At 29.6% G+C, this 57,671-nt stretch carries 53 protein-coding genes (1 of these 53 running past the window's edge); 44 read left to right on the top strand and 9 right to left on the bottom strand.

The window, feature by feature from the left end; translation table 11 throughout:
* From DFR54_RS06535 to DFR54_RS06460, 16 genes are all read left to right on the top strand, one after another.
* Positions 1 to 1,144: the 3' portion of a polysaccharide biosynthesis protein gene (locus DFR54_RS06535; RefSeq protein ID WP_114289549.1), read on the top strand. It extends 674 nt beyond the left edge of the window; only the last 1,144 of its 1,818 coding nucleotides appear in the window; the start codon falls outside the window, past its left edge; the stop codon is at positions 1,142 to 1,144.
* A gap of 2 nt (positions 1,145 to 1,146) precedes the next feature.
* Positions 1,147 to 1,761, top strand: a complete 615-nt coding sequence (locus tag DFR54_RS06530; protein WP_114289548.1) for a sugar transferase — start codon at positions 1,147 to 1,149, stop codon at positions 1,759 to 1,761.
* 6 nt (positions 1,762 to 1,767) lie between these two features.
* Positions 1,768 to 2,661, top strand: a complete 894-nt coding sequence (locus tag DFR54_RS06525; RefSeq protein WP_114289547.1) for an NAD-dependent epimerase/dehydratase family protein — start codon at positions 1,768 to 1,770, stop codon at positions 2,659 to 2,661.
* A complete protein-coding gene (locus DFR54_RS06520; RefSeq protein ID WP_114289546.1) occupies positions 2,658 to 3,809 on the top strand; it encodes a glycosyltransferase family protein in 1,152 nt (383 codons plus the stop codon). Before DFR54_RS06525 ends, DFR54_RS06520 begins: the two co-directional genes overlap by 4 nt.
* Positions 3,806 to 4,750 carry a glycosyltransferase family 2 protein gene (locus DFR54_RS06515; protein ID WP_114289545.1) on the top strand — a complete coding sequence of 315 codons (945 nt, stop codon included), beginning with the start codon at positions 3,806 to 3,808 and terminating at the stop codon, positions 4,748 to 4,750. The genes DFR54_RS06520 and DFR54_RS06515 overlap by 4 nt, the downstream gene beginning before the upstream one ends.
* Complete coding sequence (locus DFR54_RS06510) at positions 4,743 to 5,771, top strand: EpsG family protein (RefSeq protein WP_114289544.1); 1,029 nt, start codon at positions 4,743 to 4,745, stop codon at positions 5,769 to 5,771. Before DFR54_RS06515 ends, DFR54_RS06510 begins: the two co-directional genes overlap by 8 nt.
* 18 nt (positions 5,772 to 5,789) lie before the next feature.
* Complete coding sequence (locus tag DFR54_RS06505) at positions 5,790 to 6,812, top strand: hypothetical protein (protein ID WP_114289543.1); 1,023 nt, start codon at positions 5,790 to 5,792, stop codon at positions 6,810 to 6,812.
* 163 nt (positions 6,813 to 6,975) lie between these two features.
* Entirely contained in the window at positions 6,976 to 8,394 is a 1,419-nt protein-coding gene (locus DFR54_RS06500; RefSeq protein ID WP_114289542.1) for an oligosaccharide flippase family protein, read from the top strand.
* On the top strand, positions 8,394 to 9,263 hold the full coding sequence (locus tag DFR54_RS06495) for an ATP-grasp fold amidoligase family protein (protein ID WP_114289541.1): 870 nt from the start codon (positions 8,394 to 8,396) through the stop codon (positions 9,261 to 9,263). The genes DFR54_RS06500 and DFR54_RS06495 overlap by 1 nt, the downstream gene beginning before the upstream one ends.
* Positions 9,264 to 9,324: 61 nt before the next feature.
* Positions 9,325 to 10,284, top strand: coding sequence for a N(5)-(carboxyethyl)ornithine synthase (locus tag DFR54_RS06490; protein WP_114289540.1), 960 nt, complete (start codon positions 9,325 to 9,327; stop codon positions 10,282 to 10,284).
* A 40-nt stretch (positions 10,285 to 10,324) separates the two neighbouring features.
* Positions 10,325 to 11,491, top strand: coding sequence for a nucleotide sugar dehydrogenase (locus DFR54_RS06485; protein ID WP_086341372.1), 1,167 nt, complete (start codon positions 10,325 to 10,327; stop codon positions 11,489 to 11,491).
* A gap of 117 nt (positions 11,492 to 11,608) precedes the next feature.
* The gene (rfbA, locus tag DFR54_RS06480) at positions 11,609 to 12,475 is read left to right on the top strand and encodes a glucose-1-phosphate thymidylyltransferase RfbA (RefSeq protein ID WP_114289539.1); all 867 of its coding nucleotides are present in this window, start codon (positions 11,609 to 11,611) and stop codon (positions 12,473 to 12,475) included.
* A 7-nt stretch (positions 12,476 to 12,482) separates the two neighbouring features.
* Positions 12,483 to 13,064, top strand: coding sequence for a dTDP-4-dehydrorhamnose 3,5-epimerase (gene rfbC, locus DFR54_RS06475; protein ID WP_114289538.1), 582 nt, complete (start codon positions 12,483 to 12,485; stop codon positions 13,062 to 13,064).
* 1 nt (position 13,065) lies between these two features.
* The gene (rfbB, locus tag DFR54_RS06470; protein ID WP_114289537.1) at positions 13,066 to 14,094 is read left to right on the top strand and encodes a dTDP-glucose 4,6-dehydratase; all 1,029 of its coding nucleotides are present in this window, start codon (positions 13,066 to 13,068) and stop codon (positions 14,092 to 14,094) included.
* Between the two features lie 2 nt (positions 14,095 to 14,096).
* Positions 14,097 to 14,945, top strand: a complete 849-nt coding sequence (gene rfbD, locus DFR54_RS06465) for a dTDP-4-dehydrorhamnose reductase (protein ID WP_114289536.1) — start codon at positions 14,097 to 14,099, stop codon at positions 14,943 to 14,945.
* 1 nt (position 14,946) lies between these two features.
* Positions 14,947 to 15,867 carry an LCP family glycopolymer transferase gene (locus tag DFR54_RS06460; protein ID WP_114289535.1) on the top strand — a complete coding sequence of 307 codons (921 nt, stop codon included), beginning with the start codon at positions 14,947 to 14,949 and terminating at the stop codon, positions 15,865 to 15,867.
* 93 nt (positions 15,868 to 15,960) lie between these two features.
* Here the strand turns inward: DFR54_RS06460 and DFR54_RS06455 are convergent, their stop codons facing one another.
* The 5 genes from DFR54_RS06455 to DFR54_RS06435 form a co-directional block, all read right to left on the bottom strand.
* Positions 15,961 to 16,401, bottom strand: coding sequence for a universal stress protein (locus tag DFR54_RS06455; protein ID WP_114289534.1), 441 nt, complete (start codon positions 16,399 to 16,401; stop codon positions 15,961 to 15,963).
* A gap of 105 nt (positions 16,402 to 16,506) precedes the next feature.
* On the bottom strand, positions 16,507 to 17,298 hold the full coding sequence (locus tag DFR54_RS06450; protein ID WP_114289533.1) for a GH25 family lysozyme: 792 nt from the start codon (positions 17,296 to 17,298) through the stop codon (positions 16,507 to 16,509).
* A gap of 68 nt (positions 17,299 to 17,366) precedes the next feature.
* Positions 17,367 to 17,579, bottom strand: coding sequence for a DUF2922 domain-containing protein (locus tag DFR54_RS06445; RefSeq protein ID WP_086341380.1), 213 nt, complete (start codon positions 17,577 to 17,579; stop codon positions 17,367 to 17,369).
* 14 nt (positions 17,580 to 17,593) lie between these two features.
* Complete coding sequence (locus DFR54_RS06440; protein ID WP_114289532.1) at positions 17,594 to 17,806, bottom strand: DUF1659 domain-containing protein; 213 nt, start codon at positions 17,804 to 17,806, stop codon at positions 17,594 to 17,596.
* Between the two features lie 80 nt (positions 17,807 to 17,886).
* Entirely contained in the window at positions 17,887 to 18,387 is a 501-nt protein-coding gene (locus DFR54_RS06435; RefSeq protein ID WP_114289531.1) for a sigma-70 family RNA polymerase sigma factor, read from the bottom strand.
* Positions 18,388 to 18,691: 304 nt separating this feature from the next.
* On the opposite strand from DFR54_RS06435, the gene DFR54_RS06430 reads away from it, so the two are divergent.
* Positions 18,692 to 19,468, top strand: a complete 777-nt coding sequence (locus tag DFR54_RS06430; RefSeq protein WP_114289530.1) for a competence protein ComK — start codon at positions 18,692 to 18,694, stop codon at positions 19,466 to 19,468.
* A gap of 100 nt (positions 19,469 to 19,568) precedes the next feature.
* Positions 19,569 to 19,970 (top strand): glycerol-3-phosphate cytidylyltransferase, encoded by a 402-nt coding sequence (gene tagD, locus DFR54_RS06425; RefSeq protein ID WP_086341384.1) that lies wholly within the window; start codon positions 19,569 to 19,571, stop codon positions 19,968 to 19,970.
* A gap of 96 nt (positions 19,971 to 20,066) precedes the next feature.
* Here tagD and DFR54_RS06420 read toward each other — a convergent pair whose 3' ends face one another.
* Positions 20,067 to 21,566, bottom strand: a complete 1,500-nt coding sequence (locus DFR54_RS06420) for an AcpB/EbpR/MafR family transcriptional regulator (RefSeq protein WP_114289529.1) — start codon at positions 21,564 to 21,566, stop codon at positions 20,067 to 20,069.
* A gap of 384 nt (positions 21,567 to 21,950) precedes the next feature.
* On the opposite strand from DFR54_RS06420, the gene DFR54_RS06415 reads away from it, so the two are divergent.
* The 12 genes from DFR54_RS06415 to ntdP all read left to right on the top strand — a co-directional run bounded on the left by DFR54_RS06415 (position 21,951) and on the right by ntdP (position 33,983).
* On the top strand, positions 21,951 to 22,493 hold the full coding sequence (locus tag DFR54_RS06415; RefSeq protein ID WP_114289528.1) for a recombinase family protein: 543 nt from the start codon (positions 21,951 to 21,953) through the stop codon (positions 22,491 to 22,493).
* Positions 22,494 to 22,496: 3 nt separating this feature from the next.
* Complete coding sequence (locus DFR54_RS06410) at positions 22,497 to 23,555, top strand: DUF916 domain-containing protein (RefSeq protein WP_114289527.1); 1,059 nt, start codon at positions 22,497 to 22,499, stop codon at positions 23,553 to 23,555.
* Positions 23,530 to 24,171, top strand: a complete 642-nt coding sequence (locus DFR54_RS06405) for a hypothetical protein (RefSeq protein ID WP_114289526.1) — start codon at positions 23,530 to 23,532, stop codon at positions 24,169 to 24,171. The genes DFR54_RS06410 and DFR54_RS06405 overlap by 26 nt, the downstream gene beginning before the upstream one ends.
* A complete protein-coding gene (locus tag DFR54_RS06400; protein ID WP_167806211.1) occupies positions 24,164 to 25,264 on the top strand; it encodes a WxLIP family cell surface protein in 1,101 nt (366 codons plus the stop codon). The genes DFR54_RS06405 and DFR54_RS06400 overlap by 8 nt, the downstream gene beginning before the upstream one ends.
* A gap of 5 nt (positions 25,265 to 25,269) precedes the next feature.
* A complete protein-coding gene (locus tag DFR54_RS06395) occupies positions 25,270 to 25,599 on the top strand; it encodes a hypothetical protein (RefSeq protein WP_114289524.1) in 330 nt (109 codons plus the stop codon).
* Positions 25,599 to 25,823 carry a hypothetical protein gene (locus DFR54_RS06390; RefSeq protein WP_114289523.1) on the top strand — a complete coding sequence of 75 codons (225 nt, stop codon included), beginning with the start codon at positions 25,599 to 25,601 and terminating at the stop codon, positions 25,821 to 25,823. Before DFR54_RS06395 ends, DFR54_RS06390 begins: the two co-directional genes overlap by 1 nt.
* A gap of 78 nt (positions 25,824 to 25,901) precedes the next feature.
* A complete protein-coding gene (locus tag DFR54_RS06385) occupies positions 25,902 to 26,627 on the top strand; it encodes a WxL domain-containing protein (protein WP_114289522.1) in 726 nt (241 codons plus the stop codon).
* A gap of 100 nt (positions 26,628 to 26,727) precedes the next feature.
* Complete coding sequence (locus DFR54_RS06380) at positions 26,728 to 30,162, top strand: BspA family leucine-rich repeat surface protein (RefSeq protein ID WP_114289521.1); 3,435 nt, start codon at positions 26,728 to 26,730, stop codon at positions 30,160 to 30,162.
* 173 nt (positions 30,163 to 30,335) lie between these two features.
* On the top strand, positions 30,336 to 31,244 hold the full coding sequence (gene galU / locus DFR54_RS06375; RefSeq protein WP_114289520.1) for a UTP--glucose-1-phosphate uridylyltransferase GalU: 909 nt from the start codon (positions 30,336 to 30,338) through the stop codon (positions 31,242 to 31,244).
* 110 nt (positions 31,245 to 31,354) lie between these two features.
* Entirely contained in the window at positions 31,355 to 32,155 is an 801-nt protein-coding gene (recX, locus tag DFR54_RS06370; RefSeq protein WP_114289519.1) for a recombination regulator RecX, read from the top strand.
* Entirely contained in the window at positions 32,151 to 33,341 is a 1,191-nt protein-coding gene (gene mutY, locus DFR54_RS06365; protein WP_420510676.1) for an A/G-specific adenine glycosylase, read from the top strand. Before recX ends, mutY begins: the two co-directional genes overlap by 5 nt.
* A gap of 105 nt (positions 33,342 to 33,446) precedes the next feature.
* Entirely contained in the window at positions 33,447 to 33,983 is a 537-nt protein-coding gene (ntdP, locus tag DFR54_RS06360) for a nucleoside tri-diphosphate phosphatase (protein WP_086341388.1), read from the top strand.
* Between the two features lie 51 nt (positions 33,984 to 34,034).
* On the opposite strand, the gene DFR54_RS06355 is transcribed toward ntdP, so the two are convergent.
* The 3 genes from DFR54_RS06355 to DFR54_RS06345 all read right to left on the bottom strand — a co-directional run bounded on the left by DFR54_RS06355 (position 34,035) and on the right by DFR54_RS06345 (position 37,707).
* The gene (locus tag DFR54_RS06355) at positions 34,035 to 36,017 is read right to left on the bottom strand and encodes a CDP-glycerol glycerophosphotransferase family protein (RefSeq protein ID WP_114289517.1); all 1,983 of its coding nucleotides are present in this window, start codon (positions 36,015 to 36,017) and stop codon (positions 34,035 to 34,037) included.
* A 114-nt stretch (positions 36,018 to 36,131) separates the two neighbouring features.
* Complete coding sequence (locus tag DFR54_RS06350) at positions 36,132 to 37,253, bottom strand: hypothetical protein (RefSeq protein ID WP_114289516.1); 1,122 nt, start codon at positions 37,251 to 37,253, stop codon at positions 36,132 to 36,134.
* Between the two features lie 19 nt (positions 37,254 to 37,272).
* Complete coding sequence (locus tag DFR54_RS06345) at positions 37,273 to 37,707, bottom strand: GNAT family N-acetyltransferase (RefSeq protein WP_114289515.1); 435 nt, start codon at positions 37,705 to 37,707, stop codon at positions 37,273 to 37,275.
* 134 nt (positions 37,708 to 37,841) lie between these two features.
* Here DFR54_RS06345 and DFR54_RS06340 point away from each other — a divergent pair, with 134 nt between their 5' ends.
* The 14 genes from DFR54_RS06340 to DFR54_RS06275 all read left to right on the top strand — a co-directional run bounded on the left by DFR54_RS06340 (position 37,842) and on the right by DFR54_RS06275 (position 57,544).
* Positions 37,842 to 38,966, top strand: coding sequence for an AI-2E family transporter (locus DFR54_RS06340; protein WP_114289514.1), 1,125 nt, complete (start codon positions 37,842 to 37,844; stop codon positions 38,964 to 38,966).
* A gap of 95 nt (positions 38,967 to 39,061) precedes the next feature.
* Positions 39,062 to 40,441 (top strand): hemolysin family protein, encoded by a 1,380-nt coding sequence (locus DFR54_RS06335; protein ID WP_114289513.1) that lies wholly within the window; start codon positions 39,062 to 39,064, stop codon positions 40,439 to 40,441.
* A 194-nt stretch (positions 40,442 to 40,635) separates the two neighbouring features.
* Positions 40,636 to 43,746, top strand: a complete 3,111-nt coding sequence (locus DFR54_RS06330; protein ID WP_114289512.1) for a GW dipeptide domain-containing protein — start codon at positions 40,636 to 40,638, stop codon at positions 43,744 to 43,746.
* A 16-nt stretch (positions 43,747 to 43,762) separates the two neighbouring features.
* Entirely contained in the window at positions 43,763 to 46,732 is a 2,970-nt protein-coding gene (locus DFR54_RS06325; RefSeq protein ID WP_114289511.1) for a GW dipeptide domain-containing protein, read from the top strand.
* 96 nt (positions 46,733 to 46,828) lie between these two features.
* Complete coding sequence (locus DFR54_RS06320; protein ID WP_114289510.1) at positions 46,829 to 48,238, top strand: DUF6056 family protein; 1,410 nt, start codon at positions 46,829 to 46,831, stop codon at positions 48,236 to 48,238.
* 51 nt (positions 48,239 to 48,289) lie between these two features.
* Positions 48,290 to 49,240, top strand: coding sequence for a glycosyltransferase family 2 protein (locus DFR54_RS06315; protein ID WP_086341392.1), 951 nt, complete (start codon positions 48,290 to 48,292; stop codon positions 49,238 to 49,240).
* A gap of 170 nt (positions 49,241 to 49,410) precedes the next feature.
* Positions 49,411 to 50,124 carry a glycosyltransferase family 2 protein gene (locus tag DFR54_RS06310; protein ID WP_114289509.1) on the top strand — a complete coding sequence of 238 codons (714 nt, stop codon included), beginning with the start codon at positions 49,411 to 49,413 and terminating at the stop codon, positions 50,122 to 50,124.
* Positions 50,124 to 50,465 carry a DUF2304 domain-containing protein gene (locus DFR54_RS06305; protein WP_249033375.1) on the top strand — a complete coding sequence of 114 codons (342 nt, stop codon included), beginning with the start codon at positions 50,124 to 50,126 and terminating at the stop codon, positions 50,463 to 50,465. Before DFR54_RS06310 ends, DFR54_RS06305 begins: the two co-directional genes overlap by 1 nt.
* A 141-nt stretch (positions 50,466 to 50,606) precedes the next feature.
* The gene (locus tag DFR54_RS13375) at positions 50,607 to 50,810 is read left to right on the top strand and encodes an EamA family transporter (protein ID WP_249033374.1); all 204 of its coding nucleotides are present in this window, start codon (positions 50,607 to 50,609) and stop codon (positions 50,808 to 50,810) included.
* A gap of 146 nt (positions 50,811 to 50,956) precedes the next feature.
* Positions 50,957 to 51,406, top strand: coding sequence for an SGNH/GDSL hydrolase family protein (locus DFR54_RS06295; RefSeq protein WP_114289507.1), 450 nt, complete (start codon positions 50,957 to 50,959; stop codon positions 51,404 to 51,406).
* A complete protein-coding gene (locus DFR54_RS06290; protein ID WP_114289506.1) occupies positions 51,390 to 51,731 on the top strand; it encodes an SGNH/GDSL hydrolase family protein in 342 nt (113 codons plus the stop codon). The genes DFR54_RS06295 and DFR54_RS06290 overlap by 17 nt, the downstream gene beginning before the upstream one ends.
* A gap of 114 nt (positions 51,732 to 51,845) precedes the next feature.
* Complete coding sequence (locus tag DFR54_RS06285; RefSeq protein WP_114289505.1) at positions 51,846 to 53,423, top strand: peptide chain release factor 3; 1,578 nt, start codon at positions 51,846 to 51,848, stop codon at positions 53,421 to 53,423.
* Between the two features lie 34 nt (positions 53,424 to 53,457).
* Positions 53,458 to 54,972 (top strand): DUF2142 domain-containing protein, encoded by a 1,515-nt coding sequence (locus DFR54_RS06280; protein ID WP_114289504.1) that lies wholly within the window; start codon positions 53,458 to 53,460, stop codon positions 54,970 to 54,972.
* 70 nt (positions 54,973 to 55,042) lie between these two features.
* Entirely contained in the window at positions 55,043 to 57,544 is a 2,502-nt protein-coding gene (locus DFR54_RS06275; protein ID WP_114289503.1) for a glycosyltransferase, read from the top strand.
* Positions 57,545 to 57,671 lie beyond the last annotated feature (127 nt).

Genomic DNA, 57,671 nt, shown 5'->3' with positions numbered 1-57,671 from the left:
AGATGTTGTTAACCCTTTAAATGTGAAGTTATATACTATCCCTTCTTTAGAGGAGTTAGCTACAGGAAAAATCTCTGTGACTAAGTTAAGAGAAATAGACGTAGTAGATTTACTTGGCCGAGATGAAGTGAAGCTAGATATGGATATCATCAAGACTCAAATTACGAATCAAGTTATTTTAGTAACTGGTGCTGGTGGTTCCATTGGGTCAGAAATATGTCGCCAAGTTATGCAATTTTCTCCTAAGCGATTATTACTATTAGGTCATGGTGAAAATTCAATTTATTTAATTGAAAAAGAATTACGACAAAAATGTAGAGATAAAAATACTGAAATAGTACCAATTATAGCTGAAATCAGAGATGAAAATCGAATGAACCAAGTGATGGCAGATTTTAGACCAGATATCGTTTATCACGCAGCAGCTCATAAACATGTACCTTTAATGGAATATAATCCGTCAGAAGCTTTAAAGAATAATATTTATGGTACAAAAAATGTCGCTGAAGCAGCTTTAAATAATCAAGTGAAATCATTTGTCATGATATCAACAGACAAAGCTGTCAATCCTCCTAATGTAATGGGAGCAACGAAACGTGTAGCAGAGATGATTGTTACTGGACTAAATGGTAAGGGTGTTACTAAATTCTCAGCTGTTCGATTTGGAAATGTATTAGGAAGTCGTGGAAGTGTTGTGCCATTATTTAAAGAGCAAGTCGCTAAAGGTGGTCCTTTAACAGTTACTGACTTTAGAATGACTCGTTACTTTATGACAATACCTGAGGCAAGTCGCTTAGTTATCCAATCAGGAGCCTTAGCTAAAGGTGGCGAAATTTTTATTTTAGATATGGGTGAGCCTGTCAAAATCTACGACCTAGCTAAAAAAGTAATTAAATTAAGTGGCTATACAGAAGAAGAAATCGGCATCATTGAAACAGGTATCAGACCTGGAGAAAAATTATATGAAGAATTATTAGTAGATAAAGAAAAATCAGCTAATCAAGTTCATGAAAAGATTTTTGTTGGTAATGTTAAAGGCTTTAGCTTTGAAGAAGTAATGAAAAAAGTTAACTCATTACCTAATAATGAAGAAGCCTTAGCACGTGAGTTAGTTTATTTTGCGAATAAATCAAGTGAGGAATAAGTATGTACAAAAAAGGATTAAAAAGAATAGTTGATTTTTTACTATCACTTTTAGGGATTATAGTATTGTCACCAATTTTATTGATACTGGTGATAGCTATAAAAATAGATTCAAAGGGACCAGTAATCTTTACTCAAAAGAGGGTTGGTAAAAATAAAAAACTATTTAATATTTATAAATTTAGAACCATGAAAATAGATACACCAAAAGAAATGCCGACTCACTTACTTGAAAATTCAGACTTTTTCATTACTAAAGTTGGTAAGTTTCTACGTAAAACGAGTTTAGATGAGCTGCCGCAGCTTTTTAATATTTTAAAAGGTGATATGGCAGTCATAGGACCAAGACCAGCTTTGTGGAATCAAGATGACTTAATTGAAGAACGTGATAAGTACGGTGCTAATGATATTAGACCTGGTCTTACAGGCTGGGCACAAATTAATGGACGTGATGAACTAGAAATTGACTACAAAGCTCAATTAGATGGCTATTATGTAGAAAGAGAAAGTTTTTCGATGGACGTAAAATGTTTCTTTGGAACGATTGTATCTGTCTTTAAATCAGATGGAGTTCTAGAGGGTGGAACAGGAAGTAAAATAGATACAGAAGGAGAGTAACTATTAATGAAAAGAATATTAGTAACAGGCGAAAATAGTTATATTGGTACTTCTTTTGTAACATATATGGAGCAGTTTAAAGAAGAATATGAAGTTGAAACAATTTCTGTAAGAGGAGATGAGTGGAGAGGAAAAGATTTTTCTATTTATGATGCTGTTTTTCATGTAGCAGGAATCGCTCATGCTGACGTTGGGAAAGTATCTGATGAAGAGAAAGAATTATATTATAAGGTAAATACTGATTTAACCTTTGAAGTAGCAAATAAATATAAATCAGATAGAAAAAATCAGCTTTCACAGTTTGTACATATGAGCTCAATCATTGTTTACGGAGATAATGTAAGCATTAGAAAAAAAAGAGTTATTACTAAAAATACTGAGCCAAACCCTTCCAATTTTTATGGTGATAGTAAATTACAAGGTGAAATTAAAATTAAACCATTAGCGGATACTAATTTTAATGTTTGTATCATTAGACCACCAATGATCTACGGGCCAAATAGTAAGGGGAATTATCCTCAACTAAGAAAATTAGCATTAAAATTGCCAGTATTTCCAGATATACCAAATGAAAGATCTATGCTATATGTTGGAAATTTAATGAGTTTTGTTAAGGAAATGGTAGATTCTGAAAAAGAAACAGGGATTTTCTTTCCTCAAAACTCTGAGTATGTCAGAACGAGTTATATGGTTAAAGAAATTGCTAAAGCTCATGGAAAAGATATTAAGTTATTTTCTTTCATGAATTGGAGTGTGTATTTATTAAGTTATATACCAGGGAAGATTGGTGATATGACGAATAAAGCATTTGGTAATTTGGTATATGAGAAGAGTAATGAATTAAACGTTTTAAAAAAATTTAAAGAATCTATTAAAGAAAGTGAGAAAGATTTAAAATGAAAATTGCGATAATTTCTTGCTTTGAAACGTATCAAAATAGAATTGATGACATGAAAAAATATTATTTATCGAGAAATAATGAAGTAGTTATTATTAAATCTAATTATTTACATTTTAAAAAACAATATATAGGGAAAAAGGACGAAGATACTGTACTTATTGATGTACCTGGTTATAAAAAGAATATATCGATTAAAAGAATTATATCTCACTTTATGTTTTCAAAACGAACATTGAAATATTTAAATAATAATGATTTTGACTTAATCCACGTATTAATTCCCCCTAACTCATTATGTAAACAACTTTCAAAATTAGATGGAAATGTAAAAATCATATATGATGTTATAGATTTTTGGCCTGAAACGATGCCATTAAAGAGGGTATCATCTACTAGTTTTTATCGAAAATGGAAAAAATTACGAAATAATTATATCGGAGATTCAGATTTTATAATTACTGAGTGTAATTTATTTGAAAATAGAATTCGTGAAGAATTATTATGTAGGCAGGTGGAAACAGTTTATTTTACAAGAGAAGAAATTTCTGATGTTGAAAATTTGTGTTTAAGTGATAAAAAAATTGAATTAGTCTATTTAGGATCTATAAATAATATAATTGATATAGAGAATATTGTCCTAATATTAAAAGAATTAAATAAGAAAATTGATATAATTTTTCATTTAATTGGTGGTGGAGAAAATAAGACTAGATTTCTTAAATTGTTGGATGTAAATATGATTAATTATGTTGATTATGGACTAGTTTATGATTTTGAGGAAAAAAGAGAAATTTTTTCAAAGTGCGCATTTGCATTTAATATAATGAAACCAGATGTTTTTGTCGGATTAACTATGAAATCATTAGATTATTTTCAATATGGTATTCCAATAATAAATAATATTTCTTATGATACAGAAAAAATTGTAGATGATTATTTAGTTGGAGTAAATGTGAATAGTTTTAATAGTAATGATGAACTAATTGAAACTATAATATCTAAATCAAGAGTAGTCGATAATACTAAAATGAGAAGAAATGTAAGTAAAATGTTTACTGAAACATTTTCATTTAATATTTTAGAGAAGAAGATGGATGCTATTTTAGATGAAATTATGTTAAATAAAAGTGATAGGGGATCAAAATGAACAATCCAATTAAAAGTGCAGCTATTTTAGTGACTTATAATCCTGTAGAATCAACACTAGATGTAATAAAAGGATTATTAAAAATGAATGTTCACTTAATTGTAGTTGATAATGGCACAAAGGTAGATAATTTATATATAAATGAAATTGAAAAAGAATTGATGAAAGAACAAGAAACTCATTTTTTAAAATTAGAAAAAAATGAAGGATTAGCTACTGCTCAAAATAAAGGTATTAAATTATGTACTTCTTTGAGTAATGAATTTATTTTTTTCTTTGATCAAGATACTATCTTACCAAATAATTATATTTCAATAATGGAAAAATCTTTTTTAGATTATGAAGCAAATTATAATGAAAAATTAGGAATACTTGCTCCAAATTATTTTGATAGAAATACGAAAGAATATGCACATTACGCTTTTTTAACTGATAAATCTTATGAAGATAGAATTTTTAACAATGAAAAGTATATGGAAGTATCATTTGTAATCTCATCAGGAAGTATGATGAGGATGTCAGTAATAAATGAGATAGGAACTTATATCGATGATTTTTTTATAGATCAGATTGATACGGAATATTCTTTAAGGATGAAAAAAAGTGGATATAAAATCATTGCTACTTCAGAAGTGCTATTAAATCATACAATAGGGGATAGAGAGAAAAAAAAATTGTTTGGATTAACAATAAAACCTAATCACCATTCAGAGCTAAGAAAATATTATATTTTTAGGAATGGTAAAGTATTAATTGACCTCTATGGAAAAGAATATTACGGATTTAAAGTACTAATGTACAAACGTTTTATTCATGATATTTTAGGTATCTTATTTTTTGAGAAGAACAAAGTAACTAAAATAAAGAGTATAAAAAAGGGGTTAACTGATAGTAAATTGTTAAAAGAAAAGATTGAAAGAAAGAGTTATTATTATGAATAAGATAATAAAAATAATTCCACTATTCTTTATATTTATTGTATTTTCATTTTCAACAAATAATCCAGATATCAAAAACTATGAGAATATATATTTATACTTATCGCAAACTGGTAATTATTCATATAGTGGTGTAGAAATAGGTTTTTCTCTACTAATGAAATTTTCTGTCTTTTTAGGTCTTGATTATTATGGTTTTTTAATAATACTAGGAACTATTACAACGATGTTATTGTATAATTTTACTGTGAAATATTCGAATAATCCAAGTATAGTGTTAATTATGTATATAATATTCCCTTTTTTTTTAGAAGTAGTACAAATAAGGAATTATTTAGCTAGTTTGATAGTATTAAATGCAATTACTTTTTTAATCAGTAAAAAATATTTTAAATACTGTGTAGCAATAATATTTGCTTCTTTATTTCACACAACATCTCTTTTTTATTTACTGTTTGTATTAGTGTTTTTCTCAAAAAAAAAATTATTGTATATAGTTCTGTCGATAACAGGAATTTATGTTGTGATTCAAAAATATGTTTTTCCGAAATTATTATTATTAATTCCGAATGGTACTAAATATATAGTGTATATGGATAATGCAAAAATCACTACGACTATATTATTTATAATTTACTTTTTTTGCAGTTTAATCCTGATTTTTAATTTAAGTCGAGGAGCATATGCTTTAAATAATCAATTTAATCATTTAACTGATAAACAGCTCTCTATGATAGAAATGATTGAAAAGATAAATATAATAATAGTATTTTCATTTGCGTTAATTGCTTTAGATATTAATTTCTTTAGATTATATAGAAATATCATTATATTAAATTATATATTATTTTCTAATACTTTTTATAGATATAAGGTATTAAAAAATAGTTCAATCATATCATCTCAAATTTTGTTTATTTTATTTAGTTTAATTACAGGTTTTTTCTTTTTATATTACAATCAATTTGAATCAGTAGTAAAAACTATACTTGAATCAATTGTATTTTTTAGTAAAGCGAATTAAGTAGAAGAGAGGCATAAAATGAGTAAAAAAATTTATATTGTATCTTTGAATTCAGTTGTTACTGGTGGACCGGAAAGTTTACATCAACTAGCTTCTGAAATACAAAAATTAGGCTTTGAGACATATATTTATTACATTGATACAAAAACAACATATATACCAGAAAAATTTAGAAAATATAAAGTACCAGTATGTACAGAAATTGAAGACAATGAAGATAATTTAATAATAACCCCAGAAGTTCATACTGAGATTTTTTATAATTTGAAGAAAATAAAAAAAGTCATTTGGTGGTTATCTTTAGATTATTACTTAGATCAATTCCCAACAAGATACACTAAGCGATTTTCTGAAAGAAAGAATATTCCAGTATTATTTTCTTATATAATATTATATACATTACGCAAATATAAAAAGAATATTTTTAATTTTAAAGAAGATGAAGCTGATATATATCACTTGTATAATTGTGAATACATTAATAATTATTTAAATGAAAAAAAAATACCTAACTCTAAAAAAAAATATCTATGTGGTCCTTTGAGTGATGAATTTTTTGAATCTGAAATAGACATGAACAATAAAGAAAATATAATTATTTATAATCCAAAGAAAGATAATAAATTTATTTATAAAATAAAAAAATATGCTCAAAATAATAGTTTAGATATGGAATTTATTCCTATTGAAAACATGAAAAGCTCTGAATGTATTGAGTTAATGAAAAAAGCAAAAGTTTATATAGATTTTGGATATTTCCCAGGACCAGAGAGATTACCTAGAGAGGCGGTAATGAATTACTGTAATATAGTAACTGGATTAGAGGGGAGTTCTAGAAATAATTTAGATGTTCCTATACCTGAGAAATTTAAATTTGAAAAGAAAGATTCCAATATTCCAAATATCTGCTTAACTCTTTTAGAACTTACTGAAAACTACGTTAATAATTTTTCTAATTTTGATGTATATAGAAATAAGGTAATTCATCAAAAGGATAATTTCTCTATGGATATTGAAGAATTTATTAATAGTTTAAAGTGAATTAGACAAGATTTGGATTTAGTATTTAAAGATATACTCCAAATATAGCTTATAATATTCATATAATGGAGAACTATACTTCTAAATCGTAGAAAAAAATATTTTGAAAAAGTGTTTGTAAAAGAATAAAAAATCTTCTTTAGATTTTAGAAAGAGAAAATTTATGAATAAAAAAATAATAGAAAATTTTTTATATCAAGGATTGTACCAAGTTACTATAATAATATTACCGATTATCACCATTCCTATTGTATCTCATGCTTTAGGAGTCGAAGGAGTAGGAATATATAACTATATCACATCTATAGTTTCTTATTTCATTCTTTTTGCTGGATTAGGATTAGCAACATACGGAATAAGAGAAATTGCAACCGTTAAAGAATCAAAGGAAAGTAGATCCAAAAAGTTTTGGGAATTAGAATTTTTTAATATAATTATTGTTTGTATTGCAGTAATTATCTATACCTTATTTTTATTAATTGTTGATAATAAAGTATATTATGTTTTATCTGGTATTTCATTATTGGCTACTTTATTTGATATTTCATGGTTTTATTATGGGATACAAGATTTTAAACATATATCTCTAATCAATATAGGAATAAAAATTATTTCATTTTTATCAATATTAATTTTTATAAATCAAAAAGATGATCTTGTAATATATTTCTTAATACAAAGTTTGAGTATTTTAATTTCTAATATCTCCTTGTGGATTTTCCTTAAAGAAAAAGTGATTTGGATAAAACCAACATTATCAGGTTCATTAAGTCATTTAAAACCAGCTTTAAACTTTTTTATTGGAAAAATATCAATCACTTTATATACTACAATGAATAAAACGCTATTAGGAATTTTTGTAACGACAGCTGCCGTTGGATTGTATAGTAACTCATTACAGTTAATAACAATGATAGTTGTGCTAATTGGAGTTTTAGATACAGTATTGATGCCTTATATGACTAGTTTGTTTACAAATGAGGAAGAAGATTCTTTAATAAAATTAATGGAGAAAACAATAGATTTACAATTGTTTTTCTCAATTCCGTTAATGTTTGGAATTATTTTAACTAATTCTAAAATAATTCCATGGTTTTATGGAGAAGAATTTACATACTTAAATAAAACAATACCAATTCTAGCACCTCTGATAGTGATAATGCCATTAGGAATATCTTTAGTAAGGCAATTTTTAATGCCTAAAAACAATATTAAACAATTCAATATATCTGTAATAATTGCTGCTTTTGTTAGTGTAGTTATTAATTTATTATTATTACCAAGTATAGGTATTTGGGGAGCAATAATAGCAACTTTAATTTCAGAATTTACAGTTACTGCTGTAAGAATTAAGGATGTATTAAAAAATTCAAATTTTAAATTTAAACTAAGGAATATTTCAGCGTACTTTTTTTCAGGTTTATTAATGTTAGGAATTACATATATTTTAACAAAAGAAATGACAGCATCAATTACAACAACTCTTATACAAGTGGTAATAGGCATAATAATATATATGTTGTCAACTTATATACTAAAAAAGAATATTTTATTTAATTTGAAGAAAGAAGGTATTATTTAATGAAGTGGGTTTTTAGACTTAATTACTTCTTCCTATCCAATGTTTCACCCATACTAGCAATTAAATTTTCTTATTTTAAAGCATTTAATAAGAAAATAGATTTAAGTAACCCGATAACTTTAAATGAAAAAATTAATTGGTTAAAATTAAATTCATATGAACATGATGATTTGATAATACAGTGTGCAGATAAAGTCAAAGTTCGATCATATATTGAAAAAATTGAGCCAAAAATTTTAAATGAACTATATGGAGTTTGGGACAACCCTAATGACATAGATTGGGCTTTATTACCTAGTAAGTTTGTATTAAAAATGAATCATGGAGCTGGATATAATTTAGTATGCACAAACAAAGAAAAACTGGATATAAATAATAGTATTTCACAAATAGAAAAGTGGATGAAACACGATTTTTGGAAATACTCTTCAGAAATGCAATATAAAAAGATAAATAAGAAAATATTAATTGAAAAGTTTATTGAACCAGAGATAGGTACAGTACCCAATGATTATAAAATATATTGTTTTCACGGAAAAGCCCATTATATTATGAGTTGTGAAGAACGTTCAAGTGATAAAACTAAATTTTACTATTTTGATACTAACGGGGATTTGATACCTTTTAGTGATGATAGTAAAGAAGCAATAAAAAGTAAACAAAAAATTAATTTACCTAATAATTTTAAACAAATGTTAGCCATTTCGGAAAAATTATCAAAACCTTTTAAATTTGTAAGAGTGGATTTGTATTCAGAAAACAATAAGATATATTTTGGAGAGTTAACTTTTTCTCCAGGAGCAGGTCTTGATACCGACAGATTAGAAGAGGTTGACTATATTTTTGGTTCATTACTGAATTTGGATTAATCAGTAATTAAAGTAAATAAGTTGAAATTTAGGAGAATAATATAGAATAGGATGAATGAGAATGAAGACAATTGGATTTCCTATAAGTAAAAAAGAAAATGAATATAGAAGAGCTATTGTACCTAGAGATATTAAAAATATTGTAAACCCTGAAAATTTATTTTTTGAAAAAGGTTATGGGAAAGTATTAGGATACACTGATGATGAGTATTTAGATTTTGGAGTAAATATAACTGATAGAAAAACAGTATTGAATCAAGATATAATTTGTGATCCTAAAATAGGTGATGCGGAGTACTTAAATGAACTAAAATCTACCCAAACAATTTTTGGATGGGTACACGCTGTTCAAAATAAAGACATAACTGATGTTTTGATAAAAAATAAAATTACAGCATTTGCTTGGGAAGATATGTTTGAGAAAGGAAGACATCTTTTTTGGAGAAATAATGAACTTGCAGGTGAAGCTGCAATATTACATGCTTATCAAATTTTTGGGAAAATGCCGTATAATACAAAATCTATTATTATTGGTAGAGGTAACACCGCTCGAGGAGCATATAAAGTTCTTAGTAATCTTGGATCAGAAGTTGAACAAATTGGAAGAAAAGAAGAAGAATATTTAAGGGAAAATATACATAATTATGATGTTATAATAAATTGTGTCTTATGGGACACCAAGCGGAAAGATCATATTATTTATAAAAAAGATTTAATGAAAATGAAAAAAGGAGCAATGATAGTTGACGTTAGTTGTGATGAAAATGGAGGTATCGAAAGTTCGAAACCAACAACAATTGAAAACCCAGTTTATAGTGTAGACGGAGTTTTACATTATGTAGTTGATCACACACCATCGCTATTTTATAAAACTTTTTCTGAAGATAATTCTAGTGTAATTTGTAATTTTCTGAATGAATTGTTGTTAGAAGAGTACTCTCAAACTTTAATTGGTGCTTTAATTATTGATAAAGGAAATATAATTGATAATAGAATAAATGAATATCAAAATAGGATGTGAATTAACTGAGTTAACAAGTTAATAAAAGGAGAGAACATGGATGAATATATCAGTTTTTGGATTAGGATATGTGGGATTAGCTAATAGTCTACTACTTGCCCAAAATGAGAATGTTGTTGCCTATGATATAATTGAAGAGAAGATAGATAGACTTAGAAAGAAAGAGACAACAATAGTTGATGATGAAATTAAAAAATTTATGAATAAAAGTCAGATGAGTATTGAATTTACGTCTGATTTTGAGCTGGCGGTAAAACATGCAGATTACTGTATAATAGCTACACCTACAGATTACGATGAAAAGAAAAATTACTTCAATACTTCTACTGTAGAAGATGTAATCAAAAAAGCATTAGCAATTAAACCAGAAAGTTTATTTGTTATTAAGTCAACTATCCCTGTTGGCTATACTAAAGAATTAAAAGAAAAATTTGGTACCGATAATATTATCTTCTCACCTGAATTTCTAAGAGAGGGAAAAGCGTTATATGATAACTTACACCCATCAAGAATTGTTGTAGGTGAAAAATCAGAAAGAGCTGAAAAGTTTGCAAATGCTTTATTACGTAACTCCTATAAAAAAGAGGTGCCTGTTTTATATACAGATTCAACAGAAGCGGAAGCTATTAAGTTATTTGCTAATACATACTTAGCTTTACGAGTTTCTTATTTTAATGAACTAGATACATATGCAGAGTCACGTGGACTAGATGCTAAGCAAATAATAGCTGGAGTAAGTTTAGATCCAAGAATTGGTTCTCATTATAATAATCCCTCATTTGGTTACGGAGGCTACTGTTTACCAAAAGATACAAAACAGTTATTAGCTAACTATGATCAAGTTCCCAATAATATTATTGGAGCAATTGTTGATTCAAACAGAACAAGAAAAGATTTTATAGCGGATCAAATTTTGGCTAAAAATCCTGAAGTAGTAGGAATCTATAGATTAACAATGAAGGCTAATTCAGATAATTTTAGATACTCATCTATCCAAGGGATAATGAAACGAATCAAAGCAAAAGGAATTGAAGTAGTAGTTTATGAGCCAACTTTAAAAGAAGAAATGTTTTTTAATTCAACTGTTGTAAAAGATTTGGATGAGTTTAAAAAAATATGTGATGTTGTTGTAACGAACCGTTTTGAAGATGAATTAGAAGATATTATGAAGAAAGTTTATACAAGAGATATTTTTAAACGGGATTAGTAAAAAATGATTAGCTTTAATCTTGTTGTAAAGGCTAATCATTTTTATTTATGTAATTAAGTACAGTGATCTTAATTTATAATTAATGATGAAATTATTTAGAATGGAGAAGGTATGATGAAAGGAATTATTCTGGCAGGAGGTTCAGGCACGCGTCTGTATCCTCTTACAAAAGCAACATCAAAACAATTAATGCCAATTTACGATAAACCAATGATTTATTATCCACTATCAGTTTTAATGTTGGCTGGTATTAAAGATATTTTAGTGATTTCAACACCACAAGACACACCAAGATTTGAAGAGCTATTAGGTAATGGCTCGGAGCTTGGTATAAATATAGAATATGCTGTTCAAGAAAGTCCAGACGGATTAGCTCAGGCCTTTATTATTGGGGAAGAGTTTATTGGAGATGACTCAGTCTGTCTTATTTTAGGAGACAATATTTATTATGGTGGCGGCTTATCTAAGATGCTTCAAAACGCTTCATCTAAGAAGACTGGAGCGACAGTTTTTGGCTATCATGTGAACGACCCAGAGCGTTTTGGAGTTGTTGAGTTTGATGACAATATGAAAGCTATCTCAGTGGAAGAAAAACCAGTTGAACCTAAATCAAATTATGCTGTGACTGGTCTTTATTTCTATGACAATGATGTGATTGAGATTGCTAAAAATATTAAAACTTCTGAGCGTGGTGAGTTAGAAATCACTGATGTGAATCAAGCTTACTTAGATAGAGGAGATTTATCAGTTGAATTAATGGGTCGTGGATTTGCTTGGTTAGATACAGGAACTCACGAGTCTTTATTAGAAGCTTCAACTTTTATTGAAACGATTGAAAAAAGACAAAACTTAAAAGTAGCTTGTTTAGAAGAAATATCATACAGAATGGGCTATATTACAAAAGAAGAGCTATTAGACCTAGCCGAACCGCTTAAGAAAAATCAATACGGTCAGTACTTAATCAGACTAGCGAAAGGATAATGAATACATGGGGAAAATTAAAGTAACTGAAACAACATTAATAGATGCCAAAATTGTTGAACCAGCTGTTTTTGGCGATCATAGAGGCTTCTTTACAGAAAGCTATTCGGATAAAGATTTTAAAGAAGCTGGATTAGAGTTTAATTTTATTCAAGACAATCAGTCTCTTTCAGTTGAAGCAGGAGTCCTACGTGGATTACATTTCCAAGAAGGTGATGCTGCTCAAACAAAATTAATTCGTGTGATTACAGGTTGTGTATATGATGTGATTGTAGATATGAGAGAGGGAAGTCCTACTTTTGGTAAATGGGAAGGTTTTATTCTATCTGCCTCAAATCAAAGACAATTATTAGTCCCTAAAGGATTTGCTCATGGCTTTCTAACTTTGACACCTGATGTGAATTTTGTTTACAAGTGTGATGGTTATTACAATGCTGAAGCAGATGCGGGAATTGCTTTTGATGATGCAGGTTTAGGAATTGACTGGCCCATTGATGTAAATAAAGCTATTTTATCCGACAAGGATAAAAACCATCCAACTTTTGAAGAGTATATCAAAAATAATACATTTGTTTATGGAGGCCTGTAAAATGAAAAATATTATTGTTACTGGTGGCGCTGGTTTTATTGGTTCTAACTTTGTCCACTATGTTGCCAATAACTTTCCAGAGGTTCATATCACCGTTTTAGATAAATTAACTTATGCTGGAAATGAAAAAAATTTAGAAGGACTTCCTACTGATAGAGTGAAGCTAGTTGTGGGGGACGTAGCTGATATGGAACTAGTAGATTCATTAGTCAAAGAAGCAGATGCAGTTGTGCATTATGCCGCTGAATCGCATAATGATAATTCTTTAAATGATCCTTATCCATTTCTACAAACAAATATTATTGGAACATACGCTTTATTAGAAGCTTGTCGTAAATACGATGTGAGATACCATCATGTGTCAACAGATGAAGTGTATGGTGACTTACCTCTAAGAAAAGACTTACCAGGTGGTGGGGAAGGTGTGGGCGAGAAATTTACTGCAGAAACGCCTTATAACCCATCAAGCCCTTATTCATCAACAAAAGCAGGTTCTGATTTATTAGTTCGTGCGTGGGTGAGATCGTTTGGCTTAAAAGCAACTATTTCTAACTGTTCTAATAACTATGGTCCTTACCAACACATTGAGAAATTTATACCGAGACAAATTACCAATATTCTAAAAGGCATTACCCCAAAATTGTATGGAACAGGTGAAAATGTCCGTGACTGGATTCATACCAACGATCATTCCTCAGCTGTTTGGACAATTTTACAAAAGGGAGAAATTGGTGAAACTTATTTAATCGGTGCTGATGGTGAGATGGATAATAAATCAGTTATGGAGTTAATGTTAGAGTTAATGGGACAACCAAAAGAGGCTTATGAACATGTGAATGACCGTGTAGGTCATGACTTACGTTATGCCATTGATTCAACTAAATTAAGAGAAGAACTAGGTTGGACACCAGAATTTACAGACTTTGAAGCGGGATTAAAGGAAACAATTGCTTGGTACACTGAAAATAGTGACTGGTGGGAAGAAGAAAAGCAATCAGTAGAAGCTAATTATGCTAAAAAAGGACAATAACAATGATACTAATTACGGGAAGTTTAGGCCAATTAGGGCAAGAATTATGTCATTTACTGGATGAAAAAAGTATCCCTTACGTGGCAACGAATTCAACAAGTTTAGACATTACGAATAAAGAAAAAACAATGAGTTATATCAAAGAAGTAAAACCTGATATTATTTATCACTGTGCTGCCTACACGGCTGTGGACAAGGCAGAAGATGACGGTAAAGAGATGAATCACTTAGTCAATGTGACTGGAACTGAATATGTGGCTCTTGGGGCAAAAGAAGTAGGAGCCACATTAGTTTATATCAGTACTGACTATGTGTTTGATGGAACTTTGACTAATGGAGAATACGATGTTAATGCAAAAACTAATCCTTTAAACGAATATGGTCACGCTAAATTATTAGGTGAACAAATTGTTAAAGAGATTATGGGAGACAGTCATTATTACATCATTAGAACCTCTTGGGTATTTGGTCAATACGGGGCAAACTTTGTTTATACAATGCAGCGACTAGCTAAAACAATGGATAAATTGTCTATTGTTAATGATCAAGTGGGTAGACCAACTTGGACCAGAACTTTAGCGGAGTTTATGATCTATGCAACAACAGAAAATATAGAGTCTGGTGTGTATCATTTATCAAATGATAATTCATGTACATGGTATGAATTTGCGAAGGAAATTCTTAAAGAGGAACAACTAGAACTATTACCAGTGACATCTGAGGAATTTCCACAAAAAGCAGAACGTCCTAAATATTCAGTTTTAGATCTAAGTAAGACTAAACAAACAGGCTTTGTAATCCCGACATGGCAAGAGGCATTGAATGCTTTTATAGAAAGATTAGGTAAATAAAATGAAAAGAAAAAAAAGTCCAATTAAAAAATTTCTATTAATATTATTAAGTGTGTTACTTCTAATAATACTTGGTACAGGTGCTTTTTTAGCTAAAACTTATTTTGATGTTAAAAGCACTGCTAGTAAAGTAAGTCAAAAAGTAGAGGGCCGTGAAGCTACTACTAGTGTAGCAGAGGGAAAATCTTTTTCAGTTCTACTATTAGGATTAGACACTGGTGATTTTGGTCGTGATGATGTCGGTCGCTCCGATACTATTTTAGTTGCTACAGTTAACCCTAATGAAAATAAAACCACTTTAATCAGTATTCCTCGTGATACTCGTATGGAAATGGTTGGGCACGGGACTGTTGAAAAAGCAGCTCATGCTTATGCTTATGGACAAGAAAAAATGGCAATGGACTCTATAGAAAAATTCCTAGATATTAAGTTAGATCACTATGCTTGGATTAATATGCAAGGCTTAAAAGATTTAGTGGACGCTGTTGATGGCGTTGTTGTTGACAATAAATTTGAATTTACACAAGAAGGATTCACTTTCCCAGCAGGTAAAACAGCCTTAAATGGTGAGCAAGCTTTAGCTTACACAAGAATGCGTTATGAAGATCCTAATGGTGACTACGGCCGTCAAGTAAGGCAACAAGATGTTATCAAAGGGATTGCTAATAAATCACTTAGTTTCAGTGGTGTGACAAAGTATAAGCAAATACTGAATGCTATTGAGTCTAATATGAAAACAGATTTAGAGCCAGATGAGATGTTTAAAATTGCTAAAGATTATAGAAATTCATTTACAACTATTGACCAAGAAACATTACATGGTAATGGTGAGATGATTGATGAGATTTCTTATCAAATAATACCTGATGAAGAATTAGCAAGAGTTCAACTACTGTTAGACCAACAATTAGGTAGAAAATAAAAAGAAAACCGATTAACCTAAAATGGTTAGTCGGTTTTCTGATTTTACGTTGTACAGTTTAAAGAAATCTTTTTTACAAAGTGAGAGTTGAACTTATTTAACTACTAAAACATGGCATGGAGCGTGATTCACTACAAATGTCGTTGTAGAGCCTACCACTAACTTATTAATCCCATGAACACCTGTAGCACCTATAAGAATTAAATCAAAATGATTGTTTTCAGCATATTCTACAATAGTTTGTTTAGGAGAACCTTCTTGGACTGAAACACTAATATTTTGAGATTGGTTGTTGGAAAAAGTAGCAGTTAGGTAATCATGTGTATAGGTCAGCAGTTCATTTTGCCTAGCCGATAAGTCGGTGTAGAGATAGCTATCAGGAAGATACAAATAATAATTAATCGATGGAACTACCTGTAAGACAGTAATTTTTCCATCATTCATCGCAGCAAGTGTTTTTGCCTGTTCAAAGGCTAATTGTGACTGTTCTGATCCGTCATAAGCAACAAGAATTTTTTTATATGCAACATTCATTTTAAAAGCCCCCTTTTCTTTTATTTTACCACATTAATGACTTAATGGAGTTATGTTTTAAAATTTAAAAAACCGACTAACAATTGTTGTTAGCCGGTTTTCCATTTAATCTATTTTATCCACATAATCCTTATGAAGTGTAATAAATACCTCACTATGATTATAGTATAGACGACCATGCGTTGTTGTTTCGGTGTGGCAAATACTTTCAATATCAAAGATAGTACTTTTGGAAAACAACATGCCAGTATCTTTTTTGAAGGTTTCATCTGCCTTGATTACTAGATTTTTTAAGGCTTGAAATCTTTTACCACTTGTATGATAGTTTTGGTTATCAAATGTTTCTACCTGGGCATATTTATACCATGCAATCACATCTCCATAAAAATAACTTGCATCATAAGGGCTGCTTGTGTATTGCCACATGGCGTATTCAGGCCACTGTGTAAGATTAGGCAAGTTACTAGAGTATTTGGCTACCCACAAGCCGTAATTAGACTTTATAACCTCTGACCAATCATCAGAGTTCGCATCAGATTCATTCATATAAATCAGTGGTTTTACTTTTGTTTGCTGATAGATATAATCAAGAAATTCTTTAGCTTTTTGAGCCCCTTGTTTACCATATTCTTCGTAATCTAAAACAAGTATGGCTTCACCAATATACTCCTTTGCAAGAGATAAAAAGAACTCTGCTTGTTCTGTTACTGGTTCAGCATTTAAAAAATGATATAAGCCAAAAGGTTTGTTGAGAGCTCTAGCTTGTGTGATAAAATCGGTAGCTGCTTTGTCTTTAAAAGTTGTTCCTTCACTAAGTTTAAATATATAAGCATCCGCTAGGACACTTTGAATATTAAGTCCAAGTTGATGATTAGATAAATCTATAACAGTTAACATTAATATCGACTCCTTTATTTTATTCCATAAAAGAAGAGGCTGACATTGTGGTCAACCTCTTTTCATTTTTAGAATAATTCAGTCACAATTGTTTCAGTGTATTTGGCTGATTTACTTTCAACATACATCTCTGTTCCTTGTTTTTCAAAAACATGTAATTCTGTAATGCCATCCATAACTGCTTTTACTTCCTCAGCTGTTAAATCTTCTCGTGCCACTGTTGGACGTAACTGAGTTTTATTACCTTCTTCATTTAAAAATGTCATTGTTAATTTTTTCATTGTTTAGCTCTCCTTTATTTTAAGTTAATTTGTTGTTTTTCAAGGACAAATACTGAGTTAATATTTTCTTCTACAGGTGCTAGTTGTCCCATCAAACTAGCAAATCCTGCTAAGTCTTCATTTGTTGTGTCTTCTTTAATGTTACCGAAATTTTGTTTACGTGCTTTTTCTTCGCCGATACCTTCATAAATTAGTTCTAGTTTTTTACTTTCAAAAATTGTTTCCATTTTAAGTCACTTCCTTTAATTTTTTTGTAAGTAGCGCGCCTTACACTATTAGTAACGAAATGAAATTAAAAAGTGTCCAACTATTTTTCAAAAAAAGTAATCGTTTTTAGTGCTACTTTATCTCGCCAGTTATAAACCGTCTGTCTAGAGACGTGATGTTTCCTTGCTATAGCAGCAATTGAGAGCTCATGAACATAAGCTTCTTCTAAAAATAATTTTTCATTCTCAGTTAAAATGGTTTGACATTTTTCAAGTAATTCATTAATTTCAATTAAATCTTCTTGTCTTGTATCAGGTAAGTCTCTAAACAACTCATCATCTTCACCAGTCTGTAATCTATCTTTATAGGTGAGTTCTTTTCTGATTTCATCTGTAATCTTCCAGTAAATACGCTGAAAGACATAATTATGAAAGGAATCCATAGATTTACCATCTTTAATAAACGTACGATGAGCATCTACTAAAACCCATCTAGCAATTTGAAGGTAATCTTCAAACATAGGATGAAAACTAGTAACATGACATTTCTTTAAAGCTCCTAGTACCAATACATGATATTCTTCGACTAATTGATCTTCCATAATGAGCTCCTCTAAAAGTAAGTTTAGACTGGCCAGTCGAGAAGAGTATAGAAGATAATGATATTTTTGAAAAAAATGAAAAAAGAGGTATAGCTTAGAAAAATTAATAGAATTACCCAAAATGAAATAGATTCGAGGAAAACGAGTGAATACGAAATTATTTGCTTAATTTTCCTCAAATTTAGTAAATTTTTGTTCAAAAAAAGATCTAAAAATAATAGTCAGTCAATAAAAAATATGTTATCATCAGTATCGTAAAACGCTTTCAACTGTTAAGAAACTAAAAATTCCAGGAGTTGATTTGATGACATTACGAGATGAAAAATATGAGGGCTATTCAAAAAGAATACAAGAAGATGAGGTCTATCTTTCAAACTTTGTTAAAGAGTTTGAACCTTACTGGATTTACAAAAGGTCTATCAAAATTACCAAAGATACAATAATCATTGCAGATATCAGAAGAAGTCATGATAAATATAATACATTGATTATCTTTTCTGATGGAGTTCCTATAGTGACCAAGGAAAATAGTGGGGATATAATAGCTGAATATCAGAAAAATCGTCAAAAAAATTATAGGTTTTCTAAAATGATTATCAAAGAAGTTTTTGGAAAAAGTAATTATCTCCATGCTTATATGGAGAAGGATTCTGTTTTTGTGCCTATTGAGGGAGAATCAAGAGGTAATGTTACATACTTTAATATTTCTTATATAGATTCAGTTTCTTCTTATAGTGACTACGAAGCCGTTATTTCATTTTGTAACTACTTAGATACTATTGTCCCAAGGAAAGCACATTCTGTAAAAAGAAGATTAAAAACTTATTTAAAACACTTTATTGTCTATCGCTACGGTGTTACTTATGAAAATACTGTTGGAACTAACTTTCAGCCTTTTAATTACTGGAAAGGGAAATGTTATGAAGAGTATGATCATTTAATGATTGATGTGATTAATGATATTAAAAAAGATGTTAATATTTCAGCAATCAATGATTGCCGTATTATAAATGAGATTCAGCACGATAGAACTATAGAACAACAATATAAAGTGATGGAAGAGATTATTAATGATAATTAATAACTAAGATAATCTAAAGGCTACCTGAGAAGCATTTCTTTTTACTTGAGTCTATGGTAACTTATACTTATAGAAACTTTTGATAAAAGGATGGAATACAATGAGAAAAGTAATCACATACGGTACATTTGATTTATTACATTATGGACATATAAATCTTTTAAGAAGAGCAAAGGAACAAGGAGATTACCTGATCGTTGCTTTATCTACAGATGAGTTTAACTGGAATGAAAAACAAAAGAAATGTTATTTCTCATATGAGAAAAGAAAGATGTTACTTGAAGCTATTCGCTATGTGGATTTAGTCATCCCAGAAAATGGTTGGGAACAAAAAATGACAGATATTGACGAGTTTAAAGTAGATGTATTTGTTATGGGAGATGACTGGAAAGGCAAGTTTGATTTTGTTAAAGAAACTGGTGCTGAAGTTGTTTACCTAGAGCGTACACCAGAGATTTCAACGTCTCAAATTAAAAAAGACTTAAATGATAAAAAAATATAAAGAATGGAAAGTGTAGAGTATAATAAAAAACGTTTTTCTTCAAGAAATTGAAATGGCGAGTGTTTTTTACTTTAGGTTCATACAAAAAAGGATTCCTTAAACAGAATCCTTTTTTTGTGTATTTTTTTTAAAATAGTCATCACAAAGCTCGTAATACATTTGATAAAGCTTAAAAAAATCTTTTCTAGAAGGGTATAAATCCACACTAACGATTCGATATTTAGTATTTTTAGGCTGTGAGACATTCGTCAAAATTAAATCATAATTATCAAATTGATCAAGAGCTTCTTGGTGAGTAAAAAAAGAAATAGGCTCAAAAGTAAAACGACTATAGTGCTTTCGGTTTAATATTTCAGATAAAAAGCGAGTGTGTTCATCATCTGAATTCATAAACATACCTACTTTAAATTTCGGATAAGAAAATTGGATACTATATAGTAATGAATCCCAGTGAGTTAATAAAACATAAATTAAAACATCAATTTCATGCTCTTCATACTGATTAAAATAGTTATTATTAATAATGTGCTGGTAGAGAAATTGATAGACAAGAGGAAAATCTTTTTTTAAGTTCAATAAAAAATTATGCTTAAAATTATAGAGTAAATAAGTTTCACCAATCGTTGAGAGCCTAGAATTCATCAACTCTAATACTAAATCTTCATTTCGCTTAACGGTCAAATTATGATTAACTGCTTTAGAAATATTTGCGACAAGTAACTTCATCTGTTCATGTTCTTCTTTTAATTCAGGTGATTTCTCACAAAATTCAAGTAACTCTCTTTGATCTAGGGCTAGGTTTTCACTGACAACAGGATAGGCTAAATCAACAACATTTTCTCTATTGAGCTCAATTTGAAAGACACTTTTGACTGCTTGTTGAAAGATAGGATTTCTTAGCATGGGATAGTTGTAGCGATATTTAACATCATCAATCAATTTTGCATCATACTTATGCCCATTTTGTAGTCTGGTTAATGAAACGAAAAGTGTTACTCGGATTGTTTCGATATCTGGATAATTCATAAAAGATTTTCTTAGTTCAACATAACTCATTAGCATTTGCTCAAAGACTTTCTTTTGAATATTAGAAAAATTATAATTACGTTCCAAATATTTCTCTCTGAAATAATTAACAAACATATTTCGAATCAACCCTTCATCACCAGTTATTCTTATTGGGTTTGTGGCAATGTAAAAACCATATTTTTTTGTTTGTTTATTAACTTTAGTCAGGATTCTTTTGAGGGTCGAAAGGCTGACGAATAATGAATCAGCATAATCTTCTAATCGGTCATGACGTTCAAAAAAAACTTTTTCAAGAAACCTAAATTCAATGCTATTTCTTAAAATACAAGAATAAATATAATCAACAGAAATTTCATATTGATGAATTAAACGACATTCATACTGTGAGTAAGATTCAATATGAAGAGGTGCTATAAAATCATTAATTTTATTAAGATCTTTATGAATAGTCTGGAGAGAAACGTTAGTAATTTTTGCTAAATTTTCAAAGGTACTATAGTCATTATAATAAAGATATTCTAATATTTGTAAATGTCTTTGGCTTTGTTTTGATAGTATTAATCGCATTTAATAACCCTCATTTTCATTAATTGGAGTTCAAAGTTTAAAATAAATTACTTTTTTTTGAACTGTCTAGAATTTTTAAAAATATTATTATAAGTCTATAAGTTAAGTAACATTTTTTATTAGGCAATAAATTAAATTTAAATGCAAGTTTTTAACAGTAAATAATTTGCTAAGATTTAGTTACCTAATTTGATATGAAATGTATTTTCACACAATAGATAAAGTACATTTAAATCCATTCTAACATGAAGTAACAAAAAAAGGGATGGATTTATTATATGATCAATTTGTTCATTTAAATAACGATTATTGTTTTTTAAATTAAAGTAGGTAAAAAATAAATAAAAACGCGTTTCTATAAAGGGATGAAAGGAGTATTTATTAATGAATACACTAGCTTATATTAATGGAGATATAACAACTGAACAATACCAAGATTTAATTAATCAAAATGTGACAAGTATTTTAATTGACGTACCAAGAGAAGAAAATAATGAAAAAGTAATAGATAAATCACTAAAGACTATTATCGAAAGTTTACGACCAGGTGACAAGGTAATTATTTATGACTTAACTAATTTATATCAAACACTATCAGAATTAGCTTTATTCTTTAAACAAGCTAAAGAAAAAGAAATAGAATTAGTCATTTTAAATAAAGAAGAAATTTTTAATTCAATGACTGATAAGGATTTTATGGAATTTATTCATGACTTGAATGAAGAAAATCATCGTGTGGTACAAGAAAAGATAGAACGTTCTAAAAAAACTAGTAAAAGTGTAGGTCGTCCTAAATTATCACAAGAAAATATTAAACGAATCAGAAATTTAAGATTAGAAAAAAAATATACATTACGTGATACCGCTGAGTTATGTGGTGTGTCAGTGGGGACTGTACACAAGTATGCAGACCGAGTAGGTGAATAGTATTTGTTAAATGAAAATAAAATCATACTAGGAGTTTTTATTCTGATTTTATCTTTTACCTTTTCAATAAAAGGATTAGCAGATGAGAGTCAAATGCCAGTCGTTATAAAAACTATCTTACCAGATAATCAGATAAACAAGGAAGTTGAATACTTTGACTTAAAAATGACTCCTTTAGCTAAACAAAAAGTAAAAATCCAAGTAAGTAATATGACTGAAGAACCAATTAATTTTAAGTTACGTTATAGCAATGCTAAGACTACAAGTAATGGAGTCATTGAATACTCAGAAAATGGTGAGCTAAAACTAAACACACCTGTTGGATATAGTTTTACTGAAATTTTAAGTGGTCCAGATGAATTAAATGTACCCGCAAAAAAAACAGAAGAAGTTGAATTTTTGATTAGCATGCCAGAGAAAATTTATGATGGCTCAATTGCTGGTGGTGTTGAATTTATTCAAGAAACGAGTAAATCAGAAGAGGGAGCTTTAGTGGCCCAACGTTCATATTTAGTTGGTTTTAAAATGAGTGAAACAGAAACCAAAGTAGCTACTTCTATTGATTTAGGAAAAACATTTGTAGGTACTAAAAATTATAAAAGTGCTATTGTAGTGCCTTTAATTAATCTAAATGGTGAGTATATAGAAGAGTTATCAGTAAGTACTGAAATCATGCAGAAAGATGATAAAACTATAGTGATGAAAGATGACAAACAAATGATGCGAATGGCTCCTTTTTCAACATTAGAGTTTCCAATTTACTTTGAAGAGACAATACTTGATGTCGGTGAATATGTTATAAAAGTTAAAATTGAAGCTGAGAAGGATTTTAAGAAAGAATGGGAGCAATCATTTAATGTAACTAAAAAAGATTATGCCTTAATGAATGAATATCAACAGCTTTGGCATAAAGATATTGAAAAATCTTCAAAAAGGAAAGTCTTTTTTTTAGTAGTAATAACTATAGTTACTTTATTAGTTAGCTCCTTAATAGTTCTGAAATACATATCAAATAAAAAAGTTAAAGGAGACAAAAATGGGAAAAAGAAAAAATATAAGTAGATGGATAAGTACCTTTTCAGTTATTAGTTTACTCGCTTGGTTTTTTTTTAGTATTCGGTTTTTTTATGTCTATCAAGAAGCTTCTGTTTTCGCGACTGAAGGAGCACAACCGATTATTAAAATACTAGAAATATTAAATTATCGTGGTGAAGAGCTACTATCTTTCTTTATCTCATTTTTTATATTAGTATCATTAAGTTTTTTATTTTTAATTTATTTATTTTTATATATTAAAAAATATCACTTAAAAAATTCATTATTAATTATAACAGGCATATTTATAACTTTTTTCATCACTATTAATCTAATTAATGAGCTATTTCTTTTTCTTCTCGTTTTAATAGTTGTCTCTTTTTTAATTATGGTTTCAATAGGCATCACTGTAAAATATCTTTATGTGGAAGAAGATGATTATGAAGAAAGGTTAAATTCCTTTAGTGGCCCATTTAAAACTCTTTCTAAAGCAGAAAAGCATGCTGAACAAAAGGTGAGTAAGATTAAAAAGAAATCAAATCAACACATCGTATATAAGATTGATTTAGAAATAGGCGAAGGATACTACGTAAACATTTATATAGAAGAAACTGATAATGGGAGAAATGAAAATAATGAATGAAGAAAAAAGGTTTTTAATCTGTTTTACCTTATTGTTACTAATAATGGTTAGCATGATTAGTTTAAATAATAGGGTTTTAGCAGACGACGTTAGTTCTGGAATGGGATTTTCAGTATCCCCAATTTTACCAGCAACTCAGATTGATCCTGACTTAGGATATTACTACTTAAAAACAGAACCAAACGAAGAACAGAAATTTGAAGTCATGTTGTCTAGCCAAAAAGAGGAGACCCAAGAAATTCAGATGTTTGTACAAGATGCTTACACAGGAAGTAACGGTGTTTTGACATATGGAGTTGATGGCGTTGATAAGTTTAAACAAGATAAAAGCTTAACTCATGCAACTAGTCAAATAGTGACACCAGTAAGTGAAAGTGTTGAATTAGCACCTGGTGAATCAAAAGTTGTTTCATTTAAAGTTAAACCACCGACTAAATCTTATGATGGTGCTAAAATAGGTCGTCTAGTTTTTAAACCAGCAGGTAAAGAGGAAGATAAAAATAAAGCAATTGTTGATGAGTATCAATATGGAGTCAGTATAATTTTGTCAGAATCTGGTGATGATTATTCAAATGGAGATTTAAAAAAACTTAATTTAGGTGAAGTGAAACCAACTATTAAACGTGGAAAACGCTTAGTAACAGCTAATCTTCAAAATTCAGAATCTAAAAGACTGATGAATATTGAATTACTCGCAACAGTCACAGAAAAAGGTAGTGACAAAGTAATTAAGCAAACAAAAATACCGGATTTCCAATTCGCTCCTAATAGTAATGTAGATTTAGAAATTGATTGGGGATTAAGTGAGATTTCAGCAGGAGAATATACAGTAAATATTTTAGCCAAAAATTCATATGATGACATTCATTTAACGAAGGATTTTAGAATAGAAGGTGATGAAGCTAGAGAATTAAATCAGAAAAGTGCTTTTAAAATTAAAACACCTACATGGGTAAAAATAACAGCAATTAGTACTGGAGTTATTTCTTTTATTGTATTTTTATGTATTTCAGTTAGAAATAACAAGTGGGAAAAGCTAATGAAGAGAAAAAGAAAAAACAGAAAGAAAATAGGTAACTCTAAAAGGATGTGAACTACATGGGTAGAAAATTATTTGTTAAGTTAAGTTGTTTTTTAGTCTTTATGTGTGTGTTTACAGGAATTACAGAGACTTATGCATCGGAAAATCAAAATAACACAAATATTGGCATCATATTTGAAAAAGAAAAAGAAGTGGATATTCCAACGATTAAACCACCTTTAATTGATGGTGGAAATGACAAACCACCACTCAGAATGTTACCAAAAACAGGAGAACTACTAACATCAATGATTATTATTCTGATAGGAATTTCATTATTTATTTTTGGTATTGGGATTATAGTAATTAAGCAGCTCTATAAAGAAGCAAGTTGGGAGGGAATTTAATGAAAGATTATTTATGGATTTTTATATTAAGTGCCATTGCTTTATTTTCTGCAGGTATATTTTTAGGAACAATTTCAAAATCAACAAGATTAATTAAAAAACTACATCTATCAAAAATAAGTTTAATACTAAATTTTATGCTACTAATTATTTCATTAGTTGATATTGGCTTAATTATTTATGTCTTTATTTTAGTGAAAGATCAAATAAATTTATTGGTTTAAATAGAAAGAATATTTATACAACTTATGACAATAACACCATCCACTAAATTATTTTAACTATCTAGGAGGAAATTAAAGATGAAAAAATTTATTTTATCAAGTACATTATTATCGGCATTTGTGTTAGTAGGAGCTGTAGTTGTATCTGCTGATGAAGTAAAACAAGCAGAAACACCAGTGGGAATTGAATTTAAAACAGAAGGGCCAAATGAAGTAGTAACTGGTCCTTACAAAGGTGTTTTAACATTAGTACACAAGCCAACTGCATTTGAGTTTGGTTCACATTCAGCAACAGGTGCTTTATTAACTGCTGAAGGAAAAATGGAAGGTAAACAATATTTAGTTGTTAGTGACGACCGTGATAACGATACTGTAGGTACAGGAGTTTCTGACCAAAATAGTAAAAAAGGGGATCCATGGAAATTAACAGCAAAAATGGATGAGCTAAAAAGTGGAACTGAAACACTACCTTCAAAATTAATTTTAAATTTAGGAGCTGCTAAAAAATATGATTTAGGTACAACTCCTGATGGAAATGGTGATATTAAACCAAATCCAGCTAATGACACATCAATCTCTGATTTTGCTGATGAAACTCATGGTGTGAAAATTACAAAAAAAGTTGAATTAGAGTCAGATAAAAACAATGAGGTTGTTATTATGAATAAAGCAAAAGAAGATGGGAAAAAAATTGGTGTGGCTACTCAAGTGGAGAGTACAAACTTAATTATTCAAGCACCAAAAACATCAGCTGGAAAACAATATACGTCTAAAGTAATTTGGACATTATCAACAGGTATTTAAGAAAAGTAGAAATAAAAAACAATAACATAACAGTGGATGGTTTTTGTTATTGTTATAAATTGTGTAAATATTTTTATAAATTTGAGAGGGTGGGATAGGCTTGAAAAGATTGGTCAAATTCTTGCTATTAATGGGTATATTAGTTAGCTCTACATTTTGGCAAAGTGTAAAGGTAAAAGCTGATGTTATTCCAAATCCTGATGGCTCGGTAACAATAAATAAAGAAGATATAATTAAAAAAATCAAGATAGAAGGAACAACTAAACCAGCAGTTATCGAAAATGGTATTGTCAAATATCAATTAACTGAATATAAACCAGAGCCACCAAGTGAAGGAACCACAGGAGCAATTTATCTAGAAGACAGATTGTCTGCAAAAGATTCATTTACATTTAAGGGGTATATGAAATCATATAATCCGAAAATAACTTCACGTCTTGACTATATTGGAGATGGTCAGAGTTTGATTTTTCATAGTGATGACAGTAAATTTTATGGAGAGTCTGGAAGTAATCTGGGAATATTGGGTCTTAAAAATGCAAGAGGTTTAGTCTACGATGTGTTTTATAATAACACTTTAGATGCTTCTTTTTGGCAAAGTGGACAAGCATTGCAAGATCCGGGGAATTTTTCTACTTTTTATTTCCAAGGTTGGTCAACGGATACTCAAGGAAGAGGTAAACGGGAGACAGATCCTGTACATTATGAGAAAAGATCTTATGTAAATAGTGATAAGAAAGAAGTTATCATGAACTATAACGCTAATGACAGAAAAATGAAATTTGATGTCAGTTTTGAAGATTTTTCTTCACAACATATTTTATCTATGCCACAATCTCAAGACTATTTTTATTTTGCAAGTACTGCTTCAACTGGTTGGGCTACTGGGACATTTGATACGTATATTGAGTCAATTACTTATACACCATATCGAAAAAAAACAATTCAATATATTGACGCAGATAGTAAAAAGGAATTGAAGGAGTATCAAGAAACTAAAGAAGTGAAACTGAATGAGAAATACTTTTTTCAACCAAAGACTATTCCAGGTTACGATGTTGTTGATATTGAGGGGAAGCTAGAAGGAACTATTTTGTATGAAGAAAATTTAAATGATGAGTTTGTTAAAGTCTACCTAAGAAAACAAGAAACAATACCAACTTATGATGTTGTAGAGCTGAAGAATACAACTTTATCTAGACAAGTTGTAAAGGGTGTAGACCAAATAGAGTTTAGAACTGAAGAATTAGATATACCTACTTTTAGGAGACCAGTTTCTAAAATAACAATAACCACACCTAAGGGAATTTCAAGAGATATGAGTCAATCGACTGTTCGTCATAATTGGTTTGCATCAGAATATCAGACCGATAATAAAAATGTCTATCAAATATATAATGCCAATTATGATAATGTGTTAACACAACAAGAAAGTTTAAAAAATAAGTCTGAAGTGAAGTATGCAATAGAGAATTTTTGTAAATTCAAAGTAGATGACAATAGCGACAAAATAGATGAAAAAACGATTCAAATAGAGTTGTCGAATTACCCAATGCCATATTTTGAAAACCAAAAGGAAACACAAAAAATAGGATATATATTTCCTAAATTAAACGATATCGATTTTAATGAAATGTTGGCCTATGATGAACAAGTGTTTAATCCGTTAATCCCTGTTAACACAAATTTTTTAAGCTATCGAGGAATAAGGGCTGATAAATCATCTGCTTTAGATGATACTGACTTTCTGAAGCAAACACTAGTAACTAAAGGGGTGGCAACTACTGATAATCATTTAATTTTAGGAAACTTTTATCAAAACCTACCAATTACCCAATATTTAGTTAAGTATGATTTAACTAAAGGATTAACAGGTGTAGATGAAATGAAATCAGTTCCTAAGATAGCAATTCCTCAACCAGTAGTTTTGCAGATGAAAGATACCTTAGGAAATGATTTAGGAAGGAAAGAAATAGAAAATAGCTATCGTTTAGGTGATACAATTTATTCATCTCAAGAAAACTTACCTAAAATTCCTGATTATCATTTTTATGGAATAGAAAACAGTGATATAAAATTTCCCATCAAAGTAACTAATAAAAAACAAGAAATTGTTGTGATTTACGAAGCGGATCAATTATATTGGGGAGAAGTACCTTGGGAGTTTAACCAAAAAACTGGTGAATTGATTTTTACAGATGGAGGAACTCTAAGTGATTATACGACATCACCTTGGAATCGTAAGGATAAATATTGTGTGAATTCTGATTTAATAAAGAAAATTACTATAAAGGCACCTATAAAGGCACCTCAAGATAGTAACTTACTTTTCAGTATACCTAATGGTGGTTTAACCAAGGTTGAATATATTGATGGTTTAGAAAAACTTGATACTTCTCAAGTCAATCGAATGAGTAATATGTTTAGACATATGTACAATCTTAAAAAATTAAATCTTAGCTCCTTTAATACAAGTCAAGTGACCAATATGGGATCGATGTTTCGAGATTTAAGAAGTGTTGGTGAATTGGATCTAAGTAGTTTTGAAACAACCAATAAAACAGATATGAATAATCTGTTTACAGGAATGAATCAATTAAAAGTGCTAACACTTGGAGATAAGACGAGTTTATATAATACCTCATTAATAACACCAAAAGGAACTGAATTTACTGGTAAGTGGCAATCTATAGGTAAAGGAACTTTAGGGAAACCTACAGGAGATTTTGTAGGTATAGCAACAGAACTAGAGAAAAAAACTCAAAAAGCACCAATTAATGAAACCTATGTTTGGGAACCAGTTATGAATATTGATTTAACTATTAACTATTTATTACTAGGAAATAATGATATAGAAACAGATATATTCATTATTGAGAACTTGGAAAAAGGGAAACGAAAAAAAGCATATAACAAGAAATTACGGCATCAACATAGTAGTATCAAAGAGTTCCTAAAAGCCAATGATATAGAGATGACGCCAGAATTTGAAGGTTATGATTTTATAACAGAAAAAACCACTACAATAATAAATGAGACACAAGAAAAAATAACGTTAGACAGCAAATTACCAAAAGAAGATCTTACGATTAATTTTTATTTTAAACCAAAAGTTGAACTTAATGTACCTGATGAAATTAACTTTGGTGTTCGTCAAAAAAGTGATTGGTTAAATATCTATAGTATGGAGCCGAGCAAGATTGAAACGAACAATAAGATATCTATAATTGATACTTTTGAAACCAATAAAAAGCAACCTGATTGGAATCTGTATGCCTCTACAGAAGGTTTTTATAATGAGGAATCAGGTGTAAGATTATTGGCTGATATCATGTTTAAATCTCCAGATTTTAATGAAACAAAAGTAATTAGTAAAGAAAGTACACCTCTTTATGAAGATGTTGATTTCTATAAAAAAGATATTTTTTTAACTGACAAGAATCAGGAGGAAGGATTGTTTGTCAGAGTGGCTAAAGTACAAGAATTAGGTAAATATAATGGTATCTTGAAGTATAAATTAGAAGTAGCACCGTAAATTAAAACAACAATCAAAAAAAGATTGTTGTTTTTTTGCTATCAAATCAAATAACTATTTCTTAAATAGCTAAATTGAACTTAACTTATCAAAATATTCTTAATATGGTACACTATATAGTGTAATTAATTTTAAACTTTGAAAAAAATATATAATGAAATAGGAGATTTAAAATGCAAAAAGTAAGAAAAGCAGTTATCCCCGCAGCAGGACTTGGAACGAGATTCTTACCAGCTACAAAGGCTATGGCTAAAGAGATGTTACCAATTGTGGATAAACCAACAATTCAATTTATTGTGGAAGAGGCGATTGCTTCAGGAATTGAAGACATCTTAATCGTAACTGGAAAAGCCAAACGCCCGATTGAAGATCATTTTGATTCAAATCTTGAGTTAGAGATGAACTTAAAAGAAAAAGGTAAGGATGATTTATTAAAACTAGTGACAGAAACAACTGGGTTAAACTTACACTTTATCCGTCAATCACATCCACTTGGATTAGGGCATGCTGTACTTCAAGCTAAATCATTTGTTGGGAATGAACCATTTGTGGTTATGCTGGGTGATGATTTAATGGAAGACACTGTGCCATTATCAAAACAATTAATTAATAACTATGAAAGCACTCATGCTTCAACTATTGCTGTGATGGATGTTCCTCACGAAGAAGTTGATAAATATGGTATCATCAATCCTGGTAAAGAAGTTGAAAAAAATCTTTACCATGTGAATAACTTTGTTGAAAAACCAAAAGTTGAAGATGCGCCAAGTGATATGGCTATTATTGGTCGTTATCTATTAACTCCTGAAATTTTTGGTATTTTAGAAAACCAAAAACCAGGAGCAGGAAATGAAATCCAGTTAACAGATGCCATTGATACTTTAAATAAAACACAACGCGTTTTTGCTCATAAATTTACTGGTACTAGATATGATGTTGGAGACAAATTTGGCTTCATGAAAACAAGTATTGAGTATAGCTTAAAACATCCACAAATCAAAGATGATATGAGACAATTAATTTTAGATTTAAGTGATGAAATCCGTAAAGATGAGAAAAAAGAAGCTAAAAAAGAGAAATAAATTTTTAAGAAGCTAACTAAAAAGGTTAGCTTCTTTTTATGTATGTTCTTAGAAGATATTTCTATATTATGATATAGTTAAGACGATTTAAAAGTAGAGGGTGAATAGGTATGGAAATTATCAAATCAATTCGTAAATTAAAAAATAATCAGTATACTTTAACAACTGAGAGTGGCAAAAAAATCAGTGTGTCAGAAGATACTTTAGTACGTCACCGTTTACTAAAGGGTGAGGAAATTACTGATGAGTCTCTAGAAAAAATCAGAAAAGAAGCAGAGATGGATATTGGTTATCAGATTGCTTTGTCTTTTTTAAATTTCCAATTACGTTCTGAAAAAGAAATCAAAGATCAATTGAAGAAAAAAGAAATTTCAGGTGAGGGTATTACTTACGTTATCAATAAATTAAAAGATTTGAGCTTGTTAGATGACTTAGTCTTTGCTGAGAGTTATGTTAGGACTGTTATGAAAACACAAGATAAGGGACCTCAACAAATCAAACAAAGTTTATTTAAAAAAGGTATTTCGGAGGAGAATATTTCTAAGGCTTTGGAGTTGTTTGTTTTTGACGATCAAGAAGAAGCGGCTAAAAGGTTAGCAGAAAAAGCGTTAAGAAAATATCAAAGTAAAAGCCATAAAGAACAAATTCAAAAGGTGAGACAACATCTTTTTACAAAGGGTTACAGTGGAGATGTCATTAATATCGTTATGTCTGATTTAGAGATAGAAAAAGATGAGGACGAGGAATATGACTTACTTGTAGCTCAGGGAGATAAACTTTGGCGTAAGCACGGGAGACTAGATAGGTCAAAACGAAATCAGAAAATCAAACAATCTTTATTTCAAAAAGGTTTTGATTTTGATAATATAAATCGCTACATAGAAGAGAAAGAGATGGAAGATGACAATTAATAATCAACCAATTGAATGGAATCAGGAACAAGTAAAAGAGATGCAAGACAAACTTTTAGCTTGGTATGATCAAGAAAAAAGATTATTACCGTGGCGAGAAAATAAAGATCCGTATCGCATTTGGGTATCAGAAATTATGCTCCAACAAACGCAAGTTATAACAGTAATACCGTATTTCCACCGCTTTTTAGAGTGGTTTCCTACTATTAAAGATCTAGCTGAAGCGCCAGAAGATAAGTTGCTTAAAGCTTGGGAAGGCTTAGGGTATTACTCAAGAGTTAGAAACATGCAACACGCTGCTCAAACTATGGTAGAAAAATTTAATGGTGAGATGCCGCGAGATATAAAAGATATTTTGAGCCTAAAAGGTATTGGACCTTATACAGCTGGAGCCATAGCTAGTATTGCTTTTGATTTACCGGAGCCGGCAGTTGATGGCAATGTCATGCGAGTTTATAGTCGTTTATTTTGTATTGAAGATGATATTGCTGATCCAAAATCAAGAAAAATCTTTGAACAAAAAGTGAGAGAAACAATTTCTCAAGAAAGACCAGGAGATTTTAATCAAGCTCTGATGGATTTAGGTGCGACAATCTGTACACCAACCTCACCTAAAATTGAGATTGATCCATTAAAAGATTTGTACGAAGCACATAAACAAGGCCGTATGGAAGACTTTCCTGTTAAAAAGAAAAAAATTAAAACAGTTCCTTTGTATTATGTCGGCCTAGCTATTAAAAATGAATTAGGTGAGTATTTATTAGAAAAAAGGCCAGCTGATGGTTTACTTGCTAATATGTGGACTTATCCTCTAATAGAAACTGATAAAAAAAATTACACTGCTATGGAAAAAGAATGGCAAGCTTATTTAGAGGATAATAAAGAGCCAACACTTTTTGATTTTGTAGCAGAAGGATATAGTCCGATTGATGATTTGTTTATTGAACATTTAGAGCAAAAAAATCTAGATGTTGTGTGGCAAAAGCAACCCCTTGGAGAAGTTAAACATGTTTTTAGTCATAGAAGATGGCATATTCTTTTAGCACATGGATTTTTAAAGACAGATAGTGACATTAAGTTAAGTGAAAAACAGGAGTGGGTACATCCTGATAACTTTGATTCATATGTCTTTCCCAAACCCCAACAAAAGATGGTTAGTATATTAGAGGATTTAAGAAATAAATAGTGATAATCTTGATTTAGTTATGCTATAATAATTGTGATATTGGTGTAATGAACACCCTAGCGAAAAAATTGGCGAAAACCGCCAAAGAAAGTAGGGTAACAAGAAATGCGTGTACCTAAAGAAGGAGAGTTTATAACAATCCAAAGTTACAAGCATGACGGTAGTTTACATCGAACTTGGCGTGACACAATGGTTTTAAAAACCAGTGAATGCTCGATTATCGGTATGAATGATCACACTCTAGTGACTGAATCCGATGGTAGACGTTGGGTGACGCGAGAACCAGCAATTTTGTATTTTCATACAAAATATTGGTTCAATATAATTGCAATGATTCGCGATAAGGGCGTTTCTTATTATTGTAATCTGGCTTCACCTTATGTTTTAGATGAAGAGGCACTAAAATACATCGATTATGATTTGGATATCAAAGTTTTTCCTGATGGGGAAAAACGTCTGCTTGATGTAGATGAGTATGAAGCTCACAGTAAACAGATGAACTATCCAGATGAGATTGATTTTGTATTGAAGGAAAATGTCAAAATATTGGTGGATTGGATCAACAATGAAAAAGGTCCTTTTTCAGATGAGTATATTAAAGTCTGGCATGAGCGTTATCAACAATTATCAAGAAGACAGTAATATTTATCAGGTCGTGCATGTACAAAAATAATAAAAAGAAGCTAGAGAAATCTAGCTTCTTTTTGTATTTTTTTTAATATGTTCAACTAAACGATAACTAGCTTTATTATCTCTGTGGGAGTAGATATCATCTAATTTATCCTCAAATTTTGTTTGATTTTTTCTTTGATTAGATAATAATTTCATTGAGTTAATTAGTTTATCATAGGATTCGATAATTTCACCAGGTAAATATTTTTGATATGATTCATCTTCGTTTTTGTTCTCAGCCAAACCTAGATAGTAGATAACAGGTTTACTCATGATTGCAAAATCTAAAGCAGCACTTGAATAATCAGTAATCATCACATCAGAATCGATTATATAATTTTGAATACTTTTTACATCATCCTCAGTAGAAATAAAAACATTCTTATTATTAGTTGAGAATAAGTGAATGTATTTTTCAAGATTAGAGTGTAATCTAAGCGTTAGTGTTAGTTGTTGATTATCATTCCAAAAAGAATCATTAATTAATTTCATAATATTTTGGTAATATTCAGTTTTGCTGAATTCTTCAGTAGTTAAATCATTTAATTTAATTCGCCAAGTAAAAAATGCGAAAAAGTGTTTATTTTTGTCGAATAAATTTATTTTTTTAAGACGTTGTTTCCAAGTAAATAAATTATCAAATCTGGGTAAACCATATTCTAAAATATAATTACTTGAAAAAGCATATTCAGTTTCAATTAAATTAGATTCTCTTTTTGAAGAGGTTATAAAGTAATTAAGAAATTTATTATTATCAAAATAATAAAGATGTCTAACATCCTTTTGTAAGATAATGCCATGTTGAATAAAGTAACAAGTTTTATCTTTAAATAATTCTAGTCCTTCATAGGTTGAAAATGGGCATAAATAATAAGAAGAATGACTATGCACAATAACATCAGCCTCTAAAAAACAATCTGTATATTCGTAGCTTCCGATAAATCTAACATAATCTATATATTTAGTTAAATTCTTTAAGTCACTGCTGTTTTCTTTAATAGCATAATAGATGTTAAATTCATTTTTATAGTGTTTAACAAGATATTTAAAAAAAGCTAAACCATTGTCTCTAGCTGTATTATGATATTCACCAATTATTATTGTAAGTTTGTTAGGTGATTTAGAAGTTTTTAAATGATTACTTTTTAATTTGTTAAGAAAATATGTTAGTTCGTTTGTTTTATAAATGTAATAATTTAAAGAAAAAAAATGATTGTCAGTTCCAAAAGGTTTAAGTAAAAAAGTTGTATTTTTTGGTTCTTCGAAAAATAGATCACCTAAGTATTTAACAAAATTAGTTGGTACTCTAAAAGCATAAGTACTGGTAGTATACTCTTTAATTTCAAAATTATAATAAAAATCTATCCAATTAAAAAAAGGTTCATCAGGGTTATAGATAGAATTTAATAAATTAGAAATGTCTTTATTATTTACAGAAAAAGAAGTTTGGCTTTCATAAGTAATAGCAAAAGAATTTGGAATGAGTTGAGTATTATTAACTTGTATATCAGATGAAGATACAATTAGTTGTTTTTTTGTTTTTCTGTCTCTCAAAAAAAGATTAACAACTGTAGGTTGGAAATATTTTGTTGATAAATTAAGATCAAAAATTAGTGAATCATTGATTTTTTCAATTTTGTTGAGCATAATATCTTCAAGAATAGTTTTATTAGAAATAAAGCCTTCATTGAAAATTTTAAGTTTCTTATCACCACCTATATAGCATGTATAGGTGGTTTCATTATCAATAATTTCTGTGCGTGTCTTAAATGCCATTTTTGTATTTTCAATATTAAATGGAATCCATTCCTCATCGCTAAGATAGGAAATACTAACAAAAGCTTTTTGGTTATCTGTAATAAATTTTAAATCATCAGTTGTAATGATTAGTTGATTATTATCTATTGTATAAATTTTTTCGTTTTTACTATCTAATTTTATTTCTGATAAATTAGCTGTTTCGAAATTGATTATAAAAGTATTGTTCTGAACGTCAATAATCAATGGAATTAACCTTCCTTCTATTTGTTATTGTAAGATAAGTATAAATTAAATGAATCAATATATCTATAAGACAAAAAAAGAAGCTAACTAAAATAGTTAGCTTCAAATAGAAGATTATTTCAAAATATCTTCAATTTCTTTATATTGTTCTTCAGTTAAAACTGGTTTATATGTTTCTAATAGTTCTTTTTTAGTTGCTTCATCAATATCATCTTTAGTGCTTTGGATGCCACTCTTCATTGCCGCAAAATCCTCATCAGAAACAGTAGTACCTATTCCTGTTGGTGAACTTGGGAATATCTTTTCCATTTCTTCACTTGTTAAGATGTTTTCTTTTTTAGGAAGAACAATGTCAGCTTTTTTATCTTTTAAAGTTGTTTCAACTAATAAAACCATTGAAGAGAAACCAGCATTTTCAGAATCAGCTGCTTTTGGAGCCATATCTAAAGTAACTGTTGTTTTATCTTTTTTAGTATCGACTTTGATTTCAACATTGAATTTTTCAAAATCTTTAAATAAATTTTGAACATCTTTCATATCTGTTTCAGTATCTTCACTTAACGTTTTGATTAAGTTAGTAAATTCTTTTTCAGTAAATGTATGACTAATAACATTATCTTTTTTAGTGAATGATTTTTTATCTAAGCCTTTAATAAAGTCGATGTATTTTTTGTTTAATTTTTCTTGATTCTTTTGAGCAGCTTCCATTTCTTTAACCATGTCAGCCCAAGCAGCTTTATCAGTTGTTTCATCCATTGCAAATACATCTATATATTTACCTTTTAATTGACTAAAATCAGTTCCCTCAGTCATATCCATACCAGTCATAGAACTCATAATACCCATAATGTATTCCATGATATCAGTTGCCATATACATTTTAGGTTCCTTACCGTAATTACCAATCATGTTAAATGGTACTTCCATACCTAAGGCTTTAACTTTCATATCAAGCTCAAAAGCATTGTCTTTTTTAGTATTTTGTTTCATTGTACCTGTTATCGACATATCTTTTAATTGAGTAACCATCATACTTACCATTGGGTTTCCAGCTGTTTCTGGTGAAGAAGGTAGTTCTAATTCTTTAATAGCAACATTAAAGTCATAAGTTCCTTCAGTTTGTTTTACTTGAGACTCCATGTAACTAACAAACTCATCTTGAGCTGATTTTCCACAACCTGTTAACATAAACAGAACAGCAGTTGTTCCAAGTAACATCCCTAATCTTTTTTTCATCTATTTTCTCCTTTTCTTTTTACCTAAACTCTTTTTCCATATCAAAATGTTTAATGCCAGCATCTAAGTATTCTTCTCCAAAAACTGTATAACCTAAACTTTCATAAAATGGAATAGCTTGAGTTTGTGCGCCTAAGATCATTCTTTTACCGTTGTTCTTTTTGGCAAATTCTTCAGCACATACCATAATCTCACGGCCAAACCCTTTTTTTCTAGCGGCAAGAGATACTGCCATTCGTTGAACTTTGTATGTGCCGTTTTCTTTTGGAAATAGTCTAACAGTTGCTTGAGCCTGATTGTCATCATATAAAACAAAGTGAATACAAACATCTTCGTTTTCTATCTCTAGGTCTAAAGGCACTTGTTGTTCAGTGACAAAGACTTCTTTACGTATGGTTAAAGCATCTGTATATGTTTGTGATGATAAATCAGTCGTTTCTTTGATGGTTAGCATTTGAAACACTCCTTTTGCAAAAATGTTGATAAACTGACAAATATAAAAGCAATTTTTGCCAGTTTATATTATACTATAGTGTAATTAGATTAACAAAAGTATGAATTTAAAAATAGATTATATGGAGGAATAAGATGTTCGATAGATTTAAGCGTTCAAAGTTAATGTTTTGGTCAGTGGAATTACTAGTGATTGCCACATTAATTTTAGTAGGTACACAGATTAGTTTTATTTTTAAACCAATAGGAACAATGTTCACAACAATGTTTTCACCGATTTTAATTTCTGGATTTTTGTTTTACTGTTTCAAACCGATTGTGACGTTTCTAGAAAAAAGAGGTGTGAGTAAAACTTGGGGCGCAACAATTGTTCTACTATTATTAGTCGGTATTGTTGTCGTATCTATTTCTTCAATTATACCGAGTTTGGTTAAACAAATTGCAGCATTATTAAAATCTGCTCCAACTTTTATTAAGGAAGTCGAAAGTTGGGCTAATGAAATGAGTCATCATCCAATGCTTCAAAATATTGATTTCCAATCGTATTTAGATAAATGGAATATCTCTATTGGTAATATTGTTCAAACCACTATTAACGGAGTCAGCTCAAGCATAGGCTCATTTGTTTCTTCAATAGCTGGTATTGTTATGTTAATTGTAACAGTTCCTTTTATTCTATTTTATATGTTAAAAGATGGGCACAAAATGATTCCAGCGATTCAAAAATATTTCCCTGAAAAACATAAAGGAGAAATGGTTGATTTACTTAAAAAAATGAGTGAAACCATTGAAAAATATATTAGTGGTCAAATGATTGAATGTTTATTTGTTGGTGTTGGAACAAGTTTAGGTTACATGATTATTGGTGTAGATTATGCCTTTCTGTTTGGAGTGATTGCAGGTCTTACTAATATGATTCCTTATATTGGACCTTACATTGGTTTAGCACCTGCTGTCATTGTGACAGTTTTTGCTGATCCGTGGAAAGCTGTATTTGCTTGTATCGTTGTTCTAATTGTTCAACAAATTGATGGTAATATAATTTATCCAAATGTCATTGGAAAAAGCCTAGATATCCATCCATTAACAATTATCATTATCTTACTTGTTGCTGGAAACTTAGCTGGTCTTTTAGGAATGATTTTAGGTGTTCCTTTTTATGCGGTGTGTAAAACAATTTTTGTATATGTCTTTGATATGGTGCAATTAAGTAAATCAGGTAAAAAGACAGAAGAAGTTGAAATTGTTGATAAAAAGTAAGGTCAATGTAATTGTCAAAACCCTAGTTTTATGATACGATTTTCTGGTAATTGTCTAAGGGCAATTCATCAATAATGATAGGAGAGAACAAGCTTATGAACGCTGACCCTGATAGTCAGTCTATTTTAATCAATGTGATTATATTAGTAGTATTAACGCTGTTAAATGCATTCTTTGCAGCAGCAGAAATGGCCGTAGTTTCGGTTAACAAAAGCCGAGTAGAGGCAAAAGCAGATGAAGGAGATAAAACTTCTATTAAGTTACTAAGACTTATAAATGATTCTGGTATGTTTTTATCAACTATCCAAGTTGGTATTACCTTAGTTACCCTTTTACAAGGGGCGTCTTTAGCTAACTCATTTGCAAGAAAATTGGCACCACTTTTTGGTGATGCAACTTGGGCAAAACAAGCCTCTCAATTGATTGTATTAGTTTTATTAACATATATTTCAATTGTATTTGGGGAACTATATCCAAAACGAATTGCTTTAAACAAATCTGAGGAAGTTGCTCGCATTGTAATGGGCCCAATTAGAGCTTTAAGTGTGATAATGAAACCATTTGTTTGGTTATTATCTGCATCAACAAACTTTATTAGCCGTATTACACCAATGAAATTTGACGATGAAAATGAAAAAATGACTCGTGAAGAGATGGCTTATATCTTAACTAACGAAGGTGTATTAGACCAAGATGAGTTAGGTATGGTTAAGGGGATTTTCGATATGGATACCACACTTGCTCGTGAAGTAATGGTTCCTCGTACAGAAGCGTTTATGATTGATATTCATCATGACTCATCTGAGAACATTGATGAAATCTTATCTAGCCCATTCTCACGTGTACCTGTCTATGATGATGATAAAGATAAAGTAATTGGTATTTTACATTTAAAAAACTTATTAAAAGAAGCTAGAAAATCAGGATTTGAAAACCTTGATTTATTAAAAGTGATTCATGAACCTTTATTTGTTCCTGAAACAATTTTTATTGATGATTTATTAATTGAATTAAAAAGAACTCAAAACCATATGGCGATTCTTTTAGATGAGTATGGTGGTGTTGTAGGTTTAGTAACTTTAGAAGATTTATTAGAAGAAATTGTTGGTGAAATTGATGATGAGTCAGATGAATTAACAGTTGAAAGCCTATATGAAACAATTGGTGAGGATGAATATATTATCCAAGCTAAAATGCCAATTGATGATTTTAATGAAATCTTTGGTACTACTCTAAATATGAATGACGTAGATACAATGGCAGGATATGTAATTACTGCTTTAGGCGTTATTCCAGAACAAGATGAAACCTTAACAATTGATGCAGAACATGTCACTTTAACAACTCATAAAGTTGAAGGCACTCGTTTGTTAGAAATAAAAGTCAAAGTTCATGAAATTGAAGAAGAACCAGAAGAAGATAAATATCGTAAATTAAAAGGTTTAACAGATAAAGAAAAAGATAAAGAAGATTAATGATGCAAGAGAGTGAGAAATCACTCTCTTTTTGTATCTTAATAAAAAGAACAAAATATTATTTAAAAAATCTATATTGTATTTTATGACTTTTCAAACATAATATATTCTTATATAAATGAATAAAAGGTATAGTTTTGTAACGACTTTCATGAGATAATATGACTTATTAAGTTTAAAGGTGGCGTTATGTAATGAAAAAAGGAAGTGTTGTTTTATTAATAGGAATGTTGGTATGTCCTATGACTCTAACAGCAGCAGAGGTACTAACTGAACCAAGTAGAGTTAAAGAAGATAGTGTCATTAGTGAAACGATTCAATCGAGTGAGGAACTCTTTAAGGAAACTATGGCAAGTGCTTCTATAGAAAATGAAGGGTATACTGAATCAGTTCAAAGCACGACTAGTTCAGAAATAGAGGAAATTAAGACAAAAGAAAAAGAATTAACTAATGAAGATTTGTTAAAATATATGGAAGAATTAGCATTGAAAGCAAAAACTCCAGAAGAGTATCAAGAAGTTTTAGAATATTTAAAACAACATACAGATTATAATCAAGTAGAGCATGAGGGAATTGAAGATATTCAGGCTTTTTCAAGTCGTGCTGCTCAAAAAATGGGAGTTGCTCAATTTTTAGGAATAACTAAAGCTCAGCTACTAAGTGAGTTACAAAAACATGAATATGACAATTTTTACTTAGGTACTCCTTTTAGAGGCTTATGGGTACCAAGTGTTCAGTGTATGAGTCCGAATGGAGCCCCTAATAAATATGGACAAGGTTTTAACTGTACTGGTTTTGTTGCTACAGCTTTTCAGAGAGCTGGTGGCGATTTAAGAAGAATTACTAATGTGGCAAATGCATGGGGAGATGTTTGTAACGCATATAACTGGAGAGATGCGCTGAGACCAAACACAGAAAATTATGCATTTAACTCAGTTAATGAATTACTAGCAAGTGGTAAAGCTGAAAAAGGCGATGTTATTTATTTTGAGCCAGATTATACAAAACCAGGATATGATTGTCATATTGGTTTTTTCTGGGGGAGTCGTTCTAATGAAAATTTGATGTGGCATTCTTATGATAAAAACATCAAAAGTAATATAAAGTCTGCTACGCCATTTACAAAAATATACTTATTCAAATTAGGAAATGATAAAAATGCTGTTCAATACGATAAACAAATGAATAATGAAAGATTTGTTGAAAAGACAAATGCAGCAGTTTATTCAAGACCATATAACACTGGAGATAAATCAGTAGATTCCATGAGTGGAATGTATCATAACCAAGTTCATGTATCACGTGAAGTGAAAAATGGACATGGTGTTTGGCAAGAAATTAGCTATTCTAAAAACGGTCAAAAACGTTCTGGTTGGGTACAGGCAACTGAATTAGTAGATGTTATTGACCGACAAAAACAATCAGATAAATTATTACTAAATACTAATACAGCAGCACTCTATGAACAACCTTATTTTAATGGAGTGAAGAGGCTAAAAGTTTTAAATAATCAACGAAAACTGCCGATAGATATTACTGAAAAGGCAAAAACTGGATATGGTGAGTGGTATAATGTTGGTTTTTATGAGGGAGGACGTTATCAAAAAGGATGGTTGAAAACAGCTGAGGTAGAAAAAGTACTTGATCAACGAGTAGTAAATAGAGAATTTAGTGTTAATAAAGGTAACGGAGTAGTTTATGATTCACCTTACACTAGTTCTACAGAAAGTAAAAAAATAGGTAATACATCTATTTATTTAGGAGAAAATCTAAAAGCAGTTGAGGAAGCTTATACAGGTTATGGCCATTGGTATAGGATTGAATCAGATATTTTGGAAGGCTGGGTAAAGGAAACTGATTTAGGAGAGTTTACAGATTTTAATCAATTAAACACAAGAAAAATTATTAATAAAAATGTTGGGGCATTGTATGACACACCTTATGTAGAGGGAAAAACAAAGAAAATTGGTAATTTAAACAATATGTTAAATCAGTCAGTAGAAATTAGTGCAGTTGCAACAACAAAATATGGTTCTTGGTACGAATCAAAATTAAGTAATAATCAAAAAGGATGGATAAAATCCACAGATTTAGATGATAAAATAAATGATAAAAAAATAGCTGAACAAAAGAGTGTTGTTATTAAAAATGGAATCATCTATGATTCTGCTTATTTAGGTCCAAATAATACTAAAGAGATTGGTAAAATAACATCTATCTATCGTGAAACGGTAGAATTAGATCATGTTACAACGACTGGTTATGGAACTTGGTATCATATGACAAAAACAACTTCTGGGAATGAAGTAGATGGATGGATAAAATCCACAGATTTAGCTAATTACATTGATTACAAAGATTTAAATACACGTAAGTTGATTAATAAAAATCTAGGAGCTTTGTATGATAGCCCATACGAAGAAGGAAAAACAAAGAAACTTGGTAATTTAAACAATATGTTAAATCAGTCGGTAGAAATTAGTGCAGTAGCAACAACAAAATATGGCGTTTGGTATGAAGCAAAATTAAGTAATAATCAAAAAGGTTGGATAAAATCCACAGATTTAGATGATAAAATCGATGATAAAAAAATAGCAGAACAAAAAAGTATTAGTAATAAAAATGGTGTGATTTATGATTCTGCTTATTTAGGTCCAAATGAAACCAAAGAAATAGGAAAAACAACACCTATTTATCATGAAACTGTAGAATTGAATCATGTCACAACAACGGGATATGGAACTTGGTATCATATAAGTCAAATAAGCTCAGGAAAAGAAATCAATGGTTGGGTAAAATCCACAGATTTAGCTAATTACATTGATTACAAAGATTTAAATACACGTAAGTTGATTAATAAAAATCTAGGAGCTTTGTATGATAGCCCGTACGAAGAAGGAAAGACCAAAAAAATTGGGAATCTAACTAATATGCTAAATCATTCAGTAGAAGTTAGTGCAGTAGCGACAACAAAATATGGAACTTGGTATGAATCAAAATTAAGTAATAACCAAAAAGGTTGGATAAAATCAACGGATTTAGATAACTATATTGATTATGAACTAATTACTGAAACTAAAAGAATTAATAAAGATATAGGCGCAATTTATGATTCACCATTTATATCAGGAGTTACTAAAAAAATTGATAATCTAAATGGATTAAAGGATACAGAATCTCAAGTAACTGCTAGAGCTGTAACAGAGTCTGGTGTATGGTTCCAAACCGAGTATAAGAAAAATAACCTAAGAAAAATAGGTTGGATAAAATCAACAGATTTTTTTGAAAACGATCTAACAAAATAAAGGAGTATTTATCTAAATGAAAAAGAAAATTAGCATTTATGCATCATTAACAGTTTTATTAAGTCCATCCATAGTTATGGCAGAAGAAGTAATTACATCTAGTTCTACATCTTCTTCACAAGATACAGTGATAGATGTGTCAGAAGAATCTAGAGATATGGAAGTGACAATATTTTCTGATAAAGATGAAATTAGTAAAGAATCTTCTGAAGACTCAAAAGTAGAAAAAATAGTAGAAACAAAAAAAGAAAAAGAAGCAGAATTAATTTTCTTTAATGGTGAGTGGATTGAAATAGAGCCTGAACCAGAAGAAATAGCAGGTATGGAAAAGTATGAACAGCCAGAAATAGATGAAAGTAATCAAAATGTGTTAGGTAGCTTTAATAGTATGATACAGCTAAGAGCTTCCTTTAGTGAACCTAGAGTAATTGAGTCTAATAATCAAAGTATTCCTAGAATTGACTTTGTAGATGTTTCTTCTCACCAAGGGAACATTTCAGTAGCTGACTATCAAAATATGAAGAAACAAGGAATTACTGGTGTTGTTGTTAAGTTAACAGAGTCTACCAATTATATTAACCCTAATGCAGCTAACCAAATTAATAATGCTAAAGCCGCAGGGTTAAAGGTAAGTGCGTACCATTTTAGTCACTTTATGAACAAAGACTCGGCAATTGTTGAAGCGCGTTTTTTTGCTAAAGCTGCTAAGGATTTCGGACTTGATAGTAGTACAGTTATGGTAAATGATGCTGAAAAATCAACTATGAATAACGGAAGAATTACAGAAAACTCAATTTATTTTGCTTCTACGTTAGAAAATGAATTTGGCTTTAAGAGAGTTGTTCATTATAGTATGGCAAGTTGGTTTACACCTACAATTTTAGATATGGCTAGATTAGGTGGAGACTTATCATCTTGGAAAGCAGAGTTCCCGTACTCACCTTCCAAAAATAATTTACTACATCAAGAGTCATCTGCATGGCAATGGGGAAGTTCAACTCATTTTGTAGGTGATAGCCAAAAAAATAGAATATTTGATACAAATATAGATTACTCAAATACTTTTTCAACTCCTTTAAAATACGATATCTATCCAATTACTAAGAAGACCTTTATTGTAAATGATTTAGGAGCTATCTATAACGAACCTTACATTTCAGGAACTATCAGACAAGACACTACTGAGGGTATGTTGAATCAAATGATAGATATTACAGCTCAATCTGAAACAGGTTATGGCTTGTGGTATCAATTTTCATACGTAAAAGCAGGTATAAATAAAGTCGGTTGGTTAAAATCAACTGACATTCAAGATATCATTGAAGAAAAAGAAATAGATCAATTATTATATGTTAATCTAGAAAATGGAGCAGTGTATGATACACCTTACACTGAAACAACAAAAAAAATAGGAACAACAGCTAATATTAAAAACAAAGAATTTAAAGTATCAAAATCAGCAAAAACTGGTTATGGTGTATGGTATTTTGGTAACTATGAACAAGATAATACTAAAAAATCTGGCTGGATAAAATCAACAGATTTAGTTAATGAATTGGTAGTAATTACTCCAATTAGTGATAAAACATTTATTATTAATGGAAATGCTGCTATTTATGAGAAACCCTATGTAGAAGGTGTAAAAAGACAAGATGTAACAACTGGTATGGATGGTCAAGTTATTGATTTGACTGCAAAATCAGATACAACTTTTGGTGAGTGGTATAAATTTTCATATGTAAAATCAGGTTTGAAAAAGACTGGTTGGATAAAATCAACAGATACTATGAACACCATTGATGAAAAAAAAGAAAATAAAATGTTATATATATCTAATGAAAATGGAGCAGTATATGATACACCTTATACTGCAAGTACTCAAAAAATAGGAACAACAAATGGATTTAAAAATAAAGAATTCAAAGTGTCTAAATCAGCTTTAACAGGTTACGGATTATGGTATTTTGGTACATATATACAAGATAAAGAAAAAAAATCAGGTTGGATTAATACAACTGACTTAACTGATAATATAGTTGTAACTACTCCGATATCAGATAAAACATTTATTATAAATAATAATGGGGCAATCTATGAGAAACCTTATGTAGAAGGCGTAAAAAGACAAGATGTGACAACAGGAATGTCTGGTCAAGTAATCGATCTAACAGCTAAATCTACAACATTTTTTGGAGAATGGTATGAATTTTCATATGTCAAATCAGGTATAAAAAAAGTGGGTTGGATAAAATCAACAGACACTCAAAGTATCATTGAAGAGGCAAAAGAAAATCAAGTTTTTTCAATTATCAATGAAAAAGGAGCTGTTTATGATAGCCCTTATACAGCAAGTACTCAAAAAATAGGAACAACAGAAGGATTCAAAAATAAAGAATTTAAAGTATCAAAATCAGCTAAAACAGGTTATGGATTGTGGTATTATGGTGAATACACTCAAAATAATACTAAAAAAGTCGGCTGGATTAAGTCAGTAGATCTTGATAATAATTTAAATGTTATCACTCCAATAACAGATAAAACATTCATTATGAACAATAATGGAGCAATTTATGAGAAACCCTATGTAGAAGGCGTAAAAAGACAAGATGTGACAACAGGAATGTCTGGTCAAGTAATCGATCTAACAGCTAAATCTACAACATCTTTTGGAGAATGGTATGAATTTTCATATGTAAAATCAGGTATAAAAAAAGTGGGTTGGATAAAATCAACAGATACTCAAAGCATTATTGAAGAAAAAAATGAAAATAGTTTATTTACAATTATCAATGAGAACGGTGCAGTGTACGATAGTCCATATACAGCAGATACAAAAAAAATAGGGACAACATCAGGATTCAAAAATAAAGAATTTAAAACATCGAAATCGGCAAAAACAGGTTACGGATTATGGTATTATGGCGAATATACTCAAAATAATACTAAAAAGGTCGGCTGGATTAAGTCTTCAGATATAAAAAAATAAGCTAGTATCACCCAATTAAATTACATAAAAATACTATCTTTTTAATTCTATATCCATTAGAATTAGAAAGATAGTATTTGTTATGAGGAGGAAAAAATGAGTAAGATTAAATCTATTTGGATATATGCTTTTTTTGTATTTATTCTATCTATAGTTGTTACATTATCGTGGGATGACTTTTTTTGGGGAAGTAGTTCTGGAATGAATCAATTAGCAAATAACTTCCAAGGATATAATGGCAGATATTTAGGTAATATAATAATAATGGCAATCACAAGATTTACAATACTTAGAGTAATTTTATATACATTGATTAATACAGGTATTGCATTTGTGATGTCTAAACTACTATCTGATAAAGTGAAGATGCAATATATAATATTAATTTTACTAGCGATACCAATTGGCATTTTTAGACAAACTTTTGGTTGGTTTTCAGGTTTTGCTAATTACAATGTGTCATCTTTAATAGTATTAACGATCTTCTTTTTAATTTATAAAGTTGAATCTAGGTGGTTTGTTTCAATTAGTATTTTTATACTGTCATTTGGCAGCCAATTTTTTGCGGAAAATGTATCAACTGCTAATATTATTATTAGCGGACTAATACTTTTGGTTAGTTTTTTCATAGACAAAAAGAAAATTGTACCTTCAATTGCTTGGTTAAGTGGGGCATTAATTGGTTTTTGGATAATGATGCAGAATGCAGCATACCATTCAGACTCATCTAGAGGATTAACTAATGTATACTTTGGAGAATTATTTAAGCATTTATTACAGGATTGGTCTGAGTTAGTCATCAAGGATAATTTTATTTTAATGGCATTATTCTCGGTAGTAATTTACTTTTTATTAAAGAAGAATAAATACTTAGGTGGATACTTAGTTTTCTTTAATATCTATTTTATTATTCGAAATCACTTAGGTGTTACATATCATCAACAACCTTTATATATGCTCATAGCAGAATTAGGAATGATTGTATTATTCTTTTTCATTTTAATATATGTAGGTGTAAAATATTTAGATGGAAATAATAGAGAACTTTATTTGGTATTTCTATTTTCAGCAATAATTATGGTTGCTCCGTTCTTAATAGTAACTCCTTTCGGTCCAAGAAATGTGTTATTGAGTTATTTGATGTTAGGAATTTCATTAGGTATACTTTGGACTGAACTGGAACCAAATATAAAATCAATTAATGTTTTAAATCAGATGACAAAAAAAATTATGATATCAGTTGCTTTATTTTATATTGTTTTATATGGAATAAATGGATTTGAAAATAGTAGAAGACTTAATCAAATAAAAACAGCTCAAGAAGAAGGTACAAAAGTTGTAGAAGTTAGAAAACTGCCATTTCCATTTTTAGGACAATATCTTGATGGAATTAATCCAGGTGTTAGAGAAACTGAATACAAAGATTTTTATAATATTTCTAAAGACTTAGAAATAAAAGTTGTTAATCGTGGAATGCCACTGCCATGGTTACAAACTAATAATTAAAATAGTGAATAATAAAGTAGTGAATAATAAAGTAGTATAGGAGGTAAGAATATGAAATTAATTACTTTTTGTATACCAATGTATAATGAAAGTGAAAATATTAAAGAATTGCATAGACAATTGAATATATTGTCGGAACAATTTATTAATAAGTATAATTTTGAGTTCTTATTTATTAATGATGGTAGTATAGATAATTCTCTTGATATTGTTAAAGAGTTAGCGAAATCCGATGAGAGAATTTCATTTGTAGATCTTTCAAGAAATTTTGGAAAAGAAGTGGCCATGCTTGCTGGATTTGATTATTGCAAGGGTGATGCAATAATAATGATGGATGCGGACTTACAACATCCACCAGCAACAATACCTCAAATGATTAAAGAATGGGAAAATGGATATCAAGATGTTTATGGAAAAAGAGTAACTAGAGAGGGAGAAAGTTTTTTCAAAAAGAAAACTTCTGAACTTTATTACAAAATTTTAGGCAATTTTTCTCAAATCCCTGTTTTACCAGCAGTTGGAGATTTTAGATTACTAGACCGTGTTTGTATCGATAGTATGGTAAAGATTCGCGAGAGTCAAAGATATACTAAAAGTATGTATATGTGGATAGGCTTTAAGAAAAAAGAAGTAGAGTTTGAATCAAATGAACGTTTTGCAGGACAAACAAAGTGGAAACTAAAGAGTCTTATTCAATTAGCAATTGATGGAATTGTTTCTGATTCTAAGGTAGCTTTAAGATTGTCTTTTTATAGTGGGATTATTATTTCTCTGATGTCATTTATTTATATGATTTATATATTGATAAAAACGTTACTTGTTGGTAGTACAACACCAGGATTTCCTACGTTAACAGTTTTAATCCTATTTTTAAGTGGTTCTCAATTGATTTTTCAAGGAATTATGGGTGAGTATATAGGGAAAATTTATACTGAAGTAAAAAATCGTCCTCCTTACTTAATCCAAGAATATTATACTAATCAAATAGATGATAAGGATTGAAAAGCAGGAGTGCACACTCCTGCTTTTTGTTAAGTATCGGAAAAAATCGGTGTAGAATTACTGAGATTTATGATATGATAAGAACGTTATATATCATGATATATCTAATTTGTATTTGTTTTGTAATTAAATATTAATTAATTATAATCATGACTTAAGGAGAAGAGAAAATGAAAGTCTTGATGATAATACCTGCTTATAATGAAGAAGGTAGTATTCTAAAAACAACTCAGAGTATAGAGTCTTTTAAAAATGAAGTTCCATTCGAATTGGATTATGTTGTCATAAATGATGGATCAACAGATAAAACAAAAGAAATAATTAAAGCAAATGATTTGAATGCTGTTCATTTAATTGAAAATTTAGGTATTGGTGGAGCAGTCCAAACTGGCTATCTGTATGCATACGACAATGATTATGATATCGCTGTTCAATTTGATGGTGATGGACAACATGATATTAAATCAATTGAAGCGCTAGTTACGCCAATAATTGCTGATGAATATGATTTTACAATTGGTTCTAGGTTTGTAGAAGGTTCACCATCATTATTTAAAACGTCATTCTCAAGAAGAATGGGTATTAATTTGATATCTTTATTTATTAAACTGAAATCAGGTAGAACATTAATGGATGTGACTTCTGGATATAGAGCAGGTAATAAAAAGGTGATAGAGTATTTTGCCTATAATTATCCTAAAAAATATCCTGAGCCTGAAACAAATGCGATATTAATAAAAAAAGGCTTCAGGGTAGATGAAGTTGGTGTTAATATGTTTGAACGTTTAGAAGGTAGTTCTTCGATAACTCCAATTAAATCAGTACGATATATGATTGAAGTATTAACTTCCATTTTATTACTTTCAAATAGGAGGCTAAAATAATGGTATTATCTATTTCAATGATTGTTTTATCTGTAGCTTTTTTAGTATTGATTATCAAATTAATAAATTCATCAACATTTACCTTAGAGCATTCGCTAATGTGGTTAGGTACAGGCGTTGTTATGATTATTTTTTCATTATTTCCTGGTATTCCAGAATATTTTTCTGATTTATTAGGATTTGAAACAATGTCTAATTTTTTATTAGTGATGGCAGTACTGTTTAGTTTGGTACAATTGATTATTTTTACTAAGCATATAACTAAGCAAAGTCATGATATTAAAAGACTAGTACAAGAATTATCAATTTTAAAAGAAAAAGTAGAAAGAAAGGAAAAATAGAATATGATATTATTTTTAGTATATGTCATTTTATCGTCATCAGGAATTATACTATTTAAATTAGGTTCTGCCGAACTATCAATCAAAATGGTAAGCAACCAACTTAACATGAATTTCCCTATGATGAGTATTTTAGGTCTAATGTGCTACTTGATTAGCTTTATTTTATGGATGATTATTATTTCAAAATCAGATGTAAGTTATATAGTACCTCTTGGACTAGGACTTACAAATGTTTTGATTTTAGTAGGATCGATGGTTGTTCTTAAGGAAAGTATTAATGTGTACGGTATTATTGGCATTGTCATGATACTCGGTGGTACGTTATTAATCAACAAAGGATAAATTATACACTTTGTTAAAGTTAGTATTTTCTAGCTTTAATAAAGTGTTTTTATTAGTTTGACTAGGTAAAAATAAGTGAAGATGTACAAAGATGGTGAAAAAATGTTTAAGAAAAAAATAGATATATTGTTATTGGTGTGATAGCTGTGTTTTCACTATCATTACTTGTAATAGAATTATTTGTAAATAAAAATGAAGCTGAAGACTATGTAGAGACTAACAATCAAGAAACTAGTATTTCTTCAATGAATGATATGTCTATCTTAACCTTAGGAGATTCTATAACTTGGTTGGATGGTAATAAAGTTTCAGGTGTTGAAAGTATAGTAGGATATCAGCAAGTTTTAAGAGAAACAGGTGCAACTGTTTTTAGTTATGGTGTATATGGAGGAACATATAGTCAAAAACAAAACTCATCAGGAAAAGTTAAATCCATCTACCAGGAGACAGTTATTAATAAAGCAGTTAATTTTTCTAATTTAGATACCATTATATTATTTGGCGGAACTAATGATATTGGAACGAACATGCCTTTAGGTTCAGTAGACAGTCAGGATTCGTATACAACATTAGGGGGCAATAAATCTAATTATTGACTATTTACGATTAAACAACCCAAATGCAGATATTATTTTATGTAGCCCAATTTACTCATCAAGAGAAAACAGATTACCTACTGAAATGGAAGAATTTATATCTGATTTAGAAAAGTTAAGTGAAAAAAAGAATCTTTATTTCGTTGACATGTACAATGACTTGGAAATAAATGAATCAAGTGCTAATTTTTTATTGTATGATGGACTTCACCCCAATAATTTTGGTATGGAAATTATTGGTAATAAAATAAAGGAATCAATTGATGAAGTTAGACGAATGAAAATTTTAGATAGAAAGCTAGTTGAATTGGAAAATATCAACTAGCTTTTAATAGAAACAAAGTGATACATTCACATTATGTATGTATCATGCTATAATTAACAATGTTTTGATAACAAGTAACTTTAGATAAATAAAGGATTAGTTAAGGAGAATATTATGGGTTTTAACCAACAACATGAAGTCGATCGTAGAAGAACTTTTGCGATTATTTCCCATCCGGATGCTGGGAAAACAACAATTACAGAACAATTACTTTTATTTGGTGGTGCTATTCGTAGTGCTGGTACTGTAAAAGGGAAAAAAACAGGAAACTTTGCAAAATCTGACTGGATGGATATTGAAAAACAAAGAGGAATATCGGTAACAAGTTCAGTGATGCAATTTGATTTTGATGATAAACGTGTCAATATCTTAGACACGCCAGGACATGAGGATTTTTCAGAAGATACATATCGTACTTTAATGGCAGTAGATAGTGCTGTCATGGTTATTGATAGTGCAAAAGGGATTGAAGCACAAACGAAAAAACTTTTCCAAGTTTGTCGTATGCGTGGTATTCCTATTTTTACGTTCATTAATAAACTAGATAGAGATGGTCGTGAACCATTAGATTTATTAGAAGAATTAGAAGAAGTCTTAGAAATTGATTCTTATCCAATGAACTGGCCGATTGGTATGGGAAAAGGATTTGAAGGATTATATGACACCTTTAATAAGCGTGTTGAAGTTCATCGCCCTGAAAGATTTGATGGTGAAAAATTCTTACCATTAAATGACAATATGGAATTAGAGATGGATCATCCATTAAAAGAATTATCAATTTTTGATCAAGTTCAAGAAGACGTTGAGCTTTTACTTGAAGCAGGAAATGAATTTTCAGAAGAAAAAATTGCTAAAGGTGAATTAACTCCAGTATTCTTTGGTTCAGCTTTAACTAACTTTGGTGTGCAAACATTTTTAGAAACATTTTTACAATTTGCTCCAGCACCATCTGCTCATAAAACAAAAGAAGATGGCGAAGTTAGTCCATATAGTGAAGATTTTTCAGGATTTGTCTTTAAAATCCAAGCTAATATGAATCCTGCTCACCGTGACCGTATTGCTTTTGTCCGTATTTGTTCAGGTTCATTTGAGCGCGGTATGGATGTGAAGTTATCTCGTGATAATAAAAAAATTAAATTAAACAACTCAACTCAGTTTATGGCAGACTCTCGTGAACAAGTAGAAGAAGCTGTAGCAGGTGATATCATCGGTCTTTATGATACAGGTAGCTACCAAATTGGAGATACTATTTTTACTGGAAAAGAAAAAATAGAGTTTGAAGAATTACCTTCATTTACTCCAGAATTATTTATGAGAGTAACAGCTAAAAATGTGATGAAACAAAAATCATTCTATAAAGGTCTATATCAGTTAGTTCAAGAGGGAGCTATTCAGCTTTACAAAACTTACTTAACAGAAGATTTTATCATTGGTGCTGTAGGGCAACTTCAATTTGAAGTGTTTAAACACCGTATGCAAGGCGAGTATAATACAGAAGTCATTATGGAGCCTATGGGAAGTAAAATCGCTCGTTGGATTGACCCAGAGCAATTAGATGAGAAAATGAGCTCAAGTCGAAATATTTTAGCTAAAGATAGATTTGATCAACCATTATTCTTATTTGAAAATCAATTTGCAATGCGTTGGTTTGCTGATAAGTATCCAGAAGTGGAACTTAAAACGTTACTATAATAAAAATTAAGAAATTATCGGATTGGAGAATTAAATGGATAGTGTTGTTAAGTTATTTAATGAAAGAGTAATGAACAGAAAAAAATTATATGTTTTCGCTTTCTTATTTACTTCATTTATATTAATAGCTGAAAAGCAATTTATTGGTATTCCTAAAAAAGCAGTTTTATTTGTGTCATTAATTGTATTTTTAATAATTTTCTTTTGGAATGAAAAAATTGAAAAAAATGTATTATTGATTAGTATGACTTTTGGAATTTTATTTTCTGTAATGTCACCAATTTATGAAGTCTGGGATGAACCAGCTCATTTTACTAGGGTGGTACATATTTCTGAGGGCAATTTTTATTTAACAAATGAAAGAGATAATCAGTTTGTCTCTAAAGATGTTAATAAATTAGAAGAGATTTCAAGATATACTTCACGGAGAAAAGAAGTATTACCAAATACATTTGAAACTGAACTATGGAATTATAAGCATAATCCAGAAAAAGAAGAGCAATTTAGGGTAAATGTAACAAGTGCTTATGGAACAATTGCTTATTTACCAAGTACTTTAGGTTATATGATTGGTAAAATTATTTCTAATAATAATTTAGGAGTTATGTTTTATCTAGGAAGGATATTCAATGCAATTTTTTATGCTCTATGTGCATATTTAGCTGTAAAATTATCTGGGAAATGGAAACATATTATGGCATTTTTTGCACTGCAACCTTTAATGGTTTATGTCAGTGGTTCTTTTAATCAAGATGCTATTAGCTATGGTTTATTATTAATAGTAGTAGCACTCTTTTTCAAAATGATTCAGAATGAAAATGAAAAAGTAGTGATGAAGGATATAGTTATCTATACATTGTTGTGTGTGTTGATGGCGTTTACTAAATTACCATATATTGTTTTGGCAGGCTTAATCTTCTTTATACCTTTCAAAAAGTTTGATAGTAGAAAAACTTATTTTGTGATGATAGGTGGAATTTTGTTAGTGATTGCAGTATCAGCATTTTGGTTTAAAACTTACCTACAGATAGAAGGTATTGTTCCAACTGCTGAAAATGTAGATGTGAAAGAACAAGTTAAATTCATGCTAGAAAATAAAAAAGAAGCATTAGGAATCATATCCACAGGTATGTTTAACACTATTGGAAAGTATAAGCAGTTAACAGCGTTTGCATGGGATTATCAAGTATCAAATACACTAGCTTTAGTCAATTTAATTTGTATAGGAATAGTATTTGGATTTCCGATGAAAGATATAGATAAAGTAAGTAAGTGGACTAAGTTTGGTGTAATAGTAATCTCATTAATAATTACAGTATTTATTTATCTATCAATGTACTTAACTTGGACTACAGTTGGTTTAGGACATGTTTTAGGTGTACAAGGTCGTTATTTTGCAGGAGTTGTTCTGATCTTACCTATAGCTTTAAATTTTTCAAAATATATAGGTGAAGTTAAAGAAAATAGCTACACAATTAATACATTACAAGTTGTCTCGTTCTTATTACTAATATGGACCTTAGCTTCAAGAATTGGCGTGTATTATTAATAAATGCCCACAATTTAAAAGTATAATAATAGTTAAGAACCTATAAAAAAATAGAATAGGAGCTTATAATATGAGTCAAAAAATAAAAAATATTTTAGATTTTTCTACTCTTGTTTTTAGCGATGAAGTGACTAAAGCAACGAGAGATACTAGTTATTATTACAGAAAGGTAGCATCAAATAATTTAGATAAAAATGCTGCTTTATTTGAGAGCTATCATGCTGTATCTACTACTGGAAATATTTATGCATTATTTGAAGAATTATGCAAAAAGAAACCCAATATGAAAAAATATTGGGTTTATACAAAAACTAGTCCACTATTGAATGAAATTAAAAAAAATTCTAATACTATTTTAGTTGAATATGAAAGCCGTCAATATTTTAAAATTTTAGCAACGGCAAAGTACTTATTTAATGACACTTCTTTTATGCCATATTTTATTAAACAACCAAGTCAAGTTTATATTAATACTTGGCATGGAACCCCTTTGAAAACTTTAGGGTTAGATATTATTAGTCATGGACAGAATGATCATAAGAATATACAAAGAAACCTATTAGCAACTGATTATTTAATGATGCCTAATAAATTTACAGCTGATAAGCTGTTAACCTCGCATCATTTAAATGGGATTTTTCCAGGGAAAGTTTTTGATACTGGTAATCCTAGAATGGATCTTAACAAAAAAAATTCATTAGAAATGAAAAAAAAATATGGGTTAGATTTTAAAAAAAAATATATTCTATATGCTCCAACATGGAAAAAAGGTGTAGATGAAACTACGGATGAAGATGTCTATGAGTTAGTAAAACAATTGGAGTTGTTACAAAACTCAGTTTCAGATGACACTGTTATTTTATTAAAATCTCATTATTTTATTTATGAAAAATTTGTCTCATTTGGTTTAGAAGATAAAGTTGTACCTGATTGGGTAGATACTAATGAATACTTAACAACAATTGATGCTTTAATCACTGATTACTCTTCGATATTTTTTGATTTTCTTCCTTTTGAAAAACCCATTTATTTCTACATGGAGGATTTAGAGTATTACCAAAATACTCGAGGTTTGTATTTAGATATTGAAGGTTTACCAGGAGAAGTTTATTATAATATTCCTGATCTATCAAAAGGAATTGCAAGTGATTATGAAATTTATTTAAGTATTCATAAAGAAAAAATAAAAAAATACTTAGATAAATTTTGTTATTTAGATAACGGAACTGCCTCAGAACGTATTATTAATATTATTTTTGAGGAAAATTCAATTGATACTGAAGAGCTAAACTTTACAAGTGATAAAGAAATATTATTATTCTATGGTGGTGGTTTTTATAATAATGGAATAACTAGTTCTTTGATTAATTTATCTAATTCAATTGATTATGAGAAATATGAAGTTATAATTTTAGAGTACCCTAATGCTGCCAGTGAAGTAAAAACAAAAAATTTAGCTAGATTAAATAAAAATGTAAAGATAATTTTTAAATTTGGACAAGTACCTCATTCATTTTTAGATGGAATTTCGAATAAACTTTTAATGAGACGAGGATTAGGTGGAAGATTTGTTAACGAAAAACGATTGAAAAGATATAATACGCTTGATAGATATAGAACATTAGGAAATTTAAAGCCAGATTACTATATTGATTTTGGTGGTTATAATAAAGCTATGAATAGTTTCTTTGCACTATCAAATGATAGTAAAAAAATTGTGTTTTTACATAATTTGATGAAAGCTGAGTATGATAAAGTTGTTAATAATAGATTTATTCATAAATGGAATTTAAAAGTAATTTTTAGTTTATATAATCATTTTGATAAAATTGTGTCAGTGTCAGAATCTGTTAATGAACAGAATAAGATTGAAATAAAAAAAGTCCAACCTAATTTAAATACATCAAAAATGTATTATTGCGAGAATACGATTGATGGGGAAGCAATTTTAGAAAATGTTTCTCATATTCGAGATATTAATAAAATTTATACAATGCCAGATAAAATATTAGTAGATAAAACTGATGAGGATAAGATAGAGACATTTTCTTATGTGCCGAAATTAAATCAAGAAGACATCAATTTTGTAACAGTTGCAAGATTATCTCCTGAGAAAAATCATAGTAATACTATCATTGCTTTTGCTGAAATTGTGAAGAAATATCCTCAAGCAAAACTACATTTAATTGGTAGCGGACCTGAGAAAAGAAATTTAAATAAATTAGTACTAGAAAAATCTTTATCTGATAGTGTCTTTTTCTATAATCATTTAAATAATCCATTTTATTTTGTTAAACAATGTGATTGTTTTGTTTTATTTTCTAATTATGAAGGTCAAGGTTTATCGATTATTGAATCACAAATTTTGGGTGTACCTGTAATAGGAACTAATGTATCAGGAATTAGGTCAGTATTAGAAAATAGTGAACAAGATTTATTGGTACCTTGTACAATTGATGGTATTGTTGAGGGATTTGAAAGATTTATCGATGGAAAAATTAAAGCAGATAATTTTGATTATAAAGAGTATAATGCAAAAGCTTATTCTCAGTTTGAGAATTTATTAAAATAAACTAAAAAAGCATGTAGTCATAACGGCTCTTCGTCAAATCGGACTGATGAGTCGGATATATAAGATGATAAACTTGAGATTACTCTCAGATTTATCATCTTTTTTAGTTATTTAATTTTAATAAGGC

The organism is Vagococcus fluvialis, from assembly GCF_003337315.1.
Classification (GTDB): Bacteria; Bacillota; Bacilli; order Lactobacillales; family Vagococcaceae; genus Vagococcus; species Vagococcus fluvialis.
Note: the sequence above shows the minus strand (reverse complement) of the source record. Positions and strands in the feature narration are given on the sequence as shown.

Excerpts from the sequence above, each read along its gene's own strand:
- DFR54_RS06530 (WP_114289548.1), top strand. The coding sequence starts at position 1,147 with ATGTACAAAAAAGGATTAAAAAGAATAGTTGATTTTTTACTATCACTT.
- DFR54_RS06525 (WP_114289547.1), top strand. The coding sequence starts at position 1,768 with ATGAAAAGAATATTAGTAACAGGCGAAAATAGTTATATTGGTACTTCT.
- DFR54_RS06520 (WP_114289546.1), top strand. The coding sequence starts at position 2,658 with ATGAAAATTGCGATAATTTCTTGCTTTGAAACGTATCAAAATAGAATT.
- DFR54_RS06515 (WP_114289545.1), top strand. The coding sequence starts at position 3,806 with ATGAACAATCCAATTAAAAGTGCAGCTATTTTAGTGACTTATAATCCT.
- DFR54_RS06510 (WP_114289544.1), top strand. The coding sequence starts at position 4,743 with ATGAATAAGATAATAAAAATAATTCCACTATTCTTTATATTTATTGTA.
- DFR54_RS06505 (WP_114289543.1), top strand. The coding sequence starts at position 5,790 with ATGAGTAAAAAAATTTATATTGTATCTTTGAATTCAGTTGTTACTGGT.
- DFR54_RS06500 (WP_114289542.1), top strand. The coding sequence starts at position 6,976 with ATGAATAAAAAAATAATAGAAAATTTTTTATATCAAGGATTGTACCAA.
- DFR54_RS06495 (WP_114289541.1), top strand. The coding sequence starts at position 8,394 with ATGAAGTGGGTTTTTAGACTTAATTACTTCTTCCTATCCAATGTTTCA.
- DFR54_RS06490 (WP_114289540.1), top strand. The coding sequence starts at position 9,325 with ATGAAGACAATTGGATTTCCTATAAGTAAAAAAGAAAATGAATATAGA.
- DFR54_RS06485 (WP_086341372.1), top strand. The coding sequence starts at position 10,325 with ATGAATATATCAGTTTTTGGATTAGGATATGTGGGATTAGCTAATAGT.
- rfbA (WP_114289539.1), top strand. The coding sequence starts at position 11,609 with ATGAAAGGAATTATTCTGGCAGGAGGTTCAGGCACGCGTCTGTATCCT.
- rfbC (WP_114289538.1), top strand. The coding sequence starts at position 12,483 with ATGGGGAAAATTAAAGTAACTGAAACAACATTAATAGATGCCAAAATT.
- rfbB (WP_114289537.1), top strand. The coding sequence starts at position 13,066 with ATGAAAAATATTATTGTTACTGGTGGCGCTGGTTTTATTGGTTCTAAC.
- rfbD (WP_114289536.1), top strand. The coding sequence starts at position 14,097 with ATGATACTAATTACGGGAAGTTTAGGCCAATTAGGGCAAGAATTATGT.
- DFR54_RS06460 (WP_114289535.1), top strand. The coding sequence starts at position 14,947 with ATGAAAAGAAAAAAAAGTCCAATTAAAAAATTTCTATTAATATTATTA.
- DFR54_RS06455 (WP_114289534.1), bottom strand. The coding sequence starts at position 16,401 with ATGAATGTTGCATATAAAAAAATTCTTGTTGCTTATGACGGATCAGAA.
- DFR54_RS06450 (WP_114289533.1), bottom strand. The coding sequence starts at position 17,298 with ATGTTAACTGTTATAGATTTATCTAATCATCAACTTGGACTTAATATT.
- DFR54_RS06445 (WP_086341380.1), bottom strand. The coding sequence starts at position 17,579 with ATGAAAAAATTAACAATGACATTTTTAAATGAAGAAGGTAATAAAACT.
- DFR54_RS06440 (WP_114289532.1), bottom strand. The coding sequence starts at position 17,806 with ATGGAAACAATTTTTGAAAGTAAAAAACTAGAACTAATTTATGAAGGT.
- DFR54_RS06435 (WP_114289531.1), bottom strand. The coding sequence starts at position 18,387 with ATGGAAGATCAATTAGTCGAAGAATATCATGTATTGGTACTAGGAGCT.
- DFR54_RS06430 (WP_114289530.1), top strand. The coding sequence starts at position 18,692 with ATGACATTACGAGATGAAAAATATGAGGGCTATTCAAAAAGAATACAA.
- tagD (WP_086341384.1), top strand. The coding sequence starts at position 19,569 with ATGAGAAAAGTAATCACATACGGTACATTTGATTTATTACATTATGGA.
- DFR54_RS06420 (WP_114289529.1), bottom strand. The coding sequence starts at position 21,566 with ATGCGATTAATACTATCAAAACAAAGCCAAAGACATTTACAAATATTA.
- DFR54_RS06415 (WP_114289528.1), top strand. The coding sequence starts at position 21,951 with ATGAATACACTAGCTTATATTAATGGAGATATAACAACTGAACAATAC.
- DFR54_RS06405 (WP_114289526.1), top strand. The coding sequence starts at position 23,530 with ATGGGAAAAAGAAAAAATATAAGTAGATGGATAAGTACCTTTTCAGTT.
- DFR54_RS06400 (WP_167806211.1), top strand. The coding sequence starts at position 24,164 with ATGAATGAAGAAAAAAGGTTTTTAATCTGTTTTACCTTATTGTTACTA.
- DFR54_RS06395 (WP_114289524.1), top strand. The coding sequence starts at position 25,270 with ATGGGTAGAAAATTATTTGTTAAGTTAAGTTGTTTTTTAGTCTTTATG.
- DFR54_RS06390 (WP_114289523.1), top strand. The coding sequence starts at position 25,599 with ATGAAAGATTATTTATGGATTTTTATATTAAGTGCCATTGCTTTATTT.
- DFR54_RS06385 (WP_114289522.1), top strand. The coding sequence starts at position 25,902 with ATGAAAAAATTTATTTTATCAAGTACATTATTATCGGCATTTGTGTTA.
- galU (WP_114289520.1), top strand. The coding sequence starts at position 30,336 with ATGCAAAAAGTAAGAAAAGCAGTTATCCCCGCAGCAGGACTTGGAACG.
- recX (WP_114289519.1), top strand. The coding sequence starts at position 31,355 with ATGGAAATTATCAAATCAATTCGTAAATTAAAAAATAATCAGTATACT.
- ntdP (WP_086341388.1), top strand. The coding sequence starts at position 33,447 with ATGCGTGTACCTAAAGAAGGAGAGTTTATAACAATCCAAAGTTACAAG.
- DFR54_RS06350 (WP_114289516.1), bottom strand. The coding sequence starts at position 37,253 with ATGAAAAAAAGATTAGGGATGTTACTTGGAACAACTGCTGTTCTGTTT.
- DFR54_RS06345 (WP_114289515.1), bottom strand. The coding sequence starts at position 37,707 with ATGCTAACCATCAAAGAAACGACTGATTTATCATCACAAACATATACA.
- DFR54_RS06340 (WP_114289514.1), top strand. The coding sequence starts at position 37,842 with ATGTTCGATAGATTTAAGCGTTCAAAGTTAATGTTTTGGTCAGTGGAA.
- DFR54_RS06335 (WP_114289513.1), top strand. The coding sequence starts at position 39,062 with ATGAACGCTGACCCTGATAGTCAGTCTATTTTAATCAATGTGATTATA.
- DFR54_RS06330 (WP_114289512.1), top strand. The coding sequence starts at position 40,636 with ATGAAAAAAGGAAGTGTTGTTTTATTAATAGGAATGTTGGTATGTCCT.
- DFR54_RS06325 (WP_114289511.1), top strand. The coding sequence starts at position 43,763 with ATGAAAAAGAAAATTAGCATTTATGCATCATTAACAGTTTTATTAAGT.
- DFR54_RS06320 (WP_114289510.1), top strand. The coding sequence starts at position 46,829 with ATGAGTAAGATTAAATCTATTTGGATATATGCTTTTTTTGTATTTATT.
- DFR54_RS06315 (WP_086341392.1), top strand. The coding sequence starts at position 48,290 with ATGAAATTAATTACTTTTTGTATACCAATGTATAATGAAAGTGAAAAT.
- DFR54_RS06310 (WP_114289509.1), top strand. The coding sequence starts at position 49,411 with ATGAAAGTCTTGATGATAATACCTGCTTATAATGAAGAAGGTAGTATT.
- DFR54_RS06305 (WP_249033375.1), top strand. The coding sequence starts at position 50,124 with ATGGTATTATCTATTTCAATGATTGTTTTATCTGTAGCTTTTTTAGTA.
- DFR54_RS13375 (WP_249033374.1), top strand. The coding sequence starts at position 50,607 with ATGTGCTACTTGATTAGCTTTATTTTATGGATGATTATTATTTCAAAA.
- DFR54_RS06285 (WP_114289505.1), top strand. The coding sequence starts at position 51,846 with ATGGGTTTTAACCAACAACATGAAGTCGATCGTAGAAGAACTTTTGCG.
- DFR54_RS06280 (WP_114289504.1), top strand. The coding sequence starts at position 53,458 with ATGGATAGTGTTGTTAAGTTATTTAATGAAAGAGTAATGAACAGAAAA.
- DFR54_RS06275 (WP_114289503.1), top strand. The coding sequence starts at position 55,043 with ATGAGTCAAAAAATAAAAAATATTTTAGATTTTTCTACTCTTGTTTTT.